Source organism: Streptomyces sp. Rer75 (genome assembly GCF_013414305.1).
Taxonomy (GTDB): domain Bacteria; phylum Actinomycetota; class Actinomycetes; order Streptomycetales; family Streptomycetaceae; genus Streptomyces; species Streptomyces himastatinicus.
In genome coordinates, this window is record NZ_CP058693.1 from 5,235,004 (window position 1) to 5,291,814 (window position 56,811).

Annotated in this window: 48 protein-coding genes (2 of these 48 cut by a window edge); 25 read left to right on the top strand and 23 right to left on the bottom strand. The window is 72.4% G+C overall.

The annotated features are described in order from the left end of the window. The 4 genes from HYQ63_RS22245 to HYQ63_RS22260 form a co-directional block, all read right to left on the bottom strand. Positions 1–577, bottom strand: the 5' portion of a protein-coding gene (locus HYQ63_RS22245; protein WP_257232011.1) for a C40 family peptidase. Its footprint begins 416 nt before the window's first position; only the first 577 of its 993 coding nucleotides appear in the window; its start codon is at positions 575–577; its stop codon lies beyond the left edge, outside the window. A gap of 495 nt (positions 578–1,072) precedes the next feature. After that, positions 1,073–1,852 (bottom strand): DUF4232 domain-containing protein, encoded by a 780-nt coding sequence (locus HYQ63_RS22250; RefSeq protein ID WP_179935545.1) that lies wholly within the window; start codon positions 1,850–1,852, stop codon positions 1,073–1,075. Positions 1,853–1,984: 132 nt separating this feature from the next. Next, positions 1,985–3,970, bottom strand: a complete 1,986-nt coding sequence (locus HYQ63_RS22255; protein WP_179935546.1) for a BTAD domain-containing putative transcriptional regulator — start codon at positions 3,968–3,970, stop codon at positions 1,985–1,987. A gap of 1 nt (position 3,971) precedes the next feature. Then, the gene (locus HYQ63_RS22260; RefSeq protein WP_179935547.1) at positions 3,972–5,264 is read right to left on the bottom strand and encodes a M18 family aminopeptidase; all 1,293 of its coding nucleotides are present in this window, start codon (positions 5,262–5,264) and stop codon (positions 3,972–3,974) included. A 192-nt stretch (positions 5,265–5,456) separates the two neighbouring features. On the opposite strand from HYQ63_RS22260, the gene HYQ63_RS22265 reads away from it, so the two are divergent. Beyond that, positions 5,457–6,209 carry a TNT domain-containing protein gene (locus HYQ63_RS22265; protein WP_257232012.1) on the top strand — a complete coding sequence of 251 codons (753 nt, stop codon included), beginning with the start codon at positions 5,457–5,459 and terminating at the stop codon, positions 6,207–6,209. Between the two features lie 17 nt (positions 6,210–6,226). After that, positions 6,227–6,604, top strand: a complete 378-nt coding sequence (locus HYQ63_RS22270; RefSeq protein ID WP_179935548.1) for a hypothetical protein — start codon at positions 6,227–6,229, stop codon at positions 6,602–6,604. Between the two features lie 97 nt (positions 6,605–6,701). Here HYQ63_RS22270 and HYQ63_RS22275 read toward each other — a convergent pair whose 3' ends face one another. Then, a complete protein-coding gene (locus HYQ63_RS22275) occupies positions 6,702–8,528 on the bottom strand; it encodes an acyl-CoA dehydrogenase (protein WP_179935549.1) in 1,827 nt (608 codons plus the stop codon). Between the two features lie 159 nt (positions 8,529–8,687). Here HYQ63_RS22275 and HYQ63_RS22280 point away from each other — a divergent pair, with 159 nt between their 5' ends. Further along, positions 8,688–9,185, top strand: coding sequence for an SseB family protein (locus tag HYQ63_RS22280; protein WP_123107004.1), 498 nt, complete (start codon positions 8,688–8,690; stop codon positions 9,183–9,185). Between the two features lie 131 nt (positions 9,186–9,316). Beyond that, positions 9,317–10,270 carry a pirin family protein gene (locus HYQ63_RS22285; RefSeq protein WP_179935550.1) on the top strand — a complete coding sequence of 318 codons (954 nt, stop codon included), beginning with the start codon at positions 9,317–9,319 and terminating at the stop codon, positions 10,268–10,270. Positions 10,271–10,298: 28 nt separating this feature from the next. Here the strand turns inward: HYQ63_RS22285 and HYQ63_RS22290 are convergent, their stop codons facing one another. Then, positions 10,299–12,425: a SpoIIE family protein phosphatase gene (locus tag HYQ63_RS22290; RefSeq protein ID WP_179935551.1), complete on the bottom strand. Its 2,127-nt coding sequence runs from the start codon at positions 12,423–12,425 to the stop codon at positions 10,299–10,301. 118 nt (positions 12,426–12,543) lie between these two features. On the opposite strand from HYQ63_RS22290, the gene aspS reads away from it, so the two are divergent. The 3 genes from aspS to HYQ63_RS22305 all read left to right on the top strand — a co-directional run bounded on the left by aspS (position 12,544) and on the right by HYQ63_RS22305 (position 16,245). Then, positions 12,544–14,352, top strand: coding sequence for an aspartate--tRNA ligase (gene aspS / locus HYQ63_RS22295; protein ID WP_179940371.1), 1,809 nt, complete (start codon positions 12,544–12,546; stop codon positions 14,350–14,352). Between the two features lie 101 nt (positions 14,353–14,453). Beyond that, positions 14,454–15,248 carry a L,D-transpeptidase family protein gene (locus HYQ63_RS22300; protein ID WP_179935552.1) on the top strand — a complete coding sequence of 265 codons (795 nt, stop codon included), beginning with the start codon at positions 14,454–14,456 and terminating at the stop codon, positions 15,246–15,248. Between the two features lie 70 nt (positions 15,249–15,318). Further along, positions 15,319–16,245 carry an intradiol ring-cleavage dioxygenase gene (locus tag HYQ63_RS22305; RefSeq protein ID WP_179935553.1) on the top strand — a complete coding sequence of 309 codons (927 nt, stop codon included), beginning with the start codon at positions 15,319–15,321 and terminating at the stop codon, positions 16,243–16,245. A 67-nt stretch (positions 16,246–16,312) separates the two neighbouring features. Here HYQ63_RS22305 and HYQ63_RS22310 read toward each other — a convergent pair whose 3' ends face one another. The 3 genes from HYQ63_RS22310 to HYQ63_RS44855 all read right to left on the bottom strand — a co-directional run bounded on the left by HYQ63_RS22310 (position 16,313) and on the right by HYQ63_RS44855 (position 20,730). Beyond that, positions 16,313–16,702, bottom strand: a complete 390-nt coding sequence (locus HYQ63_RS22310; RefSeq protein ID WP_179935554.1) for a DNA-binding response regulator — start codon at positions 16,700–16,702, stop codon at positions 16,313–16,315. 87 nt (positions 16,703–16,789) lie between these two features. Further along, on the bottom strand, positions 16,790–18,544 hold the full coding sequence (gene metG / locus HYQ63_RS22315) for a methionine--tRNA ligase (RefSeq protein ID WP_179935555.1): 1,755 nt from the start codon (positions 18,542–18,544) through the stop codon (positions 16,790–16,792). A gap of 143 nt (positions 18,545–18,687) precedes the next feature. After that, positions 18,688–20,730 carry a VWA domain-containing protein gene (locus HYQ63_RS44855; protein ID WP_257232014.1) on the bottom strand — a complete coding sequence of 681 codons (2,043 nt, stop codon included), beginning with the start codon at positions 20,728–20,730 and terminating at the stop codon, positions 18,688–18,690. A 290-nt stretch (positions 20,731–21,020) separates the two neighbouring features. Here HYQ63_RS44855 and HYQ63_RS22325 point away from each other — a divergent pair, with 290 nt between their 5' ends. Beyond that, entirely contained in the window at positions 21,021–23,093 is a 2,073-nt protein-coding gene (locus HYQ63_RS22325) for a PhoX family phosphatase (RefSeq protein ID WP_179935556.1), read from the top strand. Between the two features lie 20 nt (positions 23,094–23,113). Here the strand turns inward: HYQ63_RS22325 and ligD are convergent, their stop codons facing one another. Next, entirely contained in the window at positions 23,114–24,055 is a 942-nt protein-coding gene (gene ligD / locus HYQ63_RS22330; protein ID WP_179935557.1) for a non-homologous end-joining DNA ligase, read from the bottom strand. A 90-nt stretch (positions 24,056–24,145) separates the two neighbouring features. On the opposite strand from ligD, the gene HYQ63_RS22335 reads away from it, so the two are divergent. Beyond that, a complete protein-coding gene (locus HYQ63_RS22335; RefSeq protein ID WP_373689132.1) occupies positions 24,146–25,240 on the top strand; it encodes a LysR family transcriptional regulator in 1,095 nt (364 codons plus the stop codon). Here HYQ63_RS22335 and HYQ63_RS22340 read toward each other — a convergent pair. The 3 genes from HYQ63_RS22340 to HYQ63_RS22350 all read right to left on the bottom strand — a co-directional run bounded on the left by HYQ63_RS22340 (position 25,237) and on the right by HYQ63_RS22350 (position 28,654). After that, positions 25,237–26,274, bottom strand: a complete 1,038-nt coding sequence (locus HYQ63_RS22340) for an endonuclease/exonuclease/phosphatase family protein (RefSeq protein ID WP_179935558.1) — start codon at positions 26,272–26,274, stop codon at positions 25,237–25,239. The two genes, HYQ63_RS22335 and HYQ63_RS22340, sit on opposite strands and share 4 nt — an antisense overlap. Before the next feature lie 146 nt (positions 26,275–26,420). Then, positions 26,421–27,959 carry an ATP-dependent DNA ligase gene (locus HYQ63_RS22345; protein WP_179935559.1) on the bottom strand — a complete coding sequence of 513 codons (1,539 nt, stop codon included), beginning with the start codon at positions 27,957–27,959 and terminating at the stop codon, positions 26,421–26,423. A gap of 161 nt (positions 27,960–28,120) precedes the next feature. Further along, positions 28,121–28,654, bottom strand: coding sequence for a hypothetical protein (locus HYQ63_RS22350; RefSeq protein ID WP_179935560.1), 534 nt, complete (start codon positions 28,652–28,654; stop codon positions 28,121–28,123). A gap of 228 nt (positions 28,655–28,882) precedes the next feature. Between HYQ63_RS22350 and HYQ63_RS22355 the strand changes: the two genes are divergently transcribed. After that, on the top strand, positions 28,883–31,708 hold the full coding sequence (locus HYQ63_RS22355; protein ID WP_373689133.1) for a SpoIIE family protein phosphatase: 2,826 nt from the start codon (positions 28,883–28,885) through the stop codon (positions 31,706–31,708). On the opposite strand, the gene HYQ63_RS22360 is transcribed toward HYQ63_RS22355, so the two are convergent. Then, a complete protein-coding gene (locus HYQ63_RS22360; protein WP_179935562.1) occupies positions 31,669–32,367 on the bottom strand; it encodes a TetR/AcrR family transcriptional regulator in 699 nt (232 codons plus the stop codon). The genes HYQ63_RS22355 and HYQ63_RS22360 overlap by 40 nt on opposite strands. A gap of 286 nt (positions 32,368–32,653) precedes the next feature. On the opposite strand from HYQ63_RS22360, the gene HYQ63_RS22365 reads away from it, so the two are divergent. The 7 genes from HYQ63_RS22365 to HYQ63_RS22395 all read left to right on the top strand — a co-directional run bounded on the left by HYQ63_RS22365 (position 32,654) and on the right by HYQ63_RS22395 (position 38,212). Next, positions 32,654–34,357, top strand: coding sequence for a sensor histidine kinase KdpD (locus tag HYQ63_RS22365; RefSeq protein ID WP_179935563.1), 1,704 nt, complete (start codon positions 32,654–32,656; stop codon positions 34,355–34,357). A 14-nt stretch (positions 34,358–34,371) separates the two neighbouring features. Next, the gene (locus HYQ63_RS22370; protein WP_123098930.1) at positions 34,372–34,803 is read left to right on the top strand and encodes a roadblock/LC7 domain-containing protein; all 432 of its coding nucleotides are present in this window, start codon (positions 34,372–34,374) and stop codon (positions 34,801–34,803) included. Further along, positions 34,800–35,162, top strand: coding sequence for a DUF742 domain-containing protein (locus HYQ63_RS22375; RefSeq protein ID WP_009716375.1), 363 nt, complete (start codon positions 34,800–34,802; stop codon positions 35,160–35,162). Before HYQ63_RS22370 ends, HYQ63_RS22375 begins: the two co-directional genes overlap by 4 nt. Then, the gene (locus HYQ63_RS22380; RefSeq protein ID WP_179935564.1) at positions 35,143–35,763 is read left to right on the top strand and encodes an ATP/GTP-binding protein; all 621 of its coding nucleotides are present in this window, start codon (positions 35,143–35,145) and stop codon (positions 35,761–35,763) included. Before HYQ63_RS22375 ends, HYQ63_RS22380 begins: the two co-directional genes overlap by 20 nt. After that, a complete protein-coding gene (locus HYQ63_RS22385) occupies positions 35,760–37,034 on the top strand; it encodes a cytochrome P450 (protein ID WP_179935565.1) in 1,275 nt (424 codons plus the stop codon). The genes HYQ63_RS22380 and HYQ63_RS22385 overlap by 4 nt, the downstream gene beginning before the upstream one ends. A gap of 75 nt (positions 37,035–37,109) precedes the next feature. Continuing rightward, positions 37,110–37,328 (top strand): hypothetical protein, encoded by a 219-nt coding sequence (locus HYQ63_RS22390; RefSeq protein WP_257232015.1) that lies wholly within the window; start codon positions 37,110–37,112, stop codon positions 37,326–37,328. A gap of 263 nt (positions 37,329–37,591) precedes the next feature. Beyond that, positions 37,592–38,212: a TetR-like C-terminal domain-containing protein gene (locus tag HYQ63_RS22395; protein ID WP_179935566.1), complete on the top strand. Its 621-nt coding sequence runs from the start codon at positions 37,592–37,594 to the stop codon at positions 38,210–38,212. Positions 38,213–38,291: 79 nt separating this feature from the next. Here HYQ63_RS22395 and HYQ63_RS22400 read toward each other — a convergent pair whose 3' ends face one another. The 4 genes from HYQ63_RS22400 to HYQ63_RS22415 all read right to left on the bottom strand — a co-directional run bounded on the left by HYQ63_RS22400 (position 38,292) and on the right by HYQ63_RS22415 (position 40,681). Then, positions 38,292–38,996 (bottom strand): DUF305 domain-containing protein, encoded by a 705-nt coding sequence (locus HYQ63_RS22400; RefSeq protein WP_179935567.1) that lies wholly within the window; start codon positions 38,994–38,996, stop codon positions 38,292–38,294. After that, complete coding sequence (locus HYQ63_RS22405; RefSeq protein WP_179935568.1) at positions 38,993–39,658, bottom strand: DUF3105 domain-containing protein; 666 nt, start codon at positions 39,656–39,658, stop codon at positions 38,993–38,995. Before HYQ63_RS22405 ends, HYQ63_RS22400 begins: the two co-directional genes overlap by 4 nt. A gap of 74 nt (positions 39,659–39,732) precedes the next feature. Beyond that, positions 39,733–40,218, bottom strand: coding sequence for a hypothetical protein (locus HYQ63_RS22410; RefSeq protein ID WP_179935569.1), 486 nt, complete (start codon positions 40,216–40,218; stop codon positions 39,733–39,735). 103 nt (positions 40,219–40,321) lie between these two features. Then, positions 40,322–40,681, bottom strand: coding sequence for a helix-turn-helix transcriptional regulator (locus tag HYQ63_RS22415; RefSeq protein ID WP_179935570.1), 360 nt, complete (start codon positions 40,679–40,681; stop codon positions 40,322–40,324). A 69-nt stretch (positions 40,682–40,750) separates the two neighbouring features. Between HYQ63_RS22415 and HYQ63_RS22420 the strand changes: the two genes are divergently transcribed. Continuing rightward, complete coding sequence (locus tag HYQ63_RS22420; protein ID WP_179935571.1) at positions 40,751–41,836, top strand: cation diffusion facilitator family transporter; 1,086 nt, start codon at positions 40,751–40,753, stop codon at positions 41,834–41,836. On the opposite strand, the gene HYQ63_RS22425 is transcribed toward HYQ63_RS22420, so the two are convergent. Continuing rightward, on the bottom strand, positions 41,837–42,181 hold the full coding sequence (locus tag HYQ63_RS22425) for a hypothetical protein (RefSeq protein ID WP_179935572.1): 345 nt from the start codon (positions 42,179–42,181) through the stop codon (positions 41,837–41,839). A 220-nt stretch (positions 42,182–42,401) separates the two neighbouring features. On the opposite strand from HYQ63_RS22425, the gene HYQ63_RS22430 reads away from it, so the two are divergent. Continuing rightward, positions 42,402–43,112 carry a hypothetical protein gene (locus HYQ63_RS22430; protein ID WP_179935573.1) on the top strand — a complete coding sequence of 237 codons (711 nt, stop codon included), beginning with the start codon at positions 42,402–42,404 and terminating at the stop codon, positions 43,110–43,112. A 71-nt stretch (positions 43,113–43,183) separates the two neighbouring features. On the opposite strand, the gene HYQ63_RS22435 is transcribed toward HYQ63_RS22430, so the two are convergent. Further along, positions 43,184–44,890, bottom strand: coding sequence for a cellulose-binding domain-containing protein (locus tag HYQ63_RS22435; RefSeq protein WP_257232016.1), 1,707 nt, complete (start codon positions 44,888–44,890; stop codon positions 43,184–43,186). Between the two features lie 319 nt (positions 44,891–45,209). Then, positions 45,210–47,060, bottom strand: a complete 1,851-nt coding sequence (gene asnB, locus HYQ63_RS22440) for an asparagine synthase (glutamine-hydrolyzing) (RefSeq protein ID WP_179935575.1) — start codon at positions 47,058–47,060, stop codon at positions 45,210–45,212. 384 nt (positions 47,061–47,444) lie between these two features. On the opposite strand from asnB, the gene HYQ63_RS22445 reads away from it, so the two are divergent. From HYQ63_RS22445 to HYQ63_RS22470, 6 genes are all read left to right on the top strand, one after another. Then, positions 47,445–51,620, top strand: coding sequence for a bifunctional nitrate reductase/sulfite reductase flavoprotein subunit alpha (locus HYQ63_RS22445; protein WP_179940377.1), 4,176 nt, complete (start codon positions 47,445–47,447; stop codon positions 51,618–51,620). 95 nt (positions 51,621–51,715) lie between these two features. Next, on the top strand, positions 51,716–52,108 hold the full coding sequence (locus HYQ63_RS22450) for a molybdopterin-binding protein (RefSeq protein WP_179935576.1): 393 nt from the start codon (positions 51,716–51,718) through the stop codon (positions 52,106–52,108). Positions 52,109–52,130: 22 nt separating this feature from the next. Further along, positions 52,131–52,952 carry a molybdate ABC transporter substrate-binding protein gene (gene modA, locus HYQ63_RS22455; protein ID WP_179935577.1) on the top strand — a complete coding sequence of 274 codons (822 nt, stop codon included), beginning with the start codon at positions 52,131–52,133 and terminating at the stop codon, positions 52,950–52,952. Continuing rightward, positions 52,949–53,806: an ABC transporter permease gene (locus tag HYQ63_RS22460; RefSeq protein ID WP_179935578.1), complete on the top strand. Its 858-nt coding sequence runs from the start codon at positions 52,949–52,951 to the stop codon at positions 53,804–53,806. The genes modA and HYQ63_RS22460 overlap by 4 nt, the downstream gene beginning before the upstream one ends. After that, on the top strand, positions 53,803–54,891 hold the full coding sequence (locus HYQ63_RS22465; protein ID WP_179935579.1) for an ABC transporter ATP-binding protein: 1,089 nt from the start codon (positions 53,803–53,805) through the stop codon (positions 54,889–54,891). Before HYQ63_RS22460 ends, HYQ63_RS22465 begins: the two co-directional genes overlap by 4 nt. A gap of 69 nt (positions 54,892–54,960) precedes the next feature. Then, a complete protein-coding gene (locus tag HYQ63_RS22470) occupies positions 54,961–55,650 on the top strand; it encodes a hypothetical protein (protein ID WP_179935580.1) in 690 nt (229 codons plus the stop codon). A gap of 18 nt (positions 55,651–55,668) precedes the next feature. Here the strand turns inward: HYQ63_RS22470 and HYQ63_RS22475 are convergent, their stop codons facing one another. Both HYQ63_RS22475 and HYQ63_RS22480 read right to left on the bottom strand, forming a co-directional pair. Beyond that, positions 55,669–56,685, bottom strand: coding sequence for an NAD(P)-dependent alcohol dehydrogenase (locus HYQ63_RS22475; RefSeq protein ID WP_179935581.1), 1,017 nt, complete (start codon positions 56,683–56,685; stop codon positions 55,669–55,671). Further along, positions 56,682–56,811 carry the 3' portion of a PhzF family phenazine biosynthesis protein gene (locus HYQ63_RS22480; RefSeq protein ID WP_179935582.1) on the bottom strand. The gene runs 737 nt beyond the window's last position, so 130 of the gene's 867 nt are visible here — the last part of the coding sequence; the start codon falls outside the window, past its right edge; the stop codon is at positions 56,682–56,684. The genes HYQ63_RS22475 and HYQ63_RS22480 overlap by 4 nt, the downstream gene beginning before the upstream one ends.

Genomic DNA, 56,811 nt, shown 5'->3' on the forward strand with positions numbered 1-56,811 from the left:
GGGTGCCGCCGGGCTGGGGCGGCTTCGGCGGCTGCTGACCGCCGTTCTGCACGGGGACGCCGGGCAGCGAGTCCTCGGGGATGTCCACCGCGAGGACGCTCAGGAAGCCGTTGACCGGCCCGGTGATGTGCGCCATGTATGTCGAGCAGGTGCTGCCCTCGCACGCCTTCTTGCCGGTGTCGACCTGGTAGTCGGCGGTGATGCGGTCCTGCCCCGCCACATCCTTGTTGATCATTCCGACGGAGGGGCTGCTGGTGTCGGCCGTCTGGTGGACGACCCAGCGCGTGCCCCAGGTGGGGAAGTCGGCGGCCGCGGCCGCCTTGGTGCCGAACTCCCCGCTGGTCGTCTTCAGCTTGAGGGCGCTGCCCTTGCCCTTCGCGGCCCCCGTGTCGCGGCTCAGGGCGTTCTTGTCGGCCGCCTGGGCCTTGCCCGCCTTCTCCGCCTTCGTGCCATGGCCGCCGGTGTCTCCGTCGCCCGAGCAGCCCACGAGTCCGGCGGCGCCTATCCCTGCGGCGGCGATCGTGGGGAGCACCTTGTGCCAGATGGTCCGGCGCCGGGCGGTGGTGGAGTGCGTCATGTGTGGAATCCCCCTGTGACGAAGGGCGCCGACTGGCCGTCGGAGCCGCTCGGTTGAGGCCGCCGGGCCGATCCGCCGCGGCGACGGGAACCACTGTGGGCCGGAGGGCGGGGGGTTTCGGGGGAGCCGGTGTCCCATGGGACGTCCCATCCCGTCACACGCCCCTGACCTGCTGGGACGTGCCCGGGGACGGCCGGGCGCGGGACACCGGCGGCGGCTCGGCGGGACATGTCGGGACAGCGGACGGCCCCCGCCGGGGGCGGGGGCCGTCGGGGACACGTAGGGGGTGTCTTGTGGATCAGGCCGGATCAGCGAGCGGCGTCTGGTGCGGTAGCTCGCAAGTCGCGTGAGGAGAGCGCAGCGGCGCTGCGTGCGACGAGCGCGGCGCGGCGAGGTGCCGTGCCAGGCGTCGGGAGCCCGGCATGATCCACAAGACACCCCCTGAGCCGGGGGGAGGCGGCTGCCTGTCCGTCAGGGAAACTCGTGGGGTGCCGATTACCAGGTGAGTGCGTCGGAGGCGCTGCTCTGCCAGTACGTCACCTTGGAGGCGCTGTCGACGTACACCCCGCCGTTGGGCAGGTTCACGGTGGTCGAGTAGTCGTAGCCCTTCAGGAACACCTCGAGCGTGGACTCCTTGGTGCCGCCGGAGCCCGAGCCGTCGGCGCCGGAGGTGGTGATGCCCGCGTAGGCGGTCTCGCCGGGGGCCAGCGTGACGACGGCCTGCGGCTTGCTGTCCTCGATCGCCGGGGTGGCGGACTGTCCGGCGCCGAAGCGGAGGACGGGGTAGTAGGGGACGTTGCAGTCCACGCCGGCCCGGTTGGTGAACTTCAGCAGCAGGTGGTTGACCGGCCGCTTGACGGACTCGACGCTCACCGCGGCCTTGTTGACGTCGCAGGCGCCGATCTCCTGCGCGGCCTCCGACCCGGAGCCGCCGCTGTTCTTCCCGGCCGCGCTCCCGTTCTCCCCGGCCTTCTCTTCGGTGTCCTGCGCACCGCCGGTGCCGCTGCCCTGCGCCCCGCCCTTGGCGCCGCCGGTGCCGTTGCCGCCGCCGGTGCCGTTGTCGCTGCCACCGTCGCCCCGGGCACCGGCGTCGGCGCCGCCCTGGTCCGCCTGGGCCGTGGCCGAGGACTGGGCCTGGCCCGAGCTCTTGGCCCCGGTGCCGTCGTTGTCGCCGCAGGCCGTGAGGGTCAGGCCCGCGGCGACGACGGTCAGGCCGGCGGCCACGGAACGGATGGTGCGGGCGTGGCGGGCGAGGAAGGCGGTGGAGTGCGACATGGTGGGTTCCCCCGGTGAGTCTCGGCTGCTGTCCGGTACGACAACAACTCTGTCCGGGGCCGCTGCCGTCTCGCTGCCGTCCGGCTGCCGACCGCTAACGCCTCACTAACGCCCCGCTGACCGTCCCTTTCTTCATGGCGGACCCGACCCCTCCCGCGGCCCGCCGGAGCCCTCGCCGGACGGCCCGGCGCCCCGGCCGCCGTCGCCCTGGGCGAAGAGTTTCACCAGGTCACTCATGACGTAGCGGTTGGTGGCCTCCTCGTCCAGCAGATGCATCTCGGCAAGCCGCTCCAGGGAGTCCTGGATCAGGTCGGGGTCCGCCCCGGACAGCGCGGCCGCCTCCGCGGTGTTGACCTCCCGGGCGAAACCGGCGCCGAGCGCCCGCAGCAGCTGGGCGTCGTCCGCGGAGAGCCGGGCCACCGAGTTGCGCAGCGCGGCCGCCACCCCGGCGTCCTCCGCCGACAGCAGGGCCAGCCGCCGCCGCTCGTCGCGCAGCGCCGTGGCCAGCCGCGCCAGCCGCCACCGCGGCCGGGCCACCAGCTGGGCGGAGGCGGCGCGCAGCGCGAGCGGCAGCCCGTCGCACAGCGTGACCAGCTCCTCCGCGGCGGCCGGGTCCTCGGCGACCCGGTCGGGGCCGAGGAGCGCGCCGATCAGCGCCACCCCGTCCGCGGGGCCGAGCGCGTGCAGCCGTACCGGGCGGGCGGAATCGGTGGCGATCAGCCCGTCCAGCCGGGACCGGCTGGTGACCAGCGTGGCGCAGTGCGGGCCGCCGGGCAGCAGCGGCCGCACCTGGGCCGAGCTGCTCGCGTTGTCCAGCACCACCAGCAGCCGCCGCTGGGCCACGAGCGAGCGGTAGAGCGCCCCAGCGGCCTGCTCCGAGGGGGGTATCTGGTCGGCGGGGGTGCCCATGGCGAGCAGGAACTCGCGCAGCACGGCGGCGGGTTCGGCCTCCTCACCGCCGCTGAAGCCGCGCAGATCGGCGAAGAGCCGCCCGTCGGGGAAGGCGGCGGCGTACGCATGGCCCCAGTGCACGGCCAGCCCCGTCTTGCCGACCCCGGCGGGCCCGGTGACGAGGGCGATGCCGCCCTCGGCGGGAAGCCCGGCGGGAGTCCCGCCGTACGGCCGGTCCTGCCCGGCGCCGGGCAGCGCCAGCCGGGTCAGCTCGGCCAGCTCCGCGTCCCGGCCCAGGAACCCGGCGGGAGGCCGCGGCAGCAGCTCCGGCGCGGGGCCGGAGGCCGCCGCGGGTGCGGCAGGTGCGGCAGGCGCGGCAGGCGCTGCCGGGGCCGCCGCCTCGCCCCCGCCGCGCGGATCACGGGGATCGCGCGGTGCGCGGGGATCGCGCGGCTCGGGCTGCGGTTCCGGCACGGGCGCGGCCCGCAGGATCTCCTGGTACGCGGCGCTCAGCCGCTCCCCCGGGTCGACGCCCAGGTCGTCGGCGAGCATCTCGCGGGTGCGGTGGAACCAGGCGATCGCGTCGGACTGCCGCCCGGTGCGGTACAGCACCAGCATCAGGTCCGCGATCAGCCCCTCGCGCAGCGGATTGCCGAGGGCCGCCGGGTGCAGCACACCCGCCGCCTTCTCGTACTCGCCGAGCGCGCCGTGCGCCCGCGCGAGGGCCTCCACGGCCGTCAGCCGCCGCTCCTCCAGGGCGTGCGCGGCCGCCGCGAACGGCGGGCTGGCCACCGTCCCGGTGAGCGCCGGGCCGCGCCACAGCCCGAGCGCCCGGCGCAGCATCGGTACGGCGTCGGCGGGCGCGGACTCGGGGTCGGCGCGGGCCACCAGGTCGTCGAAGCGCACGGTGTCCACGAGCGTGGCGGGCAGCCGGAGCAGATAGGCGGAGCTGTGGGTGGTCAGCTCGACGCCGTGCTCGTCGGCGCCGCCCTCGGCGAGGGCCGCGCGCAGCCGGGAGACATGGCCCTGGATGACGGTACGGGCGTGGGCAGGAGGCTCGTCCTCCCACAGACCCGCGACCAACTGCTCGACGGAAACGGTCGAGTTGGGGCGCAGGAGCAGCATCGCGAGCACGCTGCGGCGCTTGGCCGGTCCCAGCGGAAGCTCGACGGGGGCCTCCACGGGGCCCGTGGTCACGGTCACGGGGCCCAGCAGGGAGAAGTCCAACTCAGCCCTCCAGAAAGGCGGTCAGTGCCTTGGCGAGCAGCCGCGGGTCCTGTGCGCCGCACAGTTCGCGCGCGGAGTGCATGGACAGGATCGCGACGCCGATGTCGACGGTGGCGATGCCGTGCCGGGCGGCGGTGATCGGGCCGATCGTGGTGCCGCACGGCATCGCGTTGTGGGAGACGAAGCTCTGCCAGGGCACGCCCGCGCGCTCGCAGGCGGCGACGAAGACGGCCCGCCCGGAGCCGTCGGTGGCGTACCGCTGGTTGACGTTGACCTTGAGGATGGGACCTCCGTTGGGCCGTGGGTGATGGCCCGGTTCATGGCGTTCGGCGTAGTTGGGGTGGACCGCGTGGCCGGTGTCGGAGGACAGGCAGACGGTCCCGGCGAAGGCCCGGGCCCGGTCCTCGTAGCCGCCGCCGCGCGCGTAGACGGAACGTTCGAGCACGTTGCCGAGGAGCGGGCCGTCGGCTCCGGTGTCGGACTGGCTGCCGTTCTCCTCGTGGTCGAAGGCCGCGAGCACCGGGATGTACGGCAGCTCCGGGCGGGCCGCGACGGCGGTGAGCGCGGCCGTCCCGGCGTGCACGGACAGCAGGTTGTCCATCCGGGGCCCGGCGACCAGCTCGCGGTCCCGGCCGAGATAGGCGGGCGGCTCGACGCTGTGCACCATCAGGTCCCAGCCGGTCACGTCCTCGGCCGCCACCCCGGTCTCCTCGGCGACGAACCGGATGAGGTCGCCCTCCTCGACGCTGCCCAGCCCCCAGATGGGCGTCATGTGGCGCTGCTTGTCGAGCTTGAGACCCTCGGTGTTGACGGACCGGTCGAGGTGCACGGCGAGCTGCGGCACGCGCAGCAGGGGTCTGTCGACGGTGACGAGATGGCTGGAGCCGTCCCGGAGGGTGATCCGGCCGGAGAGCCCGAGGTCGCGGTCGAGCCAGGTGTTGAGGAGTGCGCCGCCGTAGATCTCGACGGCGATCTGCCGCCAGCCGTGCGCCCCGGTGTCGGGGATCGGCTTGACGCGCAGATTGGGAGAGTCGGTGTGAGCGCCGACAATCCGGTACGGAGTGGACGGGCTCGCGTCCTCCGGCACGTACCAGGCGACGATCGCGCCGCCCCGCAGTACGTACCGCCCGCCCGCCGCGCCGTCCCAGGCCGCCGTCTCCTCGACCTGCCGGAACCCCGCCTTCTCCAGGCGCTCTGCCGTGTTCGCCACCGCGTGGTACGGCGAGGGGCTGGCGCGGAGGAAGGACATCAGGTCATCGGTATGGCCGCGGTCGATGCCGGGGTGTGCGCTCATGACATCAGCATAGATTCGGGACCGCCCCGCCCGCCGGGGTGCCGTATGCCAAGGGGCGGGTGGTGAAGGGGGCCCGTCCGTGGGGTGGTGTTGATCCAATCTGATGAAAGCACGTCAGATCGGCGGTATAAAACTCGCGTATCTGCCGATAGTCCCCTTAACCGCTCACCAACGCACTCAAGGGGACAGCGGATGCGCGTTCTTCGACACCTCCTCGTCATCCTGGGGTCGCTGCTGCTGCTGTGCGGCGGAGGGCAGGCCATGGCGGAGCCCGCCGGGCTGCTCCCCGCCGGGCGGCTGCCCGCCCCGGCTCCGGCGCCCCGGCCCACGCCCGATGCCGCGGGGGCGGAGGAGGACGGGGCGGATGCCGGTGCCAAGGGCCACCCGCCCTGTCCCACCACCGACCGCACCGGGGGGACCAACTCCGCGCCCACGCAGCCTTTCCAGCGGTACTACAAGGGCGACTGGCGGCTCGGGCCCGCCGAACTGCCGCGCATGGGCGCGATCGGGAGGATGCTGAGGGGCTACGAGCGGCTGGACGGCCTGTCCGCCTCCGCGTTCCTGACGTGCTACTGGAACGAGCAGACCGGCGGCTGGTGGTATCCGTACCCGGACGGCTGGGTCCTGCTGAACGGCGTACCGCTCAAGACCACCATCACCCTGAGGGCGGGGCAGAAGGTCGATCTCTTCGGCAGCGGCTTCGGCCACTTCCTCGCCCCGGCGGGCACCCCGTACGCGGAGCGCGCGCTGCCGCCGAGCAACCTGAACACCTACGATCCGGCGTACCCGTACGGCTATCACCTCTACGAGGTCACCAAGCCGTTCCTGGTGGACGCCGGGCCCATCAGACCCTGGTTCGGCCAGCCGGGCTACGGGCTGCAATATCTGACGGGACCGTCGATTCCTCAGCTCGTTGCCGCGGGTAACCTGCGGCCGCTGAACTGACCGCGCATCCTGGTGCCGTGGACAGAACGGAACTCGTCCGGGTGCTGCGCGCCGAGCAGGTCCCGGACGCTTTGTACGACATCCCCGGCGTGGCCGACATCGACGTCCAGCCGGACGCCTACTACTTCCTGCGGCCCGCGCCGGACGGCGGCTGGGTGACGGGACTGTGGGAGCGCGCGGTGGACAAGGACGTCAGCCGCTTCGCCTCCGAGGACGAGGCGTGCCGGGACCTGCTGGACAAGCTGCGGGCCCGGCCGCGTCCGCCCGGGGCCGGACAGGAGACGGTCGAGGAGCTGCTGGCGCAGGGCGAGGAGCTGCGGCGCCAGGCGCGTGAGGAGGTGGAGCGGGCCCTGCGGGAGCACCCGCCCGACCAGGGACCTGACGAGAGGGCCTGACGAGGAGGCCCTGTCGAGGAGGCGCGACAAGGCGGGAGCCGGCCGCCCCCCGGTGAAGGAGAGGGGCGACCGGCTCCCGGGTCGGTGGAATGAGGCCCTAGAAGGCGGCCTCGTCCAGGTCCATCAGCTCCTTGGTGACGGACTCGGCCAGCGCGCGCTGCACCGAGACGCCCGGCAGGACCTCGTGGGCGAAGAACTTCGCGGCCGCGATCTTGCCCTGGTAGAACGGCACGTCCTTGGTGGCGGCCCCGCCCAGCTTCTCCGTGGCCACGGCCGCGCCCCGCAGGAGGAGGTAGCCGATCACCACGTCGCCGGAGGCGAGCAGCAGCCGGGTGGCGTTGAGGCCGACCTTGTAGATCGAGGAGACGTCCTGCTCGGTGGCCGAGAGGTCGGTGAGCATGGCGCCCACGATCCCCTCCAGGTCGACCGCGGCCTGGGCGAGCCGGTCGCGGGCCGGGGCCAGCTCCTCGCCGCCTGCGGCCTCCGCCAGGAACTTCTTGATCTCCTCGGAGAGGACGGTCAGCGCCTGGCCCTGGTCCCGGACGATCTTGCGGAAGAAGAAGTCCTGGCCCTGGATGGCGGTGGTGCCCTCGTAGAGGGTGTCGATCTTGGCGTCCCGGATGTACTGCTCCAGCGGGTACTCCTGGAGGTAGCCGGAGCCGCCGATGGTCTGGAGGGACTGCGCCAGCTGCTCGTACGCCTTCTCCGAGCCGTAGCCCTTGACGATCGGCAGCAGCAGGTCGTTGAGGCGGTTCGCGGCCGAGGTGTCCTCGCCCGCGGCCTCCTGGACCATGATCTCGTCCTGGACGGAGGCGGTGTAGAGGACGAGCGCGCGCAGGCCCTCCGCGTACGCCTTCTGCGTCATGAGCGAGCGGCGCACGTCCGGGTGGTGGGTGATGGTGACGCGCGGGGCGGTCTTGTCGGTGAAGGCCGCCAGGTCCGGGCCCTGGACGCGCTCCTTGGCGTACTCCAGCGCGTTGAGGTAGCCGGTGGACAGGGTGGCCATGGCCTTCGTGCCGACCATCATCCGGGCGAACTCGATGATCTTGAACATCTGGCGGATGCCGTCGTGCTTCTCGCCCAGCAGCCAGCCCTTGGCCGGGGTGTCGGCGCCGAAGGTCAGCTCGCAGGTGTTGGAGACGCGCAGACCCATCTTGTGCTCGACGTTGGTCGCGTAGACGCCGTTGCGTGTCCCCAGCTCACCGCTGTCCCAGTCGAAGTCGTACTTGGGGACGATGAACAGGGACAGCCCCTTGGTGCCCGGTCCCGCGCCCTCGGGGCGGGCCAGCACGAAGTGGATGATGTTGTCGGAGACGTCGTGCTCACCGGAGGTGATGAAGCGCTTCACGCCCTCGATGTGCCAGGTGCCGTCCTCCTGCTGGACCGCCTTGGCGCGGCCGGCGCCCACGTCCGAGCCCGCGTCGGGCTCGGTCAGCACCATGGTGGAGCCCCACTGCTTGTCCACCATCAGCTGCGCGATCTTCAGCTGCTCCTCGGTGCCCTCGTCGTGCAGCACCCCCGCGAAGGACGGGCCGGAGGCGTACATCCAGATCGGGGTGTTGGCGCCGAGGATGGTCTCGGCCGAGGCCCACAGCAGGGAGCGCGGGCAGGAGGTGCCGCCGAGGGCCTCCGGCACCCCGAGCCGCCACCACTCGGCGTCCATGTACGCCTGGTAGCTCTTCTTGAACGACTCGGGCAGCGGCGCCGTGTTCGTCTTCGGGTCGAAGACCGGCGGGTTGCGGTCCGAATCGGCGTAGGAAGCGGCCAGCTCGTTCTCGGAGAGCCGGGATATCTCGGAGAGCACGCTCTTGGCGGTCTCGACGTCCATCTCCGCGAACGGGCCGGTGCCGTACAGCTTGTCGCGGTCGAGCACCTCGAAGAGGTTGAACTCGATGTCGCGGAGATTCGACTTGTAGTGCCCCATGGCGACGGCTCCGTAAGGCTCGGGAGAGGCAGGGACCTCTTCGTGGCGCGGTATCGATCAGCAGTCCGGTGCAGTCAATCCGGTGTCGCCATGATGCTACCCGTGGGTAATAAAGGGCAACCCTCAACCCGCCAACTGTGACTCAGTACGCTTCGGTCCATGTACGGCTACGACCAGAACGCGAGCGCAGGGCAGGGTTACGCCGCCCCGCCACCTCCGCCGCAACAGCAGCCGCATTCGTCACACCACTCACAGCCGGGCCCCGGCTACGGTGGGCAGCCGCTGTACCCCGAGCCCTCGCCGCCGTCCCTCGCGGACGCGGTGCGCGCCTTCACCACGGGCTCGATGGCGGCCGAGGACTTCCAGCAGATCTTCGCGACCTCCAAGGTCTACTGTCCGCGCGGTGACAACCCCGGTTTCCTCGCGCTGCACAACACCCAGCAGCCGGTGATCCCGATGTTCACCTCGCTCAAGGAGTTGCGGCGGTACGCGGGCAAGGAGTCCAAGTACTTCGTGATCACCGGCGCCGAGGTGATCGACCTGCTGCCGACCGGCTACGGCTTCGTCCTCGACATGGAGGGTGAGCACCGCATGGTCTTCGACGCGAAGGCGGTGGAGCAGATGGTCGACTTCGCCATGCGGCGCATGTATGGCTAGACGCCATCGCTTCGCGGACGGCTGAGGTGTCCCTCACACCCCTCGTGTCCCACTAGAGCCGGAATAGGGCCCCTCTTGCGGGTCGTTCAGCCTTCAATTAAGTTGAATGGTGAACGACCGAGGAGGCCGTCATGCCCGCAGTGACCGTAGACAACCCCCTGACCCTGCCCCGGGTCGCAGCCCCCGCCAAGGCGCGCCCGCGCCCGGCGCTCGGTGTCGCCACCGCGCCCAGCGGCTTCGAGGGCGAGGGATTCCCGGTGCGGCGCGCCTTCGCCGGCATCGACTACCAGCACCTCGACCCGTTCATCATGATGGACCAGATGGGCGAGGTGGAGTACGCGCCGGGCGAGCCCAAGGGCACCCCCTGGCACCCCCACCGCGGCTTCGAGACCGTGACGTACCTCATCGACGGCACCTTCGTGCACCAGGACTCGCACGGCGGCGGCGGCACGATCAACGACGGCGACACCCAGTGGATGACCGCGGGCGCCGGGCTGCTCCACATCGAGGCCCCGCCGGAGTCCCTGGTCATGTCCGGCGGCCTCTTCCACGGGCTCCAGCTGTGGGTGAACCTGCCGGGCAAGGACAAGATGATGCCGCCGCGCTACCAGGACATCGGTGGCGCCAAGGTCAAGCTGCTCACCTCCGCCGACGGCGGTGCGCTGCTGCGGCTGATCGCGGGCGACATCGACGGCCACCAGGGGCCGGGCATCACCCACACCCCGATCACCATGCTGCACGTGTCGCTGAACCCCGGCGCCGAGCTGACCCTGCCCTGGCGCGCCGACTTCAACGCCCTGGCCTACGGGCTCGCCGGGCGCGGCACCGCGGGCGCCGAGCAGCGGCCCTTCCGCACCGGGCAGACGGTGGTCTTCGGCGACGGTGACGCGCTGACGATACGGGCGGACGCGGCGCAGGAGTCGCGCAGCCCCAACTTCGAGGTCGTGCTGCTCGGCGGGCAGCCGATCCGCGAGCCGATGATGCACTACGGCCCGTTCGTGATGAACACCCACGCCGAACTGGCCCAGGCCTTCGACGACTTCCGCGCCGGAAAGCTCGGAACGATACCGGCCGACGCCGAGTAGGGCAGGGCGAGCGTCGTCCCGGGCGGGGTTACTCCGGCGCGGGCTGCTCCGGTGCGCGCTCGTGCAGCTCGTACCAGGTGCACTTGCCGTCGCCGCGCGGGTCGACGCCCCAGGCGTCGGCCAGCATTTCCATCAGCATCAGCCCCCGCCCCGACGACGCGAGTTCGCCGGGGCGGCGGCGGTGCGGCAGCTCGTCGCTGCCGTCCGCGACGTCGAGCCGCAGCCGCCTCGACCCGCGCCGCCCGCTGACCTCGGCGACCAGCAGGGCGTCCCCGTCGGTGTGCACCAGGACGTTGGTGACCATCTCGGAGAGCAGCAGCACCGCCGACTCGACCTGGTCCGGGTCCGCCCAGTCGTGCAGCATGTCGCGCAGCTGGCGGCGGGCGCCCGCTATCCGCTCCGGCTCGGCCTGCGCGAGCGTGACCGCGGTACGCCGCACCGGCGCCGAACCGGGTCCGACCAGGCACACCTCCGCGTCCCGGCGGATCAGCAGCAGCGCTATGTCGTCCTCGCGGCGGTCGGCGAGGGGGCCGGTGGTGTGGTGCGAGGGCGGCCCGTGCACGGCCTGCACCAGGGCCTCGGCGAGCGCTTCCAGATCATGGGGGCCGTCGGTCGCGGTCGCCGGGTGCTCGAAAATTGACCGGATCCGGTCCCAGCCGGTCTCCAGATCGTGGCCGCCGGTCTCGATCAGCCCGTCGGTGCACATCAGCAGCGTCTCGCCGGGCTCCAGCACCAGCCGGGTGGTGGGGTAGTCGCCCTCCGGGTCGACGCCCAGCGGCAGCCCGCCCGCGGTGGGACGGATCATCATCGTGCCGTCGGCCAGCCGGACCGCCGGGTCCGGATGGCCCGCGCGGGCGATGTCCAGGGTGCCCGCGACCGGATCGACCTCCATGTACAGACAGGTCGCGAACCGCGGATCGTGCGCCCCGTCCCCGCCGGGGTCCGCGAGTCCGCACAGGAAGCGGGAGGCGCGGGCGAGCACCGCGTCCGGGTGGTGGCCCTCGGAGGCGTACGCCCGGACCGCGATCCGCAGCTGCCCCATGATCCCGGCGGCCCGGACGTCATGCCCCTGGACGTCGCCGATCACCAGGGCGGTGCGCCCCGAGGGCAGCGCGATCACGTCGTACCAGTCGCCGCCGACCTGGAGCCCGCCGCCGGTCGGCACGTAGCGCGCGGCCACCGTGAGCCCCGGGATGTCGGGCTTGGCGGCGGGCAGCATGGAGCGCTGGAGGCCGTCCGACAGCTCGCGCTCGGTCTCCTGGAGGGCGGCCCGGGACAGCGCCTGGGCCAGCATCCGCGCGATCGTGGTGAGCACCGAGCGCTCGTCGGGCGAGAACGCGACCGGGTGCGCGAATCCGGCCATCCACGCCCCGATGGTGCGGCCCGCGACGATCAGCGGCAGAAAGGCCCAGGACCGGCGCTTGAGGGGCCGCATCCGGCGCCAGGCGGCCGGGAACCGGCCGCGGTACTCCTCCGGCGAGGGCAGATAGACCGCCCGGCCGGTACGGACCACCTCGGCCGCCGGATGGTCGGTGGCCGCCGGCATGTCGGCGGCGGGGTGCTCGGTGTCGATCCGGTGCCCGTGGTGGCCGATCAGCGAGATCCGGTCGCCCTTGACGCCGAAGACCGCGAGCCCGTCCGGCGAGAAGCCGGGCATGGACAGCCCCGCGGCCACCCGCAGCACCTCGGCGGTGGACATCGCCTCGGCCAGCGCCCGCCCGGCGTCCAGCAGGAACGCCTCGCGGTTGCGCCGCCAGTCGCCGGTGACCGGGGTGCCGCCCGCGGTGGTGCCGGGCAGCGGCTCGGGGACCTCCTGGAGGGTGCCGAGCAGCAGCTGACCGTCCTGGCCGTCGGTGCGGGCGACCGGCCGCGACCGGGTGCGCACGGTCCGCAGCACCTTGCCCTTCTCGTCCACGATGCGCATCCGGGCCTCGGCGAGGGTGCCCTCGGCCGCCGCCAGCGCCACAATGGACTGGATCTCCAGCCAGTCCGCCGGGTGGAAGCAGGCCCGGGCCGCGGCCTCGGGGAGCGTGACCGCCTCGGCGGGCAGGCCCACCAGGCGGGCCGCTTCGGCGTCGTAGGAGACGGCGCCCGAGACGCTGTCCCACCGCCACAGGCCGGTCGCTATGGCGGCCAGCAGGTCCTCGGTGCGCATTGCGCTACCTTATGGGCATTTTCCGCGCGCTTACCAGTGAAGGTCACGGCGCCGGTAGGCTTGGCCGGAAGCTACACGAGGGTACGCAACACTCCCGACCTGACGACTTGGATGAATGATGCATCGGTACCGGTCCCACAACTGTGGCCAGCTCCGCGCCGCTGACGTCGACACCGACGTACGGCTCTCCGGCTGGCTGCACAATCGACGGAACCTGGGCGGCATCCTCTTCATCGATCTGCGCGACCACTACGGCCTGGTGCAGCTCGTCGTCCGGCCCGACACCGCGGCCAACGAGAAGCTCAGCTCGATCTCCAAGGAGAGCGTCGTCCGCGTCGACGGCCGGGTGATCGCCCGCGGCGCCGACAACGTCAACCCCGAACTGCCGACCGGCGAGATCGAGGTCGAGGTCGCCGACGTCGAGGTGCTCGGCGCGGCCGACCCGCTGCCCTTCACCGTCTACCCGGAGGACGGGGTCGGCGAGGAGCGGCGCCTGGAGCACCGCTTCCTGGACCTGCGCCGGGAGCGGATGCACCGCAACATCATGCTGCGCTCCGCCGTGATCTCCGCGATCCGGCAGAAGATGACCGCGCAGGGCTTCAACGAGATGGCGACCCCGATCCTGTCCGCCACCTCGCCCGAGGGCGCGCGCGACTTCCTGGTCCCGTCCCGGCTGCACGCGGGCAAGTTCTACGCCCTGCCGCAGGCCCCGCAGCAGTTCAAGCAGCTGCTGATGATCGCGGGCTTCGACCGCTACTTCCAGATCGCGCCCTGCTTCCGCGACGAGGACGCCCGCGCCGACCGCTCGCCGGGCGAGTTCTACCAGCTCGACGTCGAAATGAGCTTCGTCGAGCAGGAGGACGTCTTCGAGGTCATCGAGAAGGTGATGACCGAGCTGTTCGAGGAGTTCGGCAACGGCCGCCACGTCACCTCGCCGTTCCCGCGGATCCCGTTCCGCCAGGCGATGCTGAAGTACGGCTCCGACAAGCCGGACCTGCGCGCCCGGCTGGAACTGGTCGACGTCAGCCATGTCTTCGCGGGCTCCGGCTTCAAGGCGTTCGCCGACAAGCACGTGCGCGCGCTGGCCGTGCCGGACACCGCCGAGCAGCCGCGGAAGTTCTTCGACCAGATGGGCGAGTTCGCGGTCGAGCAGGGCGCCAAGGGGCTGGCCTGGGTCCGGATCGGCGAGGACTCCAAGCTCACCGGGCCGATCGCCAAGTTCCTCACCGACGAGGACGTCGAGAAGCTGATCGCCGAGGTCGAGGGCAAGCCCGGCACGTCGATCTTCTTCGGCGCGGGCGACTTCGACGAGGTCTCCAAGATCATGGGCGCGGTGCGCGTCGAGGCCGCCAAGCGGACCGGCCACTTCGAGGAGAACGTCTTCCGGTTCTGCTGGATCGTGGACTTCCCGATGTTCGAGCGGAACGAGGACACCGGCGAGATCGAGTTCTCCCACAACCCGTTCTCCATGCCGCAGGGCGGCCTGGAGGCGCTGGAGAACCAGGACCCGCTGGACATCCTGGCGTGGCAGTACGACATCGTCTGCAACGGCACCGAGCTGTCGTCCGGCGCCATCCGGAACCACGAGCCGGACGTGATGTTCAAGGCGTTCGGGATCGCCGGATACTCCCGCGAGGAGGTCGAGCGGGAATTCGGCGGCATGCTGCGCGCGTTCCACTTCGGGGCACCGCCGCACGGTGGCATCGCCCCCGGCGTCGACCGCATCGTCATGCTGCTCGCCGACGAGCCGAACATCCGCGAGACCATCGCCTTCCCGCTCAACGGCAACGCCCAGGACCTGCTGATGGGCGCGCCCAGCGAGGTGGACGAGGCCCGGCTGCGCGAGCTGCACCTGTCGGTGCGCAAGCCGCAGATCAAGCAGGCCGAGAAGGCTGAGAAGCCGGTTGAAGGGAAGAACGCCGAGTAACGGCGCGGAAGAGAGAGGAGTCCGTGCCCGGTGCGTTCCCAGGGGCGGAGGACACAGTGAGGGTACGGATTCCGGCCGTTGCGACGGCCTTGGCTCTAGCGGTGCTCGCAGGCTGCGCGGGGCCCGGGGACGGGTCCCGCAAGCACGCCACGGACGCCAAGGGCACCGCGGACGCCAAGGGCACCGCGGGCCGGTCCGGCGCGGCGGGCGCGCCCACGGGCACGCAGAGCCCCGCCGGGCGGCCCGCCCCCGCCGAGCGGTCGGGCGACCTGCCCGGGCTCGGGCCGCGCACCCGCGCCGAGGTGCCCCGGGACGCCGAGCAGGTCGTAGTGGTCACCGGCAACGGCCGGAACGCGACCCGTTCCTCCGTCGTGCTCTACGAGCGCTCCGCGGCGGACGGGACCACCGGCGGCCGGGAGGGCGACGCCGACGGCGGCCCCACCTGGCGGGCCGGACCCTCCTGGAAGGCGCACAACGCCGCCCGCGGCTGGACCGACCACCACCGGCAGGGCGACCTCCGCTCCCCGATCGGCGTCTTCCGCCTCACCGACGCGGGCGGGAAGCTGCCCGATCCGGGCACCCGGCTCCGTTACGACCACGCCGTGCAGGGCTTCACCATCACCGGCACCGGCGCCGAGGGCGAGCCGCTGGCCGGGGCCTTCGACTACGTCGTGGCGATCAACTACAACCGGAAGGCCGGGACCTCCCCGCGCGACTGGACCCGGCCGCTGGGCGAGGACCGGGGTGGCGGCATCTGGTTCCACGTCGACCACGACGGGCCCACCCAGGGCTGCGTCAGCCTCTCCAAGGCGCACATGCGGACGCTGCTGCGGACGCTCGATCCCGCGCGCCACCCGGTCGTGGTGATGGGGCCCTCGGACTCTCTGGCTCGTTGACGCCGTTCGCACAGGCATTCACAGCAAGCACTCATGCCCTTGCCAGGTTGTGCCTCTAGCGTCCCCTGCCATGACCGAACCCCAGAACAACTCCCCCGTGAGCGGGCGGGACATGACCAGGCGTCGGGTCGTCGTGGCGGGTGGCGCCGCGGTCGCGGCAGCCGGTTTGGGCACCGTCGCCGCCACCGCCGCCTCGGCCTCCCCCGACGGCTCCACCTCCGCCGCCTCCCCGTCGGCGTCAGCCTCCTCCCCGTCCGAGGAGGTTTGCTACCGGCTCACCTCGGAGACCACCGAGGGCCCGTACTACATCGACGCCGACAAGATCAGAAAGAACATCACGGAGGGCAAGGAGGGCATCCCGATGACCCTCCGGCTCAAGCTCATCGACTCCGAGACCTGTAAACCGCTCGCGAAAGCGGCCGTCGACATCTGGCACTGCGACGCGCTCGGGCTGTACTCCGGCTACGAGGACGCCAGCAGCGGCGGAGGCGGCACCCCGCCGACCGGTGCCCCGCCCACCGGCACCCCCACGACGCCCACCGGGGCACCGACCGGGGCGCCGCCCGGCGGCGGCCACCAGGACCCGACCGACGACAAGCGGTACCTGCGAGGCACCCAGCTCACCGACCGGCACGGGTTCGTCGAGTTCACCACCGTCTTCCCCGGCTGGTACCGGGGCCGGTGCGTGCACATCCACACCAAGGTGCACGTGGGCGGCAAGCTGACCGACTCCGGCTACGAGGGCGGCCACGCCTGCCACACCGGGCAGCTCTTCTTCGCCGAGGAGGCCGTGCTCGACTCCGCCGAGGTGGCGCCGTACAGCACCAGCACCACGCCGCGCACCACCCTCGACGAGGACGGCATCTACCCGGGCAACGGGGCCGAGGGCGGTCTGCTGAAGCTCCAGTACCGCAAGGGGAAGATCGCCAAGGGCGTCGTCGGCTCGCTGACCCTCGGGGTCGACCCCGACGCGACGAACGACGGCACCGGCATGTGACGGCGGCCCCCGGGGAGCTCGTGGGGGGGCTCTCCGGGGGGTCCGCGCACCGCGCCGACGCCCCCGGTCAGCGCGGGAAGAGGTCGGTCAGCCGCCGGTCCACGCCGCACGGCGCGCCCCGCTCCGCGTGGGCGGCCCGGCGCACCGCGCGCAGCAGCCGCCGGGGCGTGGTCCGGTGCTGCCACAGCACCGCCCGTACGCCGTACTCCATCACCGTCAGCAGCTCCGCCTCGCGCAGCTCGCCCGCGACCAGGACCACCCGCTGCCGCCCGCCCCGCACCAGGTGGCGCAGCTCGGCCCCGGCGCGGGCGTCGAGGCGTTCGGCGAGCATGACGGCCACCGCGCCGGTCTGGCGCGTCAGCTCGACGCTGGGCTGCTGATGCAGATGACGGACGACCCCGGCCCGCGCGAGCGGATCGGGGCCGTGGACCGACACCGTGACACGTGGGTCCGGCACTGGGTTCCTCGACTTCCCCGTGGGCGTTGACTCCACAGGGTCATCGAGCGGGCTAAACGTACGGTTGCCGAACGATCGACGCCGCCGTCACTTCGCCTTGGGCTCCGTGGGCTCCTCGGGCGCCACCGGCTCCTCCGTGCCGCCGAAGCGCTCCCGGTAGGACTCCAGGTCCTCCTCGGTGATCTTCGCGAAGAGCACCGGCGGCACCGTGAAGCCCGTGCCCGCCGGGACCGACGCCAGCGCCCTGGCCTCCTCCTGGCCGACCCACCGCGCGGTGTCCCCGTCCAGCGCGAACGCCGACCGCATGGCCGCCGCCGACGCCGGGATGAACGGCTCCGAGACGATCGCGTAAAGGTGGATCAGGTTCATCGCCGTGCGGAGCGTGAGGGCCGCCGCCTCCTGGTCGGACTTGATCTCCAGCCAGGGGGCCTTCTCCTCCAGGTAGGAGTTGCCCGCGCTCCACAGCGCGCGCAGCGCCGCCGCCGCCTTGCGGAACTGGAGCGCGTCCATGTGCTCCTCGTACTCCGCCAGCAACCGCGCGATCTCCTCGCCGAGGCGCTCCTCCGCCTCCCCCGCGGCCTTCCCCGCCGGGACCTCGTCGCCGAACCGCTTGCGGGAGAACGACAGCACCCGGTTGACGAAGTTGCCGAGGGTGTCCGCCAGGTCCTTGTTGACCGTGGCGGTGAAGTGCTCCCAGGTGAAGGAGGTGTCGTCGGACTCGGGCGCGTTCGCCATCAGGAAGTAGCGCCAGTAGTCGGCGGGCAGCACCTCCAGCGCGGCGTCCGTGAACACCCCGCGCTTCTGCGACGTGGAGAACTTGCCGCCGTAGTACGTCAGCCAGTTGAACGCCTTGACGAAGTCGACCTTCTTCCAGACGTCCCGGGTGCCGAGCAGCGTGGCCGGGAACATCACCGTGTGGAACGGGACGTTGTCCTTCGCCATGAACTCGGTGTAGCGGACGGTGGTGTCCACGTCGTACCACCACGACTTCCAGTCGCGGTTCTCCGGGTCCCGGTCCGCCCACTCCTTCGTCGCGCCGATGTACTCGATCGGGGCGTCGAACCACACGTAGAAGACCTTGCCCTCGGCCGCCAGCTCCGGCCAGGTGTCCGCCGGGACCGGAACGCCCCAGTCCAGGTCGCGGGTGATCGCGCGGTCCTGGAGCCCCTCCGTCAGCCACTTGCGGGCGATCGAGGAGGCGAGGGTCGGCCACTGCTTCCCGTGCTCCTCGACCCAGGCCCCGACCTCCTCGGCCAGCTTCGACTGGAGCAGGAACAGGTGCTTGGTCTCCCGGATCTCCAGATCGCTGCTGCCGCTGATCGCGGAGCGGGCGTCGATCAGATCGGTCGGGTCCAGCACCCGGGTGCAGTTCTCGCACTGGTCGCCGCGGGCCCGGTCGTAACCGCAGTGCGGGCAGGTGCCCTCGATGTAGCGGTCGGGCAGGAAGCGGCCGTCGGCGTTGGAGTACACCTGCCGGATCGACCGCTCCTCGATGAAGCCGTGTCCCTTCAGCTCGCGCGCGATCGTCTGCGTGATCTCGACGTTCTGCGCGGACGAGCTGCGGCCGAAGTAGTCGAAGGCCAGGCCGAAGCCGTCGTAGATCGCCTTCTGCGCGTCGTGCTGCTGCGCGCAGAACACGTCCACCGGCAGCCCCGCCTCCTTGGCGGCCAGCTCGGCCGGGGTGCCGTGCTCGTCCGTGGCGCAGATGTACAGCACGTCGTGGCCGCGCTGGCGCATATAGCGGGCGTAGACGTCGGCCGGGAGCATGGACCCCACCATGTTGCCCAGGTGCTTGATCCCGTTGATGTAGGGAAGGGCGCTGGTGATGAGGTGTCGAGCCATTGCAGGCTGCTCCCAAGTCGGTACGGTGGGTGACTTTCGGCCCGCTGCACGGGTCGCAGGAGCCGCCCATATCGTATCCGAGCGCCGAGGGCCACCCGCGCGGTGTTTCGCTGCGCGGATGGCCCTCTCTTTTTGTCGCTCTCCTACGCGAGCACGCCCGCGGCCCGAGCCCCCTCGAGCCACCCCGGGAACGCCTTCAGCAGCTCCCCGTACACCTCCGCGTCGGACAGCGACCGGGGGTCGAGACCGGCGTGGAAGAACGCCGCGTTGTCCAGCGCCCGCTTCTCCGGCACGGCGAGCGCCGGTGAGGTGCCGAGCTTACGGAGGAAGTCGAACCCCTTCGCCTCCGGATCGCCGAACCCGACGAACTGCCAGAACAGCGGCAGCCCCGCCGCCTCGCACAGCGCCTTCTCGGCTGCCGCCTTGCCCGTGGGCGCGCCGTCCGTCTGGAACACCACGAGGGCCGGGTCGGTCGTGCCGGACGCCTTGTAGTGCTCGATCACGGCCTCGATCGCCCGGTGGTAGTTCGTCCGCCCCATGTGCCCGAGCGAGGCGTGCAGCTCCTCGACCCGGCCGCTGTAGTCGTCCAGACCGATCTCGGCGGTGCCGTCGATGTCCGTCGAGAAGAACACGATGGGCAGGGTGCCGCTGTCGTTGACGCTCGCCGAGAGGGCGAGCGTCTGCTCGGCGAAGTGCTGGACGGTGCCGTCCTTGTAGTAGTTCCGCATCGAGCCGGAACGGTCGAGGACGAGGTAGACGACGGCCCGGGTGCCGCCGAGCTTGTGCCCCGCGAGCGCGTCCCCGGCGGCGGCCCCCTTCCCGGCCAGCCCCCCGAGGTCCACGCCAGCGGGGGCGGGTGCGGGCTCGTCCGCGGCTGCGGGCTCGTCGTCGGCCTTCGCCACCGGTTCGGCGGTGGCAGTCGCCTCGTCCGCCGGGGCGGTCTCGTCGGCGGCCGCGGCCGCCACCGGCTCGGGCTCGGCGTTGGTTGCAGCCTCCGCCGTGGCGGCGGCCTCGTCCTTGGCGGCGGGCGTCGCCTCCGCCTGCGCCGGTTCGGCGTCGGCCGTCGCGGGCTCGTCCGTGGCGGTAGGCGTTGCCCCGGCCTGCTCGGGCTGGGCGTCTTCCGCGGCGGGCTTGTCGCTGGCCCCGGGCTGCGCCGCCTGGGTGGCCTCGTCCTCGGCGGCCGCCACCAGCTCGGGCTCGGCCTCCGCCGTGGGGTCGGGTTCGGCGGCGGGCGTTGCCTCGGTGGATGCCTCGGCCTGGGCGGCCCCCTCGTCGGCCTTCGCCACCGGCTCGGCCGTCACCGGCTCGGGCTGGGCGGGCCTGTCCTCGGCCTCGGCCGTGGGGGTGGGCTCGTCCTTGGCGGCGGGCGTCGCCTCGGCCTGCTCCGGTTCGGCGTCTGCCGTCGCGGGCTCGTCGCCGGCCTCGGGCTTCGCTGCGGGTACGGGCTCGCCCTCGGTGGTCGCGGCCACCGGCTCGGGCGCGGCCTCGGCGGCGGCTTCTGCCGCCAGGGCGGTCGCGTCGTCCTTCGCCGGTGCGTCCTCGGCCGTCGGCTTCGGCTCGATGTCTGTCGTGACGTCGGCCGGGGTGATGACCTTGCCCTCGACGGCCGCGGCCGTCTCCGGGGCGAGCGCTGCCTCCGTGGCGGCGCTGCCGGTTTCGGCGCCGGTCGGCTCGGCAGCGGTGTCGGCCGTGGGCTCGGCCTGGGCGGGCACGCTGTCGGCAGCCGCCTTCGCCTCGGCGTCGTCGTCCGCCGACGCGGGCTGCGTCTCCGCCGGGGTGTCCTCGGCCGTCGGCTCCGGCTGGGCGTCCGTAGCCGCGGCAGGCGCGCTGTCGGGCGTGGTGGCGGCCGTTTCCGCTGCCGGGGTGGGCTCGCGGTCGGCTTCTGCCTTCGGCTGGGCCTCCGCCGCTACCTCCGGTGCGGGCTCTGCGGCGCCGGTCGCAGCGCCTGCCGGGGCGGCGGCCTCGTCGCTGCCCTTGGGTGCCGCTGTGGGCGCAGCGGTGGACTCGGCGGGGGCGCCCAGGATCTCGTCGAGGGTCTTCAGGGGCTCGGCCAGCGCCGGGTCGTGCGGCGGTTCCGCGGATTCCGGGGCCGGGGCCGGGTCGGGCTTCGGCTCGGGGGCCGATTCCGCCGGGGCGGGCTGGGGGTCCGGGACAACTGCCGCCTCCGGCGCAGCGGAATCGTCCACCCGTGTGTCTCGGGAGCGTCCGAATACTTTGCGCAGTAGGTCCCGTATGCCCATGGGAGATACCTCTCACGTGTTCGAGTGCGGTGCATGACGGCGCATGACCGTGGTGTCGAAAGGCTAGCGGGCGTACCGGCTGGTTCCGGCCGCCGATTCCGGTCGCCGGTCGTTCACCTTCGGTTCACGGCGTGGTCGTCGTCGTGCGGTTCTACACGCCTAGCTTCGCCGCCAATGGATTCCGACGTCATGTCGGCGGGGGCCGCCACGATGTGACGTCCTACGGAGGGGAAGTTGTGCCCAAGCTCCTGCCGCTCATCAGCTCACATCCGGGCGGTCGTTCCGCGCTGACCTGCCGGTACCGCTGTGGTGACGCCTGTTTCCACGAGACGCCGAACACGAGTGACAACGCCTACGTGGGGGACGTCATCGCGGGCGCCCTGTCGCGCCGTTCGCTGATGCGGGCGAGCGCCGTGGTGACCGTCGCGGCCGCTACGGGGGTGGCGGCGGTGGGGCAGGCGCGCCCGGCCGCCGCCGCGTCGGGCAAGCCGGACCAGTGGGGCAAGGCGGGTAAGCCCGCCCGTGGGCTGCGCTTTTCGCCGGTCGCGCCGAACACGAAGGACGCGGTGGTCGTCCCCGAGGGGCATGACCAGAACCTCGTCATCCGCTGGGGCGACCCGATCCTGCGCGGCGCGCCCGCATTCGACCCGGACAACCAGTCGGCGAAGGCCCAGGCGGGCCAGTTCGGCTACAACAACGACTACATGGCCGTGCTGGACGTCCCGCACGAGGACGACCGGCAGTTGCTGGTGGTCAACCACGAGTACACCGACGAGGTGCTGATGTTCGCGGGGTACGACGCGGACAACCCCACCCGGGAGCAGGCCGAGATCGGCTGGGCGGCGCACGGCCTGTCGGTCGTGGTGGCGGCCGAGGACCGCAAGGTCGGCAAGCTGACGGCCGTATCCAGGCACCGCCTCAACCGGCGGATCACCGCGACGACGCCGTTCGAGGTGACGGGCCCGGCGGCGGGCAGCAAGCTGCTGCGGACCTCGGCGGACCCGTCCGGCAAGCGCATCCTGGGCACGCTGAACAACTGCGGCGGCGGCATCACCCCGTGGGGCACGGTCCTGTCGGGCGAGGAGAACTTCAACCAGTACTTCGCCAACGCCGACCAGGCACCCGACGCGACCGCGAAGACGCGCCTGAAGCGTTACGGCTTCGAGGAGGGCGCCTCCGAGCGCAAGTGGGAGCGTTTCGACGACCGCTTCGACGTGGCGAAGGAGCCCAACGAGCCGAACCGGTTCGGCTGGGTGATCGAGGTGGACCCGTTCGACCCGGACTCCACCCCGCGGAAGCTGACCGCGCTGGGCCGCATCAAGCACGAGGCCGCCGAGCCGCGGCTGACGACCGACGGCCGCCCGGTGCTCTACATGGGCGACGACGAGAAGTTCGACTACTTCTACAAGTTCGTGTCGTCCAAGCGCATGATGAAGGGCGGCAGCCGCACCGCCCGCGAGCACAACCGCACGCTGCTGGACGAGGGCACGCTGTACGTCGCCAAGTTCACCGGCGACAGCCCGGCGAAGGAGATCGACGGGTCGGGGAAGCTGCCCGACGACGGGGAGTTCGACGGCTCCGGCGAGTGGATCCCGCTGGCGAGCGGCGACACCTCGCACGTGGAGGGGATGACGGCCGAGGAGGTGTACGTCTTCACGCGGATCGCCGCCGACAAGGTGGGGGCGACGAAGATGGACCGCCCCGAGGACGTCGAGCCGAGCCCGCGCACCGGCCGGGTCTACGTCGCGCTGACCAACAACACCGACCGGGGCAAGGACGGCAAGGCCCCGGTCGACGAGGCCAATCCGCGCACCGGCAACAAGCACGGCCAGGTCCTGGAGCTGACCGAGCGCCGGAACAACCCGGGCTCCACCCGCTTCAACTGGCGGCTGTTCCTGGTGTGCGGCGACCCGGAGGCCCCGGACACCTACTTCGGCGGCTTCCCGAAGGACCAGGTCAGCCCGATCTCCTGCCCGGACAACCTCACCTTCGACGCGTTCGGCAACCTCTGGATCTCCACCGACGGCAACGAACTGGGCAACCACGACGGGCTGTTCGGGGTGGCGACGGCGGGTGGCCGGCGCGGTGAGGTGCGGCAGTTCCTGACCGTCCCGAACGGCGCCGAGACCTGCGGACCGATCGTGCAGGACCGTCGGGTGCTGGTGGCGGTGCAGCATCCGGGCGAGCTGGACGGGGCGAGCGTGGAGAAGCCCGCGTCCACGTGGCCGGAGGGTCCGGGCACGCTGGTCCGCCCGTCGGTGGTCAGCGTCTGGCGGCGCGACGGCGGCGACATCGGTTCCGACGCCTAGCAGCAGCTGAAGCCCGACGCTTAGCCGCTGCGGGATTCCGTCAGCCGCGCCAGCCGCCGCCGCGCGGTGCGCAGCGAACGACCCCTGGTGTCCGCGTGGACCCAGGGGTCGTCCGTCAGCCGCTCCTCGAAGGTGCGCAGCGTCCAGCGGTCCGGGGCCAGCGCGGGGTCGTCCAGTTCCGTGGCGTCGATCGGCGCGGCGACGGGGGCGCCGGGGCGGGCGCGCACGGCGTACGGGGTGACGGCGGTCTGCGCGTAGGCGTTGCGCTGGGTGTCCAGGTAGAGCCGTCCGCCGCGCTGGTCCTTGCGCATCTCGGTGGTGAGCCGGTCGGGGTGGCGGGCGGCGAGGAGGTCGGCGGCGTCGCGGGCGAAGGCCCGTACGGTGTCGAAATCGGCACGCCGGTCGAGCGGGACGATCACGTGCAGCCCGCGCGAACCGGTGGTCATCAGCAGCCCCGGCAGCCCCAGCTCGCCGAGCAGACCGCACACCTGCCGGGCCGTCCACCGCACTTCCTCGAAGCCGGAACTGTTTCCGTCAGGCGGGTCGAGGTCGAAGACGAGCCGGTCGGGGTGGTCGGGCCGGTCGGCGCGGGAGAGCCAGCGGTGCGGGGTGATGCAGGCCTGGCCCACGAGGTAGACCAGGGTGGCGGTGTCGTCGCACACGGGGTGGGTGACCTTGCCGCCCTCCTTGGGGAGAACGGCCCGGCGCACCCATTCCGGAAAGTAGTCGGGGGCATTCTTCTGCATGAGCGGCTTGCCACCGATTCCGTCCGGGTGGCGTTCCATCATCAGGGGGCGATCGCGCAACTGCGGAACCATCAGCCGGGAGACCGCGTGATAGTGGTCGACGAGATCCGATTTGGTGATTCCGTCGTCGGGAAACAGGACCTTTTCCGGACGGCTGATCTCGACGGTGTGCCGCCCGGCCCTGACCTTCCGTGCATCGGTGCCTATCCCGCTCATATCCGCCCGGGTTACCAGGGGGCGGCTGCGTAAACTCGGGAGCCCTTGGCGGGGAGCAAGGGAGGCGGGAAAACGGGGAGGAAAAGAATCATGACGAGGTCCGGACTGCTGGACAGTCCGCTCGCGCTCATGGACACCACCATGGACCAGCTCCGCACGCTGGTCGTGGTCCATGAGACCGGTACGGCGCTGGGCGCCGCCCGCGCGCTCGGGCGGGAACAGGCCAGTGTGCAAAAGCAGCTCGACACCATGAACCGCAACTTCTCCGAGCTGTGCGGCGAGCCTCTGGTGCTCAAGCAGGGGCGCGGCAAGGACGTGCTGTTCACGGGCACCGGGACGACCCTCGTCGAATTGGCCCGGGGAACGCTCGGCGACTGGCTGGACGGCATCCACAGCTCCCGTCGGCGCCTCGGCCGGAGCCTGATCGTGGGCACCACGCGCTTTACTCTCGGTTATCTCGCGAGCGCCCGGGAGCGGGTCGCCGAGGAATTCCGGGAACGCGGGATCGACCTCAAGGTCGGCCATGTGCGGACCCGGGACGTGCTCGCCAAACTGCGCGCCAAGGAAATCGATCTGGTGTGCGGGAGCGTGGTGACCGGCAGCGAAACCTCCCGCGAACTCGACGCCTTCGACGTGATGGAGTGGCGGCGCAGCGCGGTGTCCCTGGTGACCAATCTGCCCGTGGACGAACTGCCCGGCCCGGCCGTCGAGCGCGCCGAACTGGCCGCGCTGCCACTGGTGGTGTCGGCCAGCGGCGTGATGGCCGGGGTGCTGCACACCTGGTTCGGCGCCGGTTACCGCGACACCCTGCGCCTCGCCGCCGAGATCGACAACGTCAACTACGGCCTCGAACTGCTGCGGTCGGGGGTGGTGCGCGGCTGCATGCTGGTCACCGACGATGTCGCGGACGCGGCGGGCGATCCACAGGCGGCGTACGCGCGCGGACTGCGCGCCGTCGAACTGGTCCATGACACCGGGCCGAAGCTGGAGGTGCTGCTGGGCGCCTTCACCCGGCGCGGCGAGCGCGCGGGATACGACGCCGACCATCCGCTGAACCTGCTGTGGAACGCGCTGGAGCGGGAGAAGGAGCGGTGGCGCCGCGAGCGGCACGGGCCCGGGGAAGGCCCGGACCAGGACCCGTTCGAGCTGGCCACCGCGCAGGACCCGGGCGAGGAGACCCTCTAGCGCCCGTGCAGGTCGAGGTCGACCAGCAGCGCCCGGTGGTCGGTGTTCCCCAGGTCCAGGAAGCGGGCGGTGCGCGGCCGCAGCGCGTCGCTGACCAGGACGTGGTCGATCTGCGCGCCCAGCACCGGGGTCGTGGTGATCGGCCAGCTCGGCGTCCGGGACACCCCGGCGGCCCGTGCGCTGTCCCGCATCCCGGTGTCCAGCAGGGCCCGGAAGGCGGCGTGGTCCTGGGTCGCGTTGAAGTCGCCCGCGATCAGCGTGGGTTGGTCGCCGCGCCCGGCCGCGTACGCGCGCAGCCGCCCCAGTTCGGTGCGCCACACGTCCAGCTGGCCCGGCATCGGCGGCATGGGGTGCGCGACCTGGAGCCGTAGCGTCACGTCCGCGATCCGCGCGACCGCGCCCGGCATCGACAGCTCGCCGGGCACGTCCCGCGCCCTGGTCAGCGGACGGTTGCTGAGGATCGCCGAGCCTTCGGCGGGGCTGCCGGTGACGATGATCCGGTACGGATACGCCCTGCGGACGGCCGCCGAGCCGAGCGCGTCCGCGCACGCAGCGTCGCACTCCTGGACGGACACCACGTCCGGCCGCTCCCGGCGCAGCGCGGCCAGCAGCCCGTCCGTGGCCTGGCCGAACTCCAGGTTCGCGGTGAGCACGCGCAGCCGGGCCACCACCGGGCCGTGCGGCGCGGGCGCCGGGCCGGGGTCGTACGGCTGGATGAACCAGCCGGTCACCGCGGTGGCCAGCAGCGCCCAGCCGCAGCCCAGCGGCCAGCGGGCGACCACGCTGAGCAGCAGCCCCAGCAGGGCGGGGACCAGCAGCCAGGGCAGGAAGGCCAGCAGCTGCGGTACGGGCGTGATGCCGTCGGTGTCCAGGGCCCGGCAGCCCAGGACGACGCTCACCACGGCCAGCACCGCCAGCGCGCACCAGGCCGTCGCCCTGCCCTCGTCGGGAAGCCGTGCGAGGCGCCGGGCGGTGGCGGCCCGGCGGCCGGGCTCGCGCGCGGCGGCGCGGTCCGTCGCGACTGTGGTCTCCACGCGGGACCTCTCGACTGGGGGCTGGGCGGCGCCCATTGTCCCCCGCCCGCCTGTGGCCGCCCTTGAGACGGCGCCTTTACGCCATGTGAGCAGGTCACATCGGCAGGTCAGGTCGGTGCGTCATGCCAGCTCGCCAGTCGGCGGCCTCACGGTCGCCGCAGCGCCAGCACCGTCTCGACCGTGTCCGCCTGGTCCGCCGGTTTGTCCTCGCGGTACCGCAGCACCCGCGCGAACCGCAGCGTGACCCCCGCCGGATAGCGGGAGGAGCGCTGGAGACCGTCGAAGGCGACCTCCACCACCAGCTCGGGCCGCACCCGCACCACCCAGCCGTCGTCGCTGACCGCGAGGGACAGCAGCGCGTCCGTCTGCCACTCCAGCAGCGCGTCCGTCAGCCCCTTGAAGGTCTTGCCGAGCATCAGGAACGTGCCATCCGGCCGCCGGGCGCCCAGGTGGAGGTTGGACAGCTTCCCGGTGCGGCGGCCGTGCCCCCACTCCGCGGCCAGCACCACCAGGTCGAGCGTGTGCACGGGCTTGACCTTCAGCCAGGACGCCCCGCGCCGCCCCGCCCCGTACGGGGCCTCGAGCCCCTTGGCGAGCACGCCCTCATGGCCCCGGGCCAGCACATCGGCGGCGAACGCGCGGGCCGCCCGCCGGATCTCCGGGTCCGCCGGGTCCTCGGCGACCAGCCGCCGCACCCGTCGGGGTTCGGGGGCCACCCGGGCGAGTTCGGTGTGGCGCTCGCGGGTCGGCAGCGCGAGGAGGTCGCGGTCGTCCACGGCGAGCAGGTCGAAGAAGACGGGGGACAGCGGCAGCGCGGCGGACGCCCCGGCGATGTCGAGCCGGGAGCCGACCCGGGCCGAGGTCTCCTGGAACGGGCGCGGCCGCCCGGTCTCGTCCAGGGAGATCACCTCGCCGTCGAGGATGGCCCGCCGCACCGCGAGTTCGCGGGCCGCCGTCACGACCTCGGGCAGCCGGTCGGTGATCTCGTCCAGGGTGCGGGTGTAGACGCGTACGGCGTCTCCGTCCCGGTGCACCTGGACCCGGATGCCGTCCAGCTTCTCCTCGATCACGCACGGGCCGAGCCGGTCCATGGCCTCGTCCAGGTCCGCCGCGCTCTGCGCGAGCATCGGCAGCACCGGCCGCCCCACCTCCAGCCGGAAGTCGGCCAGCGCGGCCGGGCCGCGCGCGAGCAGCGCCTCGGCGACCGCGCCCAGCGAACCGCCGAGCATCACCGCCCGGCGCACCTCGGCGGGCGGCGCGCCGACCGCCTGCGCCAGCCCCTCCACGGCCAGCGCCTCCAGCGCGCCCTGGCGCAGCTCCCCGCCGATGAGCCCGAGCAGGAAGCGCTGCTCGTCCTCGGTGGCATCGGCCATCAGCGCGCCCACCAGCCGTTTGCGCTCCGCCCCGGCGCCGGTGCCGGAGACGGCGGCGATCCGGCTCAGCGCGCGGTCCACGTCGAGCACGGCGAGCCGCGGGGCGGCGGCGGGCTCGTGCCGCTGCCGCAGGGTGGACCAGCCGACGCCGGTGCGGCGCTGCGGCAGCTTCCCCGCCAGGTAGGTGATCACCACGGGGGCCTCGGCGGGTTCGGTGCGCCGGAACAGCCCGGCCAGGGCGGCGATCTTCTCCGAGCGGGCGGAGGTGGCCGCGACCTGCCGGGAGGTGCGTGCGACATCGGCCAGCAGCATGGCTCCAGCCTGCCTCTGCCGCGGCCGTGCCGCACGTGCGTATCGGCACGAGCGGATCGGAATCGTCGCCGTCAGGCGTTTCTGACGGTGAGCCGATGGCCGACGTGCCGGCCGGTCTCGGTGTCACCGGCGGCGGGGCCGCCGATGACACCGCCTGGTCGTCATCGGGCTTCGGGTTCCGGTCCGCCGGCCCGGGGCTCGGGACCCTGACCGCCGGGCCCCTGATCGCCGGGGCCGCGGCCGCCGCCCATCGCAGCCGGCCTGGCCATCCCCGCCTCCATGCCCTGGCCGCCGGTGCACAGGGCCCAGATGATGAACGCGTCGACGAGCAGCAGCACCGTCGCCCACAGCGGGGTGTACGGCAGCCACAGGAAGTTGGCGATCAGCGCGAGTCCCGCGATCACCACGCCCGCGGTCCGGGCCCACATCGCGCCGGTGAACGTCGCCAGGCCGGCGACCACCAGGACGACGCCGAGGATCATGTGGATCCAGCCCCACCCGCCGAGGCTGTAACTGAAGATGTAGCTCGGGGTGGTCACGAACACCCTGTCGGTGCGTACGGCCGCGATGCCCTGGGCAAGGGTCATCAGGCCGCCGAAGAGCATCATGACGGCCCCGAAGACGAGACGTCCGCTGACCCCGCCGCGGGCGCGGGGGGCGGTTCCGGGGTGGACTCCACCCGCGTGAGTGGCCATGTCGGGCTCCTTCGTCAGGCGCGATCGACGGCACGGTGACCGCCGTTTCGCGGCAATTCGGGTGAATTGCCCTGATGTCAGGTTTGCACAGTCCGCCGGGGTCGGCACCCCGCGTCCCGGGCGGTCGTCTGCACACAAAGTCACCCCTTCTCCGCGGAAGGTGCTTTTGCGGGCATAACGAGCGGAAGGGGTTCGCCTTTCGGGAAATCCCGGTGTAGATGTATCTCTATGGCCCGGTTCATGGGCCGATCGTGGGTTGCCCGCGTGTTCCCCGGTCGGCGCCCGCGGAGTCGGCGACGTGAGCGCCCTCAGGAGGCGGGACGGCGCCCCCGGGTGTGGCGACACGTCCGCAGCGTCGCCGGCCAGGTCCTCGTCCTCCAGCTGATCATCGTGCTGCTGCTCGGCGCCGCGGCGGCCACCGCCCTGGTGCTCCAGGTGCGGCACGACGCCACCGACGAGGCCCGCGGCCGCTCGATCGCCGTCGCCGAGTCCTTCGCCAACTCACCGGGGATGCTCCAGGCCCTGCGCAGCCGCGATCCGACCGCCGTGCTCCAGCCGAAGGCGGAGGCCCTCCGGAAGAAGACCGGGCTCGACTTCGTCGTCGTCACGAACGACAAGGGCATCCGGCTCACCCATCCCAAGCCCGACCGGATCGGCAAGCCCTACGTCGGCAGCATCGACTCGGCGCTGCACGGGCACACCACCACCGGTACCGGCCCCGGCACCCTGGGCGAGGCGATGGATGCCCTGGTGCCCATCTTCGACCGCAACCACAAGGTCGTCGGCGCGGTCGGCGCGGGCATCACGATCAGCAAGGTCAGCGGGCTCGCCGACCGTCAGCTGCCGCTGCTCATCGGCGCCGTCACCGCCTCGCTCGCCCTGGCCACAGGCGGCACCGCCATGGTCAGCCGACGGCTGCGGCGCCAGACCCGGGGCCTGGAACCCGGCGAGATGACGCGGATGTACGAGCACCACGACGCGGTGCTGCACGCCGTGCGCGAGGGCGTGCTGATCGTCGACGGGGACGAGCGGCTGGTGCTCGCCAACGACGAGGCGTCCCGGCTGCTCGACCTGCCGCCGCGGCCCGAGGGACGCCCGGTCCACCAGCTGGGCCTGGACCCCGGGATGGCCGGTCTGCTCGTCTCCCGGCGCGTCGTCACCGACGAGGTGCTGGTGGCCGGCGACCGGCTGCTGGCGGTGAACAACCGCCCCACCGACCGCGACGGCGGCCCGCCCGGCAGCGTCGCCACCCTGCGCGACTCCACCGAGCTGCGCGCCCTCTCGGGCCGCGCCGACGTGGCCCAGAAGCGGCTCAAGCTGCTGTACGACGCCAGCGTGGAGGTCGGCACCACGCTCGACGTGGAGCGCACCGCCGAGGAGCTGACGCGGGTGGCGGTGCCGCGGTTCGCCGACTTCGCCACGGTCGACCTGGCGGATCCCGTACCGCGGGGGGAGGAGCCGTCGGTGGTCGGCGGCGCCGAGATGTGCCGGGCGGCCGTCCACGGCATCCGGCCCGAGCACCCCTTCTATCCCGTGGGCGAGCGGTTCTCGTTCGCCGCATCCACGCCCCAGGCGTGGGGCCTGGGCAGCGGGCAGGCGGTCGTGGAGGACGATCTGACCCGGGCGCCCGGCTGGCAGGCCCAGGACCCCGACCAGACCCGCAAGGTCATCGACTACGGCGTACGGTCGCTGGTCACCGTGCCGCTCCAGGCCCGCGGCGTGCTGCTCGGCGTGGTCAACTTCTGGCGGATGGCGGAGCGCGACCCCTTCGAGGAGGAAGAGGTGACGCTCGCCGAGGAGCTGGCCTCCCACGCGGCGGTGTGCATCGACAACGCCCGCCGCTACACCCGCGAGCACACCATGGCGGTGACCCTCCAGCACAGCCTGCTGCCCCGCGCCGTGCCCGCGCAGAGCGCCCTCGACGTGGCCTTCCGCTATCTGCCCGCCGAATCCGGGGTCGGCGGCGACTGGTTCGACGTCATCCCGCTGCCGGGCGCGCGGGTGGCGCTGGTGGTGGGCGACGTCGTCGGGCACGGGCTGCACGCGGCGGCGACGATGGGGCGGCTGCGGACCGCGGTGCACAACTTCTCCACCCTCGACCTGCCGCCCGACGAGATCCTGACCCATCTGGACGACCTGGTGGCCCGCATCGACCAGGACGAGAGCCCGCTCGGCCAGGGCCTCCCCGGGGGCGGGGGCGAGCCGCTCACCGGCGCGACCGGCGCCACCTGCCTGTACGCGATCTACGACCCGGTGACCCGGCGCTGCACCATGGCCCGGGCCGGGCATCCGCCGCCCGCGGTGGTGAGCCCGGACGGCTCGGTGGAGTTCCCGGACCTGCCCGCGGGGCCCCCGCTCGGCCTCGGCGGGCTGCCGTTCGACACGGCCGAACTGGAGTTGGCCGAGAACAGCCATGTCGTCCTCTACACCGACGGGCTCATCGAGGACCGCCGCCGGGAGATCGACGTCGGGCTCGAGATGCTGCGCGACGCCCTGTCGCACCCGGGGCGGTCGCCCGAGGAGATCTGCACCGAGGTGCTCGACGCGATGCTGCCCACCCAGCCGGGCGACGACATCGCGCTGATCGCCGCCCGGACCCGGGTGCTGGGCCCCGGCCGGGTGGTGTCCTCGGACGTGCCGAACGACCCCGCCGCGGTGGCCGGAGTCCGCGCCGGGGCGCTGCGGCAGCTGGAGGAGTGGGGCATGGAGGAGGTGGCGTTCACCGCCGAACTCGTCCTCAGCGAGCTGATCACCAACGCCATCCGGCACGCCACCGGCCCGATCCGGCTCCAGCTGGTCCGCGACCGCGGCCTGATCTGCGAGGTGTCCGACACCAGCAGCACCTCGCCGCATCTGCGGTACGCGACGCCGATCGACGAGGGCGGCCGCGGGCTGTTCCTGGTCGCCCAGTTCGCCGAGCGCTGGGGCACGCGCTACACCTCGGGCGGCAAGGTCATCTGGGCCGAACTGGCGCTGCCCGAACCGCAGGAGCCGTCCGAGGTGTCGCCCTCGGCTCAGGCGTCCCCGCCTCCGGCGGTGCCGGAACCGTCCTGACCGGCGCTCGCCTTCCGGCGGTCGGCCGCGTCCGGGGCGAACCGCTCGACCAGGACGTCCAGCCGCTCCCGCTGCCGCCGCGGCGGGATCCGCCCCGCGCGGGCCAGTACGGCGAGCCCGTGCAGCGCGCTCCAGATGACCTCCGCGTCCAGCTCACCCCGCCCGGCGCCCGCCCCGGCCACGGCCACCAGCTCCTCGAAGGCGGCGCGCGGCGCGGTAGGCGGGTCCTGCTGCGCCCCCTGCCCCTGCTGCGGCCCCTGCCCCTTCTGCGCATCCTGCGCCTTCTGCGCCTCCCGCGCGAACGGGACGTCGGTCTCCCGCACGAACATCGCCGCGTAGAGCGCGGGGCGGGCGACCGCGAAGTCCAGATAGGCGCGGCCGACCGCGCGCAGCGCCTCCCGGGGCGAGCCCGCGGTCCGCCGGGCCCGCCGCAGCGCGGCGGCGAGGTCGTCGAAGCCCTCGGCGGCCACCGCGCGCACGATGGCGTCCTTGCCCTTGAAGTGGCTGTACAGCACCGGCTGGCTGTATCCGACGCGCTCGGCGAGCCGACGGGTCGTCACCGCGTCCCAGCCCTCGGCCTCCGCCAGTTCGCGAGCGGCGGTGATGATCAGCTGATGGCGCCGGGCGCGCTCGCGTTCACGGCGTTCGGTTGAGGACATGACACGCGAGCCTAGCAGTGCTAGCCACACTAGCCTCGGTAAAAGGGTCCACTGCCGGGGCCCGTTGTGTGCAGGATGGGATACGTGACCCCAGCTCAGAACCGTTCATCTTTGGCGCGATCGGACAACATCGGGTTTTCGGCGACGATGCTGACGGGCCGTCATGGTCCGTGTGCCGAGCGGGGTCGTTCAAAATTCTCTGAGCAGTACTACCATGTGCCGCCCACGGCTTGATGTCCGCGTGGTCCACCCTCAACCCTCGAACGCGCCCATGAGGACCTGATAGATGTCAGCACATATATCCAGCCATCCCTACAAAGGGCCTGCCGTAACCCGGCAGGCCCTGGCCGTGCCCCTGCTGGCCGCGGTCGTCGCCGGCGGGGCGGGGGCGTGGGTGACGGCAGAGGTGCCCGAAGCCCAGCGCGTCCTCGTCGCCGTCTTCTGCGCGCTGGCGGCCGTGCTGTTGGGCGTGACCCTCGCGGTCGCCGCCCACCGGTCGCGGACCATCGGCCGTCTCCAGTCCCGGATCGCGAGTCTGGAGGCCGCGGCGGCGCAGCACGCCGCGGAGGCCGCCCGGCTCGCTGACGAAACGATTCCCGCTGCGGTGAAGGGCCTGCGGGACGGCGGTTCTGTGGACACCGTGCTGATGCAGGTGACCAAGCCCGGCGACCAGGCGCACGGCCGGGTGCTGCGCAGGGTGGTGCAGGAGATCGGCACCGGTGAGCGGATGCGCGCCTCCGCCATGGCGGCCTGCGCCAACGCCGCGGGCCGGGTCCAGGCACTGGCCACCAGCATGCTCGCGGACCTGCGCGAGATGGAGAACCGGCACGACGAGTCCGTCCTCGGCGACCTGCTGAAGCTCGACCACACCACCGCCCAGACGGGCCGCATCGCGGACAGCATCGCGGTGCTCACCGGCGCCCGCTCCGGCCGCCGCTGGACCAAGCCCATCGTCATGGAGTCCATCCTGCGCGGCGCGGTCGGCCGGATCAGCGCCTATCAGCGGGTACGGGTCCACGCGGCCAGCAACGCCGCGGTGGCCGGTTACGCCGCCGAGGGCGTCATGCACGCCCTCGCCGAGCTGATGGACAACGCCACCAGCTTCTCGCCTCCCACCGAGGAGGTGCACGTGTACGTCGAGGAGACGCACACCGGCGTCGTCGTCACCATCGAGGACGGCGGCCTGGTCATGGGCCCCTCCGCGCTGGCCCGCGCCCAGAAGGCGGTCTCCTCGCAGACACTCGACCTGACGACCCTGTCGGGCACCCGGCTCGGCCTCGCGGTCGTCGGCTGTCTGGCGCGCAAGCACGGGCTGACGGTCTCCTTCCGGCCGTCCGCCCGGGGAGGTACCGGCGTCGTGGTTCTGATCCCGCAGCAGCTGATCACGCACATCAACCAGGACGCGGTGGCCGAGGCGCCGGTCCGGAACCGCGTCGAGCCCGCCCGGCCGCGCGCCGCCACCCCGGTGGCGCCTCCGGCCGGTACCCGGGTCGCCGCGAGCGCCGAGCGCACCGAGCCGGTGGCCGAGGCACCCGCCCCGGCAGCCCCGGCGGCTCCGGCCGCCCCGGCAGAGTCCGCCCCGGCCGCTCCGGCCGCCCCGGCAGCGTCCGCCCCGGCGGCGCCGACGCCCGCCGCGGAGCCCTCCGGGACCTCCGGCACCCCCGGGCCCTCCGGCGCGTCCGGCGGCCCCTCCGGCACCGACGCCCCGGCGGAGCCGCGCATCAACGGGCTGCCCCGGCGGCGCCGCGGCGAGACGCTCGCCGCCGCCACCCGGGCCACGCCGCGCCCCGCGCCCGACGCCAAGCCGAAGCCTCCGCGTACCGACGCCGGAGCCCGCTTCGGTGCCTTCCGTGACGCCACGCGCGGCTGCCCCACCGGCGATACCGACGGGCGTAACACCACGTCGGCGGCGCCCGCAGAAGCCACCGGACCCGCGCCGTCCGCCGAGTCCGCCGAGTCAGCTGAGTCCGCAGAGAACGACCAGCCGTGATGATAGGAACGCCGATGAACACCACAGACCGCAGCTTGGACTGGCTGTTGGAGAACCTGCTGGAGAAGACGCCGGGGGCCCGGCACGCGCTGGTGCTGTCCCGGGACGGCCTCAAGCTGTGCCTCACGTCCGGACTCTCCGTGGACCAGGCCGACCAGCTGGCGGCCATCGCCTCGGGTATCCAGAGCCTCTCCCACGGCGCGTCGATCGAGTTCGGGGACGGCAGCGGCGGCGTCCGGCAGTCCATGACGGAGTTCCACGGGGGAATTCTGTTCATCGTCGAGGCCGGTGAGGGCGCCCATCTGGCCGTCGTGGCGCACGACGAGGCCGATGTCGGCATCATCGGGCACAACATGAACGAAATGGTCGAGCAGATCGGCGACCATCTGCGGGCGGCGCCCCGTACCTTCGCGAACGGCGGCCGTGGCGGCGGGACGAACGCATGATCCGAGGGCCGCTCGACAGCGAGGACCCTGACCGGCTGTACACCGTCACCGGTGGCCGCAGCCGTGCCGACGAGAGCGTGTTCGACATGGTCACGCTCATCGTCAGCGAATCCGAACCCTCACTCGGCATGCAGTCCGAGCACGTCAAGATCCTGCGGATGTGCCGGCGGCCCATGGCGGTGGTGGAGATCTCCTCGTACCTGGGAATGCCCGTCAGCGTGGTCAAGATCCTGCTGTGCGACCTGCTCGACACCGGCAAGATCACCGCGCGCCATCCGCATGCGGCCCGCCCCGACAACGGAGGGCTGCCCGAGCCCGAGACACTGAAGAAGGTGCTCGTTGCACTCCAGAACCTCTGACCGCGCCGACGTCCGGGCACCGCTGCGGGCGAGCGCGAGCGATGGCCTCAAGATCGTCGTCGTCGGCGGCTTCGGCGTGGGCAAGACGACGATGGTCCAGTCGGTGAGCGAGATCCGCCCGCTCAGCACCGAGGAGACGATGACCCAGGCGGGCGTCGGGATCGACGACGCCTCCTTCGTCCAGTCGAAGACGACCACCACGGTCGCCTTCGACTTCGGGCGCATCAGCCTGGACGAGGAGATGGTGCTCTATCTGTTCGGCGCGCCCGGACAGGAACGTTTCTGGTTCCTGTGGGACCGGCTCTTCGCCGGCACCCTGGGCGCGGTCGTCCTGGTGGACACCAATCGGCTCGCCGACTCCTGGTACGCCATCGACCGTCTCGAATACCACGGGACGCCGTTCATCGTGGCCCGCAACAACTTCACCGAACCGCAGCACACCCTGGAGGAGGTCCGGGACGCGCTCGATCTGCCCCCGGACGTCCCCGTGATCGACTGCGACGCCCGTGAACGCGACTCCAGCAAGGCCGTGCTGGTCGCGCTGGCCCGTCACCTCTACTCCCTGTCCACCTCCTCCGCCGCCCGGGAGACCACCGCGTGACCACCCCGGACCCCATGCCCCCGCTCGAGGACCCCTTCGCCCCCGCCGCACCGCCCCTGCTGGGCTGGCCGGAGCAGCCGGACGCGGTGCGGCTGGACATGCATCTGCTCCGCACCGACCCGGACGAGCTGTACCGCAAGCTCCGCCGCGAGCACGGCCCCGTCGTGCCCGTGCTGCTCGAACCGGACATCCCCGTCTGGATGGTGCTCGGCTACCGGGAACTGCTCCGGGTCACCACGGACCCCAACCTGTTCGCCCGCGACTCACGCCGCTGGCACTCCTGGGACCGGGTCCCGCCCGACTGGGAGCTGATGACGTTCGTCGCCTACCGGCCGACGATGCTGTTCTCCGAGGGCGCCGATCACGAGCGGCGGTCCGAGGCGATCATCGACAGCATGGAGTCCGTGGACCCGTCCGAACTGCGGGCGCAGTGCGAGCGCGTCGCGGACTCGCTGATCGACGTCTTCGCGGGCAGCGGCCGCGCCGATCTGATGGCCGAGTACGCCAGCCAGATCCCGCTGCGGGTGCTGAACCGCATGTACGGCCTGGACGACTCCCCCGAAATCGTGCAGGAGACGGTCGACCTGGTCAGCGGGAACGGGGGACCGGAGGCGCACCAGAACCTGCTGAACCGCATGGTGGCGCTGCTGGAGAACGCCCGGTCCAACCCCGGCGCGACCAACATCGCCTCGGTGCTGGCGTTCCACCCGGCGGGCCTCACCGACGAGGAGATCCTCAACGACCTCCTGGGCAACGTCTACGCGGCCCACCAGCCCACCACCGACCTGATCGGCAACGCGCTGCGGCTCATGCTCACCGACGAGCGGTTCGCGGTCACCATGGCCGGCGGGCGGCGCAGCGTGGGCCAGGCGCTCAACGAGGTGCTGTGGGAGGCCACCCCGGTCCCCAACTGGGTCGGCCGCTGGGCCTCCGAGGACACCATGTTCGCCGGTCGCCACATCCGGAAGGGCGACTGCATGATGCTGGGCCTCGCCGCGGCCAACGCCGACCCCGACGTACGCCCGGACTTCCGGGCCGGGGCGGCGGGCAACCAGGCCCACATGGCCTTCAGCCACGGCACGCACGGCTGCCCCCAGGTCGCCCGCGAGCTGGCCGAGAACATCGCCATGGCCGCGATCGAGGTCCTGATCGACCGGCTCCCGGACGTGAGCCTGGCGGTCACCCCGGAGGAGCTCCAGTGGCGCTCCGCGCTGATGATGCGCGGTGTGTCGTCCATCCCGGTCGAGTTCACCCCGGCGTTCGCCCGCTGACACCCCCTGAGGCCCCGGCGGTGCGCACGTGAGCCCGCCGGGGCCGTCGGCTGTCCCGGCTAGGAGGGCGGCGGGTTGCGCGCCGACTTCGAACCGCAGGATCTCGCCGTTCTCGTCTGGGCGATGTCCCAGGTGATCCGGGAGTCCATGGATGCGGCGCCGCGGGCCTGGCGGCGCTGTCTGGCGTTCTTCCTCGACGGTCTGCGTGCCGACGCCGCCCACCCCATCGCCGAACCCGCCCTGACCCAGGGTCAGATGATCCGCATCGTGGAGCGCTCGGGGGCGCGCGACTGAGGGCCGCAAGCGCGCTGGACCTTCCCTCCCCGCGTACGGAAGGTCCAGCACGCTCACTCGAATGCTCGCCCTTAATGCTCACGGGCGCGCGTTAAGCTGGGGGCGTCACCGTATCCGGACGTGGGCACGTCACGCAATGGAGTACCAGCCGGTAGCGGCTGGAAGTAGTGAAGATCTCGTGCGCGCGGGTTTGGGCGGGACGTAGGGTCGGCCCGTTACGGACCCCCCTTCCGCGGCACAGGAGACATGGCGGCTCACCATCCATGAACGCGCGACCCCCCCACGGCTCGGCGCGCCCCGGCGGACGCACGGCACGGACCCGCGTCGCCGTGCTGGCCGCCGCCTACGACGCACTCGGCGCCGAATCGTTCAGCGCCCTCACCCTCGACAAGCTCGCCGAGCGCTCCGGGGTGCACGTGTCGACCATCCGGCGGCGCTGGCGGACGGTGGAGGGGGTCGTTCTCGATCTGCTGGCCGAGCGCAGCGCCACGCTCCCCACCCCCGACTCGGGCGACTTCCGGCGGGATCTGCACGAACTCTCCCAGGCCATCGGCGACTTCACGGAGGCGCTGCGCAACCGCAACGTCATCCAGGGGCTGCTGGCGGCCGCCGCCCACGATCCACGGGTCGAGGAGATCGTCCGCGGTGCCTTCGTCGGCCGGACCGAGCAGGTGACCCGGATCGTGCGGCACGCGATCGACCGGGGGGAACTGCCCGCGGACACCGACGCCAAGGACGTCATCGCCGCACTGGGCGCGCCCTTCTACTACCGGGTGCTCATCCTGCGCGGGGCCGTCGACGCGCGGCTGGTGCGGACCAGCGCCGAGGCGGCCTATCACGCGGCGCGGGCGGGGGTGTTCGGGGCCGGGCCGGACGGGGAGTGAGGCCCCCGGCCCTTGGCCCCGGCCCCCGGCTCCTGGCCCCCGGCCCGTGGGCCGGGCCGGGGGCGTCACCGGGGAGCGTTCAGGAGCGGGCGCCGCGCTCCTTCAGCATGTCGGCCATCAGCTGGATCTCCGACTGCTGGGCCTGCACCATCGTCCTGGCCAGCCGCTTCTCGGGCGGGTCCGTGACCAGGTCGACCGCGCCCTTCGCCATCGCGACACCGCCCTCGTGGTGGGCGGTCATCAGCTTCAGGTAGAGCACCTCGGCCGCCTTGCCCTTGGCCTTGCGCAGCGTGTCCAGCTCGGTGTTGGTGGCCATGCCCGGCATGAGCGAGCCGTCGTGCGGCTTGTAGGCGTGGTCCATGCCCTCCATGCCCTCCATGCCCTCCATGCCGTCCGAGCCGTGTTTCATCCACGTCATCGGCGCGTCCTCGGACGCCCGGTCGAGACCCCACCGGTCCAGCCAGCCCTGGAGGATCCCGCGCTCGGTGGCCTGCGCGGTGAGGATGTCGAACGCCAGCCGCCGCACGTCCTCGTCGCCGGTGCGGTCGCGCACGATGAGCGACATCTCCACCGCCTGCTGATGGTGGGTGGACATGTCGCGGGCGAACCCCGCCTCGGCGGAGGTGTCCTTCGGGGTGCCGTTGCCGGTCGTGCCCTCCGAGCGGTCGCTCATCAGCCACACCACCCCCACCGCCACCAGCGTCAGCACCGCGAGGGCGGCGGTGATTCCCGCCACCAGCGGCTGCCGTGACGCGCGGCCGACGGCTGTGGTCCCGTCCGTCACGACGACTTCCCGTTGGTGCAGTAGGCGTTCGGCTCGGGGGTCTGCTTGCCCTGGACGAACTTCTTGAAGAACGCGGCCACCCGCGGGTCCGAGGCCTTTTGTATCTCCAGCTGGTTGCCCCACGCGTTGAGGACGATCGGCGCGTCCTGGTCCTCGTAGGGGCTCATCAGCGAGTACTTGGTCTTCTCCACCCGGGCCTTGAGGGTGGCGACGTCCTCCTTCGACGCCTTGTCGTTGTAGGTCACCCACACCGCGCCGTGCTCCAGCGAGTGCACCGCGTTCTCCTTGGTCAGCGGCTTGGTGTAGACGTCGCCGTCGCAGTTCTGCCAGACCTGGTTGTGGTTTCCGCCGACCGGCGGCGACATCGCGTACTTCACCGTGCCGCCCACATGGGTGCGGCCCAGGTTCTTCCAGGTCTTCATGCCCTTGAACTCACCGGTCTTCACGACCGAGGAGCTGACCTTCGCGGCCTTCTCCTCCTTCTTGTTGCCCGCGTCGACCAGGAAGAAGCCGCCGACGGCCAGTCCGGCGACGATCACCGTGCAGGAGGTGATGGTGATGATCCGGTACCGGCGCTCGCGGGCCTTCTCCGCGCGGCGCAGCTCCTCTATCTTCGCGCGGCGCTCGGCCGCGCCCTTCGTCTTCGATGCCTTGGAAGCCATGGCTGTCCCAGTCCTCGCAGTTCTCGCACTGTCGCACTGAATGAGTGATGTGATGGCGGAGGTCGGCGATCGGCCTAGGTGCGGAGCACTTGGAGCTGGTGGAGGCCGAGGGCGTGGACTTTTGTGTCGGGCGGCGCCCGTACGGAGTCCGTGCCCCGTGGGCCGTCCGGCGGCCGGAGACCGGCGAGGGCGGGCGGCGGGACGGGGGCGGGAACGAGGGCGGGGTTCCCGCCGCGGGGACCGGCCACGCAGTCGTCGCTGCCGCCGCCCTGGGTCTTCGCGTCGTCCCCGGCGGCCGGGGCGATGGGTGCGGTGTGGAACTGCGCGATGAGGGCGGCCGGGTCCCGCCCCAGGGGCGGCCGTTCGAGCTGCGGTTCGGCTACGAGACGGTGTTGGCAGCCCACGGATATCGGCGGATGGTCGCCGCCGGAGTGGACGCACGACGGCGCCACCCACAGCACCGCGGCGAGGAGCGGTACGACACGCCTGAGCGCGGAGCGCGCGGTGGCTCGCACCGTGCGCTTCCGTATGCCGTCGTCTCCGCCCCGCCCTCTGCCCATCGCGCCAGATCGTAACCAGTGGGCCTGCCGGGGCTGAACGGGTAGCACGGCAATCACGTCATTCACTTCATGCGCGCGGCCCGTCGTGTGGTCGGTCGTGCGGTCAGTCGTGCCGGGGGAGGCCCGACAGCTCGTGGTCGGCGTGGCTCAGCGCCTCGGTGACCAGCCGGGCCAGGTGCCCGTCCCGGAGGGCGTAGACGACCCGTCGGCCGTCCTTGCGCGAGGTGACGACCCCGGCCAGCCGCAGCTTGGCCAGGTGCTGGCTGACGGCCGGGCGGGCCGCCCCGCAGACGGCCGTCAGTGCCGTCACATCGGCCTCGCCCGAGGCGAGGGTGTGCAGCAGCGCCAGCCGGGTGCGGTCGGCGAGCAGGCCCAGCACCTCGGCGGCGCGTGCGAACTGCTCGGTGCTCGGGGTGCGCGGATGCGCATCGTGCGCATCTGATAGGTGCATGCGTGCGCTCATACGCACATAATGGGTGGCGGGGACGGACCGTGTCCAGTCCCGAGACGCGGAACGAGGAAGGCGGACGCCATGGACGACCGGCACGGGCACACCCACGGGCACGACCATGACCACGGGCACGACCACGAGCACACACCCGGCCATGACCACGGGCACCCCCACGGCCGCGCCGCCCGGTGGCGCCACCGGGCGGGCCATCTGGTGCGTCCCCACTCCCATACAGCTGCCGACAAGGTGGACCGGGCCCTGGAGTCCTCCGCCCGCGGCCTGCGCGCCCTGTGGACCTCCCTCGCCGTCCTCGGCGCGACGGCCGTCGCGCAAGCCGTCGTCGTCGTGGCCTCCGGGTCGGTCGCGCTGCTCGGCGACACCGTCCACAACGCCGCCGACGCCCTGACCGCCCTCCCGCTCGCCCTCGCCTTCCTGCTCGGCCGCCGCGCCGCCACCCGCCGCTTCACCTACGGGTACGGGCGGGCCGAGGACCTGGCCGGGATCGCGATCGTGCTCACCATCGCGGCCTCCGCCGCGTTCGCCGCCTGGACCGCCACGGACCGGCTGCTGCACCCGCGCGACATCGAGCAGCTGCCGGCCGTCGCCGCCGCGGCCGTGGTGGGTTTCATCGGCAACGAATGGGTCGCCCGCTACCGCATCCGCGTCGGCCGCGAGATCGGCTCGGCCGCCCTCGTCGCCGACGGCCTGCACGCCCGTACGGACGGCTTCACCTCGCTCGCCGTCCTGCTGAGCGCGGCCGGTGCCGCCCTCGGCTGGCGGCTGGCCGACCCCCTCGTCGGCCTCGCCATCACCGCCGCGATCCTGCTGGTGCTGCGCGACGCCGCCCGCGAGGTGTTCCGCCGGGTGATGGACGCCGTCGACCCGGCCCTGACCGACGCCGCCGAGCGGGCCGTGCGCGCCGTACCCGGCGTACGGGACATCGGCGAGCTGCGGCTGCGCTGGATCGGCCACCGGCTGCGCGCGGAGGTCGCGGTCGTGGTCGGCGGCGAGCTGAGCGTACGGGAGGCCCACCGGGTGGCGGTGGACGCGGAACACGCGCTGCTGCACGCGGTTCCCCGGCTGACCGCCGCCCTCATCCACGCCGACCCGGCCCCGTCGGCCCAATCCCCCGATCCGCACGCCGCGTTGGCGCACCACGCGGTGTGATCAGACCGCGCTGACGGGGGCGATCAGCCCGGCGGTGGAGGCCGGGGGGACCGGGCCCACGCGGGCGCTGACCAGGTCGCCGCGCTCCAGGAAGCCCGTACCGCTCAGGTCGACGTGGACGCGCAGCCCGTAGGCGTCGTCGGGGTCCAGCTCGCCGGGGACCGTGACGCTGAACGGGATGTGGCCGGCCGGGCTCAGCGGCACATCGGTCTGCACCTGCGCCCCCACGACGGAGGTGGCCACATCGGCGCGGGACACGTTGCGCACCTCCACCACCACCCGGGCCGCCCGGACCGTGGGGGTGTCCGGGGGCAGGGACACGATGCCGCTCAGGACACTGCTCATGCGCGCCATTACATGCCACCCGCGCCCGTCGTGTAACACGGTCGGGGGTCCCGTACGGCCATCCGGGTGGGGAAGTGGGCAAGACACCCCCGAGGGTCCGTCGGTCCCGGTGCGGTCATGATCCGGTCATGATTGCGCTTCCTCGGACGTGGCGTGGCGCCCCCGCCCGCAGAATCGGGGCGGAAGCTCACGGGGAGCGACCGCCAACGGGAGAACACAGATGAAGAGAATCGGCATCGTCGCCGTGGCCGCCGCCACGGCGCTGCTGGCCACGGGCGGCGTCGCGCACGCCGCCAACAGCGGGGTGGGCTGGAAGCTGGAGAGCGGCAGCCCGTACTACATCGAATCGCTGCGCCACCACTCCACGTACACCCTGTCGTTCGTGACGAAGGCCGCACGGGACCGGCTCACCCCGTATCTGAAGATCCCGGTCGCCCAGCTGAACGCCATGCCGCAGGTCAAGGCCGCGGGCATCACCTTCAAGGTGTCCACCACGATCGAGGGCGGTACGAACCTCAAGAACAAGAAGTACTGCGCGGGGCCGCGGAACCACATCATGTTCACGCTGGCCCACCGGCCGCTGAACGGGCAGAAGGGCATGTCGCAGGCCAAGCCCTGCTACAACACCACCGACAACAGCGCCTGGGGCGGATACGTCCTGATGGACGACGAGTACTGGAACAGCGCGGGCAAGGAGAACGGCTGGTTCAGCTCGAACAAGGCCAGGAACACGGCCATGACCCGCAACGCGGTCACCCATGAGCTGGGCCACATGATGGGGCTGGACCACCCGGACCCGAAGTCCTTCGACCCGAAGGAGAACAAGCCGGTGATGACGTCGCCCAACGGCGGCTATCTGAACGCAGGCGGCGGGAAGTACACGGCCGCGGACCAGCGCGGCATCAGGAAGCTCGTCTCGAACGGCGGCTGACCGCCCCGGAACACCGGACGCGGCCCGGAATCCCGGGCCGCGTCGTGTCGTCGTTCAGGCACTCAGGTCGTTCAGGCCGAGCAGCGCTCACCGTTCAGGGTGAAGGTGCGGGGCGGGGAGTTCTGGCTGTTCCAGGTGCCGAGGAAGCCCACGGAGAAGGGCTTGTTGGCGTCGACCTTCTTGTTGTAGTCGGCCGGTGTGGTGGTCACCGTGGCACCGCGCTGGGTGAATTCGCCGTCCCACATCTGGGTGACGCGCTGGGAGTCGGGGAAGTCCCAGGTGACCCGCCAGGTGTCGAGCGCACTGCGGGAGGTCAGCGTGATCTCGGCCTTGAAGCCGTCGGGCCATTCGGTGACCAGGTCGTAGCGGGCCGTGCAGCTGGGCTTGCCCGAGGGCTTCCGGGGGGTCGAGTCGTCGGAGGGGCGGTGGCCCTGGCCCGCGTCCTGCGAGCCGGAGGGCGAGGCGGGTGCGGACGTGCGCTTCCCGTCCTTGTCCTCGTCGCGGTCCTCGCCCGCCGGGTCGTCCTTCCCGGCCTTGCCGCCCACGCCGTCGCCGCTGCGGGAGGAGGACGGCTCGGCGGATCCGCCCGGGCCGCCGGGGGTCCCGGTGCCCGCCGGTGTGGTGTCCGAGGGGGCGCCGCCCGGGGCGGTGGTGTCGCGGGTCACGCGGCCGGTGGCCTGCTCGTTTCCGTCGCCGGACACCGCGGCGGTTCTGGTTAACGCAACCATCATGGCCAGCGCCACCACGGCCACCACCGCCAGGGCGACGGTTGCCGTACGGGCTCTGCGCACACCGTGCGTGGCTCTTCTGCGCCCGGTCGGGCCGATGCCGAGTCTTTGGCGCAGGAGGCGCGGCGCCATCATCAGCGGGCCGCCGACCTTGTCCAGGACCCGGTCCCGTAACGGGATGCGGACGGCGTGCGACGCCGGTGCGGTCGACGCGGAGGTGGCGCCCGGGGTGCGCTCGGCGGTTCTTCGCCGCCGCGCCACGTACCCGGGCCCGCCCCAGCCCAGCACCCCGCCGGCCAGCGCGTTGGGCAGCCCGCCACCGTGCAGGTACAGGCAGGCGGCGGCCTCGCGGCAGTTCCGGCAGCGGGCGAGGTGCTGCCACAGGTCCGCCGGGGAGTGGGCATCGGGCGAACGGGTGGCGGCGTCCAGCAGCTTGGCGTAGCTGCGGCACTCCTCATGCGTGAGGGTGTCCAGATGGTTGCGCTGGCAGCGCTGCCGGAAGGCGGCCCGCACCCGGGCGATCTCCTCGGCGGCGTACTCGATGTCGCCGCCCAGCTGCCAGGCCAGCGTCTCGACCGGCTGCGACTCCACCTCGACTTCCCACAGCAGCGCCCCGTCGCGTTCCCCCAGGTCGCGCAGCCCGCGCAGGGCGAGCGGCTGTTCGCGGGGCGGGACGGCGTAGCGGGCGACACCGGTGGAGGAGAGCCAGACCCGCAGCTCCGGGTCGAGCCGGTCGCCGTCCCGGTGGGTGTGCCAGTCGGCGGCGGTCTTGCGTACGGACGTCAGGAGCAGCGGAAGCCACGGCAGCCGCGGCCCCCAGGACCGGGCCCGGCGGTTGCGGGCGGCCCGGATGCCGCGCCGGAACGCCTCCGTGGCCAGCCGCATGCCGTCTTCGGGGGTGGTGGTGCACAGGTTCGCGTAGTCGGCTACCGCGTCCCAGTAGAGGTTGAGCAGGACCGTCGGGGAGACGGCGTCGGTGTCCGCTGCGGAGACGGACGGTTGGCCGGGTGGCGCGAACGCGCCGTCCCGGGATGCCGAGTGGTCGGGCATGGAGGCACATTCCTCACTCACGAACAGTGGCGCCCCCGCCAGGGGGGCAAGCCTCTCACATGGGGCCGCGGGGTGGGCAGCCAACAGCACAGATCTGACTCGGAGTTGGGGATTCCCCTTCACGGGTGGGCCGAGCCTTTCACGTCCGTGAGTCGGCTGACAAGAGACGATAGAGGAGTGTGGGAGGTGTTGTGACCGAGGGGCCCGGACCGTGGTGGTCCGGGCCCCTCGGGTCGTGAGTGACGTATCGTCAGAAATGGCCATGACGCAGCATCAGAAAGTGGCCTGACGCCTCATCAGGCGCCACGGGGGCGGACGCTCAGAGCGTCAGCTCCGCCCCGTAATTCCGCAGCCAGGAGTCCAGGCCCAGCGCCACTTCCATGCTCTGCCGGGACTCGTGTCCCGTCCCCTTCGCCGCCCGCTCGGCGGCCTCCCGGTCGATCAGTGGCCGCGCCGGGGAGGAGGAGTCGGCCGCCAGCGCCCGCACCCGGTCGCGCAGGGCGTCCGTGTAGCGGGTGTCCTGGGTGCTCGGGTACGGGCTCTTCACACGCTGCGCCACCGACTCGGGCAGCACGTCCAGGGTGGCGGCGCGCAGCAGCGACTTCTCCCGGCCGTCGAACGTCTTGAGCGACCACGGGGTGTTGAAGACGTACTCCACCAGCCGGTGGTCGCAGAACGGCACCCGCACCTCCAGGCCCACCGCCATGCTCGCGCGGTCCTTGCGGTCCAGCAGGTACTGCACGAAGCGGGTCAGGTGCAGATACGAGATCTCCCGCATGCGGTGCTCCAGGCGCGATTCGCCCGGCAGGTGCGGCACTTCGGCGAGCGCCTCGCGGTAGCGGGCGTCCCGGTAGCCCGTGACGTCGATCCGGCCGAGGACATCGCGGCTGAGCAGCCCGGTGCGCCCGCCCGATTCCCGGCCCGCGAAGCCGCCTGAGCCGAGCGAGCTGATCCAGGGGAAGGTGTCCCCCCACACCGCGTCCTCGTCGTGGAACCAGCGGTAGCCGCCGAACACCTCGTCCGCCGACTCACCGGACAGGGCGACCGTCGAGTGCTTGCGGATCTCCTTGAACAGCAGATAGAGCGAGGTGTCGCTCTCCCCGGAGCCGAACGGCAGATCGCGCGCGGTCAGCACCGCGTCCCGGTTCGCCTCGTCCATCAGGGCCGCGGTGTCGAGCACGATGTCCTGGTGGTCCGAGCCCGCGTGCTCGGCCAGCGCATGGGCGTACGGACCGTCGGGCGTGGAGCGCAGCGCGTCCGCCCGGAAGTTCTCGGTCTGGCCGACGAAGTCCACCGCGAACGAGCGCACCGGCCCCTTCCCCGCCGCGCCCAGCCGCTTGGCGGCCAGCGCGGTGATCACCGAGGAGTCCAGCCCGCCGGAGAGCAGGGTGCACAGCGGTACGTCCGCGATCAGCTGCCGTTCCACGATGTCGTCCAGCAGCTCCCGCACCCGGCGCACGGTGGTCTCCCGGTCATCGGTGTGCTCGCGGGCCTCCAGCGCCCAGTACCGCCGCTCGGCCAGCCCCTCCGGCCGCACCCGCACCACATGCCCGGGCCGCACCTCGTACATCCCCCGGTACACGGCATGGCCGGGCGTCTTCGTGAACGCCAGCAGCTCCGCCAGCCCCTCCGCGTCCACCTGGGGACGCACCGCCGGATGGGCCAGGATCGCCTTGGGCTCGGACCCGAAGATCACCCCGTCCGGCGTGGGGTAGTAGTACAGCGGCTTGATCCCCATGCGGTCGCGGACCAGCAGCAGCTGCTGCTCCCGCGGCTCCCACAGCGCGAACGCGTACATCCCGTTCAGGCGCTCGGTGAACCGCTCGCCCCACTCCAGATACGCGTGCAGCGCCACCTCGGTGTCACTGCTGGTCCGGAAGGCGTGCCCGCGAGCGATCAGCTCGTCCCGCAGCTCGCGGTAGTTGTAGATCTCCCCGCTGTACGTGGTCACCAGCACCGTGCGCCCGTCGCGCTCGACCGCCATGGGCTGCTTCCCGCCCTCGACGTCGATGACGGCCAGCCGCCGGTGCCCCAGCGCCGCATGGGTGTCCGCCCACACCCCACCCGCGTCCGGCCCGCGGCAGCTCATGGTCCGGGTCATCGCGTCGAGCACCTCACGCTCGGCGGTCAGATCCTTGTCGTACGCGATCCATCCGGTGATGCCGCACATCGGCGGAACACTCCCTCCGGTCGGCTCGCCCCGGCGCTCCCGGGGCCTTGGCACACCCCCGTCATCAGGGCTTTTCCCGCCACCGTCCCCGCGGCGGGCGCCCGTCGCCTCACCGTACGCCCAATTGATTGCATAGACCACCAGTCGCCTTAGGCAATGATTATTTCCGGCCAGGGCCTCCGTCCCTCACATGCGGCGGAAGGGGACTGTGCAGGGGACGTAATCGCCCGCGATCGGCGGCTGTGACGCGCTCGCAACCGGGGGTTTTTACGGTGGCGGCAGTGGGAGACGCCCACCGCGAGCGTGAAAGGGGCATTCGTGACGGCATCGGCTCGGTCGGCACAGCCGGCGCCCACCGGCCCTGCATCGGGGGTGGCGGGATCGGTGCGGACGGTGTGCTCCTACTGCGGGGTCGGGTGCGGGATCGTGCTCGACGTCGGGCGGAACGCCGAGGGGCGCCGGACGGTGCTGAAGGCGTCCGGGGACAAGGCGCATCCGGCGAACGCGGGGCGGCTGTGCACCAAGGGGGCGACCAGCGCGGAGATGCTGGGGGCGCCCGGGCGGCTGGAGACGGCGCTGTCGCGGGACGACCGGGGGGCGGAGCCCGCGGCGGCCGGGGTGGACGAGGCGATCACGACGACCGCGCGGCGGCTGCGGGCGATCCTGGACGAGCACGGGCCGGACGCGCTCGCCTTCTATGTGTCCGGGCAGATGACGCTGGAGGCGCAGTACCTGGCCAACAAGCTGGCCAAGGGGTTCATCGGCACCAACCAGATCGAGTCCAACTCACGGCTGTGCATGGCGAGCGCGGGCAGCGGCTACAAGCTGTCGCTGGGGGCCGATGGGCCGCCCGGTTCGTACGAGGACTTCGAGCACGCCGACGTGTTCCTCGTCATCGGCTCCAACATGGCCGACTGCCATCCGATCCTGTACCTGCGGCTCATGGACCGGGTGAAGGCGGGCGCCAAGCTGATCGTGGTCGATCCGCGGCGCACCGCGACCGCCGCCAAGGCGGACCTCTTTCTCCAGATACGGCCGGGCACGGATCTGGCGCTGCTCAACGGGCTGCTGCGGCTGCTGGTCGAGGGCGGGTACACCGATCAGGAGTTCATCGACGAGCACACCGAGGGCTGGGACGCCATGCCCGCCTTCCTCGACGACTATCCGGTGGAGCGCGTCGCGGAGATCACCGGCATCCCGGAGGACGACATCCGCGAGGCGGCGCGGTGGATCGGGGAGTCCGGGGAGTGGATGAGCTGCTGGACGATGGGGCTCAACCAGTCCACGCACGGCACCTGGAACACCAACGCCCTGGTCAATCTGCATCTGGCCACCGGCGCGATCTGCCGCCCCGGCAGCGGGCCGTTCTCGCTCACCGGCCAGCCCAACGCCATGGGCGGCCGGGAGATGGGGTACATGGGGCCGGGGCTGCCCGGGCAGCGGTCGGTGCTGGACGCGGAGGACCGGGCGTTCACCGAGGAGCTGTGGGGGATCGAGCCCGGCACGCTGCGGGCGGACGGGGCCGGGCAGGGCACCGTGGAGATGTTCCGGCGCATGGCGGACGGCGAGATCAAGGCGTGCTGGATCATCTGCACCAACCCCGTCGCCTCGGTCGCCAACCGCCGGACGGTGATCGAGGGCCTGGAGGCGGCCGAGTTCGTCGTCACCCAGGACGCCTTCGCCGAGACCGAGACCAACGCGTACGCGGACGTGGTGCTGCCCGCCGCCATGTGGGCCGAGGCCGACGGTGTGATGATCAACTCCGAACGCAATCTCACCCTCGCCCGGCAGGCGGTCGACCCGCCCGGCGAGGCGCTGCCGGACTGGCGGATCATCGCCCGGATCGCCTGCGAGATGGGGTACGGGGACGCCTTCGGCTACGGATGCGCGGAGGAGATCTTCGAGGAGATCAAGCGCACCTCGAACCCGAAGACCGGCTACGACCTGCGGGGGGTGACGTACGGGCGGCTGCGTGAGGCCCCGGTGCAGTGGCCCGCCGCGCCCGACGGTGGCGACGACCGCAACCCGGTCCGCTACGTCAACGACGGCGTCAGCCAGACCCTCGCCGTACGCGAGGACGGCACTCGGCCCCGGCTGGTGTTCCCCACCCCGAGCGGCCGCGCCGTCTTCCACGCCCGCCCGCACATGGACGCCGCCGAGCTGCCGGACGACGACTTCCCGTTCGTCCTCAACACGGGTCGGCTCCAGCACCAGTGGCACACGCTCACCAAGACCGGCAAGGTCGCCAAGCTGAACAAGCTCAACCCGGGGCCGTTCGTCGAGCTGCACCCGCGGGACGCGGAGCGGCTGGGCGTCGGCGAGGGCGACGCGGTGGAGGTGGCCTCCCGGCGCGGGCGGGCGGTGCTGCCCGCCGTGGTGACGGACCGGGTGCGGCCGGGGAACTGCTTCGTGCCGTTCCACTGGAACGACCTGTTCGGCGAGTACCTCAGCGTCAACGCGGTCACCCACGACGCGGTCGACCCGGTGTCCTTCCAGCCGGAGTTCAAGGTGTGCGCGGTGTCGCTGGCGAAGGTCGCGTCGGCGCCGTCGGCGAGCCCGTCCCCGGTCGGCGAGGCTTCGGTGGCCGAGGGGCTCGCCGGGACGTTCGGCGTCGGCGACCTGACCCCGCCGGTCCTCACCGAGCCCGAGCGCCAGTACCTGCGCGGCTTCCTCGCCGGGCTCCCCGGCCCGGCCATGAACGGCCCGGCCATGAACGGCCCGTCCGTGACCCCGGGCGCCCAGGCCGCCACCGCCGTCCCCGTGCTGCCCCAGGACGCGCCCTTCTCGCCCGACCACGCCCTGTGGGTCAACGGCGTCCTGGCCGGGGCCTTCTCGCGCGCCGCCGTCCCCGGCAGCGCGGTCCCCGCGGTGGCCCCGGACCCCGCCGGGCCCGCGACGGCCACCCGCGAAGTGGTCATCCTGTGGGCCTCCCAGACCGGCAACGCCGAGGACGTCGCCGGTGCCACCGCCCGCCGCCTCGCCGAGACCGGACGGCAGGCCCGGCTGCTGGAGATGGACGGCATCGCCGCCGCCACCCTCCCCCGCCCCGCCGACCTCCTCGTCATCACCAGCACCTTCGGCGACGGCGACGCCCCCGACAACGGCCACGGCTTCTGGGAGTCCCTGGCCGCCGCCGACGCGCCCCGCCTGGACGGCACCCGCTACGCCGTCCTCGCCCTCGGCGACTCCACGTACGACGACTTCTGCGGCCACGGCCGCCGCCTGGACGAACGCCTCGACGAGCTGGGCGCCGTACGCCTCGCCCCCCGCACCGACTGCGAACCGGACTACGACGAGCCCGCCCGCGCCTGGCTGGACACCGTCCTCGACGCCCTGGGGACCGAGGCACCGGAGGCACCCGCACCGGCGTCCAACGCCCCCGCGTCGAAGGCACCCGTGCCGAAAGCCCCGGCCGCCCCCGCCCGCCCCACCAAGGCCGCGCCCTTCACCACCCGCCTCACCGGCAACCGGCTGCTGAGCCTGCCCGGAGCGACCAAGGAGGTGCGGCAGTTCGCGTTCGACACCGGCGACGGCGCGCTCGCCTACGAGGCCGGGGACGCGCTCGGCGTCTGGCCCGAGAACTGCCCCGACCTGGTCGCCGAATGGCTCGCCGTCACCGGCCTCGACCCGGCCGCCGAGGTGGCCGTCGCCGCCGCCCCCGGTGCGGACGTGGCCGCGATGCCTCTCGCCGACGCCCTCCGGCGCCATCTGGAGATCGCGAGGATCACCCCGGACCTGCTGCGTTTCGTCCTCGACCGCACCCATGACCACGACCTCAAGCGGCTGCTGCGCCCGGACAACAAGGACGGTCTGGCGCAGTGGACCTGGGGCCGCCAGGCCGTGGACGTCCTGGCCGAATACCCGGTGCGCGCCTCCGCCCAGGAGTGGGCCGACGTCCTCAAACGGCTCCAGCCCCGGCTGTACTCCATCTCCTCCAGCCCCCTCGCCCACCCCCACGAGGTGCGGCTGACGGTCTCCGTGGTGCGCTACGAGAGCCGCGGCGGGACGCTCCGCAAGGGCGTCGCCTCCACCCACCTCGCGGACGCCGCCGCCGACCGCCCCGTGCCCGTCTTCGTGCAGCGCACGCCCGCCTTCCGGCCCCCGGCCGACCCCACGACACCGATGGTGATGGTCGGCCCCGGCACCGGAGTCGCCCCGTTCGTCGGCTTCCTGGAGGAGCGCAGGGCGCGCGGCGCGACCGCCCCCAACTGGCTGATCTTCGGCGAACAGCGGCGCGCCACCGACTTCTACTACGAGGACGAGCTGGAGCAGCTGCGCCGCCACGGCACGCTCACCCGGCTCGACACCGCCTTCTCCCGCGACCAGCGGGCCAAGGTGTACGTCCAGGACCGGATGCGCGAACACGGCGCCCGGCTGTGGTCCTGGCTCCAGGACGGCGCCCACTTCTACGTGTGCGGGGACGCCACCCGGATGGCCAAGGACGTCGACCGGGCGCTGCGCGACATCGCCGTCGCCCACGGCGGGCTCGACGAGGACGCGGCCGAGCTGTACGTCAAGCAGCTCGCCGCCGACAAGCGCTACGCCCGCGACGTGTACTGATACAAAGCATCTGCGATGCCATTTCCGTCGACCGGTGTGCTGATGCAACCTGATGGGCAGGTGTCACCTCGCAAACGCGCTCGTATCATGGGCGGATGCACACGTACCGGATCGGAGAGGCGGCGGCCCTGATGGGCGTCAGCGCCGATACCCTGCGCCGCTGGGTCGACGGCGGACGGCTCACCGCCGAGCGGGACGAACAGGGCCGCCGGATCATCCCGGGCCCGGCGCTCGCCGCGTTCGCCCGGGAGCTGAGCCGCGGCACGGACCGGGAGGGCAACGGCGTCTCCTCGGCCCGCAATCGCTTCACGGGCATCGTCACCGAGGTGATCCTCGGCGATGTGTCCGCGCAGGTGGAGATCCAGGCGGGGCCGTTCCGGGTGGTGTCCATGATCAGCCGGGAATCCGCGGAGGAGCTGGGTCTCGAGCCAGGCGTTCCCGCGGTGGCGGTGATCAAGTCGACCAACGTGGTCGTGGAGAAGCCATGAGCACCGACGAGGGAGAAGCCCTGTGACGACCCGTTCAGCAACCCGCCGGAACCGCACCTTGCGCGTGGCGGGCGGCCTCACCGTGGCCGCGTTGGCGCTCGGCGCCTGTTCCTCGGGCGGCTCCTCCGAGAAGTCGGACGCGGAGAGCGGATCGTCCGCGAAGAAGGTGTCCGGCACGGTCACGGTGTTCGCCGCCGCCTCGCTCAAGGAGAGCTTCACCGAGCTGAAGAAGACCTTCGAGAAGCAACACCCCGGCACCAACGTGACGTTCAACTTCGGCGGCAGCGACGCCCTCGCCGCCAGCATCACCTCCGGCGCCCCCGCCGATGTCTTCGCCGCCGCCAGCCCCAAGACCATGAAGACGGTCACCGGCGCGGGCGACGCCAAGGGCACCCCGTCGACCTTCGTCCGCAACCAGCTGGAGATCGCCACCCTCCCCGGCAACCCGAAGAAGATCACCAACTTCGAGGACCTCACCAAGGGCGGGCTGAAGGTCGCGCTGTGCGCCAAGGAGGTGCCGTGCGGAGCCGCCGCGCAGCAGGTGCTGGACGCGGAGCATCTGAAGCTCACCCCGGCCAGTTACGAGCAGGACGTCAAGGGCGCGCTCACCAAGGTGGAGCTGAAGGAGGTCGACGCCTCCGTCGTCTACAAGACGGATGTGAAGGCCGCGGGCGGCAAGGTCGAGGGCGTGGAGTTCCCGGAGTCGAAGAAGGCCATCAACGACTACCCGATAGCCGCGCTGAAGAGCGCGCCCAACGCCGAGGGCGCGTCCGCCTTCATCGACCTCGTGAAGTCCCCGCAGGGCCAGAAGGCGCTGACCGAGGCGGGCTTCCTCAAGCCGTGACCACTTCCGCCCCGCAGGACCCCCAGATCCTGGAAGACGAGCGGCAGCGGCGCGGCCGACCGCGGCGGACCCGGTCCGGTGTCCCGCTGCCGCTGCTGCTGCCCGCCCTCGCCGGGTTCGCCTTCCTCGTCCTGCCGCTGGCCGCGCTGCTGATCCGGGCGCCCTGGCGGTCGCTGCCGGAGCAGCTGACCAGCGTCGAGGTGTGGCAGGCGCTGCGGCTGTCGCTGATCACCGCGACCGCCGCCACCGCCGTCGCGCTGGTGCTGGGCGTGCCGCTGGCCTGGCTGCTGGCCCGGGCCCGCTTCCCCGGCCGCCGGGTGGTGCGCGCCCTGGTGACGCTGCCGCTGGTGCTGCCGCCGGTGGTGGGCGGCGTGGCGCTGCTGCTGGCGCTGGGCCGCAACGGGGTCGTGGGCCGCTGGCTGGACTCCGCCTTCGGCATCACCCTGCCGTTCACCACGGCGGGGGTGGTGGTGGCGGAGGCGTTCGTGGCGATGCCGTTCCTCGTGATCAGCGTCGAGGGCACGCTACGGGCCGCCGATCCGCGGTACGAGGAGGCCGCCACCACCCTCGGGGCCTCCCGCTTCACCGCCTTCCGTCGCGTCACCCTGCCGATGATCGCCCCCGGCGTGGCGGCCGGTGCGGTGCTCGCGTGGGCGCGGGCGCTGGGGGAGTTCGGCGCCACCATCACCTTCGCGGGCAACTTCCCGGGCCGCACCCAGACCATGCCGCTGTCCGTGTACCTCGCGCTCCAGAGCGACCCGGCCGCCGCCATCGCGTTGAGCCTGGTGCTGCTCGCCGTATCCGTCGCGGTGCTCGCCGGGCTGCGCGACCGCTGGATGGGGACCTCCGCATGACCACCCGCACCCCCGCGACCGTGCGGGACACCGACGGCCTCGACGCCCATCTCGTCGTGGACCGCGGCGACTTCCGGCTGGACCTGCGGCTGACCGCCGCCCCCGGCGAGGTGGTCGCCCTGCTCGGCCCCAACGGCGCGGGCAAGACCACCGCGCTGCGCGCCCTGGCCGGGCTCGCCCCGCTCACCTCGGGCGAACTGCGCCTGGACGGGAGGGAGTTGGAGGACCCGGCGCGGCGGCTGCGGATCCCGCCCGAGGCCCGCCCGGTCGGCGTCGTCTTCCAGGACTATCTGCTCTTCCCGCACCTCACCGCCCTCGACAACGTGGCCTTCGGCCCCCGCTGCCAGGGCGTCCCCAAGGCCGAGGCCCGCGCCCAGGCCGCCGACATCCTGGCCCGGATGGGGCTGGACGGCCACGCGGGCGCCAAGCCGCGCCGGCTGTCCGGCGGCCAGGCCCAGCGCGTCGCCCTCGCCCGCGCCCTGGCCGTACGCCCGCGGCTGCTGCTGCTGGACGAGCCGCTGGCCGCGCTGGACGCCCGTACCCGGCTCGATGTCCGCGCCGGACTCCGCCGCCACCTCGCCGAGTTCGAGGCGGTGGCCGTCCTGGTCACCCATGACCCGCTGGACGCGATGGTGCTCGCCGACCGGCTCGTCGTGGTCGAGGACGGGCGCGTCGTCCAGGACGGCACCCCGTCCGAGGTGTCCCGCCGCCCCCGTACCGACTACATCGCGAGCCTCGTCGGCCTCAACCTGTACCAGGGGCGCGCCGAGGGCCACACGGTACGGCTCGACAGCGGTACGGCCATCACCACCGCCGACGACCTCACCGGCCCGGCCTTCGTCGCCTTCCCGCCCGCCGCCGTCACCCTCCACCGCGACCGCCCCGACTCCAGCGCCCGCAACGCCTGGCGCGCCGAGGTCACCGGCCTGGAGTCGCACGGCGATCAGATCCGCGTCGCCCTCACCGGCGAACTGCCCCTGCTCGCCGACCTCACCACCGCCGCCGTGGCCGACCTCGGCCTCCACCCGGGCCGCACCGTCTGGGCCACTCTCAAGGCCGCCCAGACACACGCCTATCCGGCCTGACAAGATGAGCCGATGAGTGAACGGGGCGGGCGGAACGCATCATGGCGGCGGCACCTCATCGCAACGACGGTGAGCCTCCTGGCAGTCGGGGTGGCCATCGCCCATCTCGTCGCGCCGGACCTGAAGATTGACAACGTCACCGTCGCGCTGCTGGTCATCGCCGTCGTTCCCTGGCTGCGCGAACTCTTCACCAGCATCGAACTGCCCGGCGGGCTCAGGGTCGAGTTCCGGGACGTCGAGCAGCGCATCGAGGCGGCCGAGGCCATGGCCGACGCCGCGCTCGTCGGCGGCGGCGAGGGCGCGGGCGACACCGACGCCCCGGCCGCCCTGGAGGATGTCCGCAGGCTCGCCGCCGAATACCTGGCGGTGCGCGCGGACATGCGCGCCGGATCCGCCCGTACGCAGCGCATGAACGGCATCTTCGCCCGCCTCGTCCGCGCCACCCAGCGCCTCGCCGCCCCCGACCTGGACGCCTGGCTCGCCTCCCCCGACGGCGGCCTGCGCCTCGCGGCCTACGCCCGCCTGTACGCCGTACCGGACGATTCCACGCTGGACCTTCTGGCGTACGCCGTCACCGAGGAACCCCTCGCCTTCAACCAGTACTGGGGCATCCGCGCCCTCGACAAGGCCGTGGACCTCGTCGGCCCCGACGAGGTGCGGTCGAGTGTCGTCCGCCGCCTGGAGGACTGCCGCCCCAACGGCGCCGACCGGGCCCATCTGCTGAACCGCCTGATAGCGAAGATCCACGGCCTCACCTAGAGCTGGCCCGTCCCGAGGTCACCCATCGGTGATGACCACCTTCCCGAAGTGGCCGCGGCTCGCGAAGTGGCGGTATGCGGCGGGCGCGTCCGCGAAGGGGAAGGCGCGGTCGATCACCGGGCGCAGCCGGTGGCGCTCGATTGCCCGGTTCATCTCCTCGAACATCTCCCGGCTGCCCACGAACATCCCCTGCAAGGTGACGCCCTTGCGTACCACCGTCATGGGGTCGGCCCCGCTGCCGTCGGCCAGTACGCCGATGATGCTGATCCGTCCGCCGGTGCGGACGGCGGTGAGGGACTGGGGCAGTGTGCCCGCGCCGCCGACCTCCACGACGTGGTCCACGCCGCCGCCGGTCGCCTCGTACACCGTCTGCCCCCACGCGGGCGTGCGCACGTAGTCGATGCCGTCGGACGCGCCGAGTGCGCGCAGCCGGGTCAGCTTGGCGTCGCTGCTGGAGGTGGCGATGACGTGGGCGCCGCTCAGCGCCGCGAATTGCAGGGCGAAGAGCGAGACGCCGCCGCTGCCGAGCGTCAGCACGCTCTGTCCGGGAGTGGCCCCGCCCGCGGCCACCACGGCGTTCCAGGCGGTCACGGCGGCGCAGGGGAGGGTGGCGGCCTCGGCGAAGTCCAGGTGGGCGGGGGCGGCGACGAGGGCGTCCTGGTCGAAGACGAGGTATTGGGCGAGTACGCCGTCGGACGGGCCGCCGAGCGCGCCCGCGGTCTTGTCCGCGGTGGCCGGGCCGGAGATCCAGTGCGGCATGAAGATGCCCACCACCCGGTCCCCGGCGGACCACCGCGTGACCTCGGCGCCCGCGTCGACCACCTCGCCGGCGCCGTCCGACAGCGGCACCAGGCCGGGGGTGAGCGCGCGTCCGTAGGTGTCCGAAGCGATCATCAGGTCGCGGTAGTTGAGCGACCAGGCGCGCATCCGGACCAGCACCTGGCGCGGCCCGGGGGCGGGCACCTCGCGTGTCGCGGGGCGGAGGGCGTCCACGCCGGTGAAGCGGGGCAGCTGGTAGTAACGCGTCGTCGTCATGCGGGGATCCTCACTGCGTGGCCGGTGACGCGGACACGCGTGTCGTCGGGGGCGACGTCCACGAGCAGTTCGCTGGGCCGCCCCATGTCCTCGCCTTGCCGGATGCGGATCCTGGACGCCTCCGTG

Coding starts and splice junctions, on each gene's coding strand:
- HYQ63_RS22250 (WP_179935545.1), bottom strand. CDS start 1,852: ATGTCGCACTCCACCGCCTTCCTCGCCCGCCACGCCCGCACCATCCGT.
- HYQ63_RS22260 (WP_179935547.1), bottom strand. CDS start 5,264: ATGAGCGCACACCCCGGCATCGACCGCGGCCATACCGATGACCTGATG.
- HYQ63_RS22265 (WP_257232012.1), top strand. CDS start 5,457: ATGCGCGTTCTTCGACACCTCCTCGTCATCCTGGGGTCGCTGCTGCTG.
- HYQ63_RS22275 (WP_179935549.1), bottom strand. CDS start 8,528: ATGGGGCACTACAAGTCGAATCTCCGCGACATCGAGTTCAACCTCTTC.
- HYQ63_RS22280 (WP_123107004.1), top strand. CDS start 8,688: ATGTACGGCTACGACCAGAACGCGAGCGCAGGGCAGGGTTACGCCGCC.
- HYQ63_RS22285 (WP_179935550.1), top strand. CDS start 9,317: ATGCCCGCAGTGACCGTAGACAACCCCCTGACCCTGCCCCGGGTCGCA.
- HYQ63_RS22290 (WP_179935551.1), bottom strand. CDS start 12,425: ATGCGCACCGAGGACCTGCTGGCCGCCATAGCGACCGGCCTGTGGCGG.
- aspS (WP_179940371.1), top strand. CDS start 12,544: ATGCATCGGTACCGGTCCCACAACTGTGGCCAGCTCCGCGCCGCTGAC.
- HYQ63_RS22305 (WP_179935553.1), top strand. CDS start 15,319: ATGACCGAACCCCAGAACAACTCCCCCGTGAGCGGGCGGGACATGACC.
- metG (WP_179935555.1), bottom strand. CDS start 18,544: ATGGCTCGACACCTCATCACCAGCGCCCTTCCCTACATCAACGGGATC.
- ligD (WP_179935557.1), bottom strand. CDS start 24,055: ATGAGCGGGATAGGCACCGATGCACGGAAGGTCAGGGCCGGGCGGCAC.
- HYQ63_RS22335 (WP_373689132.1), top strand. CDS start 24,146: ATGACGAGGTCCGGACTGCTGGACAGTCCGCTCGCGCTCATGGACACC.
- HYQ63_RS22345 (WP_179935559.1), bottom strand. CDS start 27,959: ATGCTGCTGGCCGATGTCGCACGCACCTCCCGGCAGGTCGCGGCCACC.
- HYQ63_RS22350 (WP_179935560.1), bottom strand. CDS start 28,654: ATGGCCACTCACGCGGGTGGAGTCCACCCCGGAACCGCCCCCCGCGCC.
- HYQ63_RS22355 (WP_373689133.1), top strand. CDS start 28,883: ATGGCCCGGTTCATGGGCCGATCGTGGGTTGCCCGCGTGTTCCCCGGT.
- HYQ63_RS22360 (WP_179935562.1), bottom strand. CDS start 32,367: ATGTCCTCAACCGAACGCCGTGAACGCGAGCGCGCCCGGCGCCATCAG.
- HYQ63_RS22365 (WP_179935563.1), top strand. CDS start 32,654: ATGTCAGCACATATATCCAGCCATCCCTACAAAGGGCCTGCCGTAACC.
- HYQ63_RS22370 (WP_123098930.1), top strand. CDS start 34,372: ATGAACACCACAGACCGCAGCTTGGACTGGCTGTTGGAGAACCTGCTG.
- HYQ63_RS22375 (WP_009716375.1), top strand. CDS start 34,800: ATGATCCGAGGGCCGCTCGACAGCGAGGACCCTGACCGGCTGTACACC.
- HYQ63_RS22395 (WP_179935566.1), top strand. CDS start 37,592: ATGAACGCGCGACCCCCCCACGGCTCGGCGCGCCCCGGCGGACGCACG.
- HYQ63_RS22405 (WP_179935568.1), bottom strand. CDS start 39,658: ATGGCTTCCAAGGCATCGAAGACGAAGGGCGCGGCCGAGCGCCGCGCG.
- HYQ63_RS22410 (WP_179935569.1), bottom strand. CDS start 40,218: ATGGGCAGAGGGCGGGGCGGAGACGACGGCATACGGAAGCGCACGGTG.
- HYQ63_RS22415 (WP_179935570.1), bottom strand. CDS start 40,681: ATGAGCGCACGCATGCACCTATCAGATGCGCACGATGCGCATCCGCGC.
- HYQ63_RS22420 (WP_179935571.1), top strand. CDS start 40,751: ATGGACGACCGGCACGGGCACACCCACGGGCACGACCATGACCACGGG.
- HYQ63_RS22425 (WP_179935572.1), bottom strand. CDS start 42,181: ATGAGCAGTGTCCTGAGCGGCATCGTGTCCCTGCCCCCGGACACCCCC.
- HYQ63_RS22430 (WP_179935573.1), top strand. CDS start 42,402: ATGAAGAGAATCGGCATCGTCGCCGTGGCCGCCGCCACGGCGCTGCTG.
- HYQ63_RS22435 (WP_257232016.1), bottom strand. CDS start 44,890: ATGCCCGACCACTCGGCATCCCGGGACGGCGCGTTCGCGCCACCCGGC.
- asnB (WP_179935575.1), bottom strand. CDS start 47,060: ATGTGCGGCATCACCGGATGGATCGCGTACGACAAGGATCTGACCGCC.
- HYQ63_RS22450 (WP_179935576.1), top strand. CDS start 51,716: ATGCACACGTACCGGATCGGAGAGGCGGCGGCCCTGATGGGCGTCAGC.
- HYQ63_RS22465 (WP_179935579.1), top strand. CDS start 53,803: ATGACCACCCGCACCCCCGCGACCGTGCGGGACACCGACGGCCTCGAC.
- HYQ63_RS22475 (WP_179935581.1), bottom strand. CDS start 56,685: ATGACGACGACGCGTTACTACCAGCTGCCCCGCTTCACCGGCGTGGAC.